Genomic DNA, 56,398 nt, shown 5'->3' with positions numbered 1-56,398 from the left:
GGGTCGATGCCGGAAAGGGCGACAACTGGGAACGCTGGTGGCGCACCGACAAGGGCGCCGACGACGTGCGCTATACCCAGTTCATGGGCAAGGACAACGTCCCCTTCCACACCCTCTCCTTCCCGGTCACCATCCTCGGGTCGGGCGAGCCGTGGAAGCTGGTCGATTACATCAAGTCGTTCAACTACCTCAACTACGACGGCGGCCAGTTCAGCACCTCGCGCGGGCGCGGCGTCTTCATGGACCAGGCGCTGGACATCCTGCCCGCCGACTACTGGCGCTGGTGGCTCCTGTCCCACGTCCCCGAAACCTCGGACAGCGAATTCACCTGGGAAAGCTTCCAGTCCGGCGTCAACAAGGACCTCGCCGACGTGCTGGGCAACTTCGCGTCGCGCGTCACGAAATTCTGCCGTTCGAAGTTCTCCGAGGCGGTCCCCGAGGGCGGCACCCCCGGCGAGGCCGAGGCCAAGCTGATCGCCGACCTGACCGCCAAGGTCCGGGAATACGAAACCCACATGGAGGCCATCGAGATCCGCAAGGCCGCCGCCGCCCTGCGCGCGGCCTGGGTGCTTGGCAACGAGTACCTGCAAGAGGTCGCCCCCTGGACCACCTTCAAAACCGATCCGGAGCAAGCCGCCGCGCAGATCCGCCTGGCGCTGAACCTGATCCGGCTCTACGCGGTGATCTCCTCTCCCTTCATCCCCGATGCCTGCGCCGACCTGCTGAAAGCCATGCACGCCGAGGATGCCGAATGGCCCGACGATGTCACGGCGGCGCTGACCGCCCTGCCCGTCGGCCATGCCTTCACCGTGCCGGACGTGACCTTCCGCAAGATCACCGACGCCGAGCGCGAGGAATGGCAAGAGCGCTTTGCCGGCAAGCGGGACTGATCCGCGCGCTTCTGCGGAACCGAACCGCCCGCGGCGCGTTCGGTCCGCATGTCGCAGCAAAAAACCCGTGATCTGACCAAGGGGCCCGTTGGACGGGCCCTTTTTCGTGTCTCCGCCCCGATGAGCATCGGAATTCTCGGTGTGCTCTCCGTCGGCCTTGCCGATGCCGCCTTTCTTGCGCGCGCGGGCGACGTGCCGCTGACGGCCATAGGCTTCATCTACCCGGCCATCATCGCGTTGACCTCGCTGTCGATCGGCATGGGCGCCGGCACCTCTGCCGTGGTCAGCCAGGCGCTGGGGCGCGAAAGCGGCTCTGACGCGATCGCCGCGCGCCTCGCCCTGCATTCGCTGATTTTCGCGACCGCGCTGGCCATCGTCGCGGCGTTTGCCTTCTACCTGTCCGCCCCCTGGCTCTTCGAACTGATGGGCGCCCGGGACGCGGTGAAAGAGGCTGTCCTGTCCTATGTACCCTGGTGGTGCGCCAGTTTCGTCCCGATGGTCGCGGGAATGGGGCTGAACGCGGTCTTCCGCGCCGGAGGAGAAAGCGGCATCGCCGCCACGGTGATGACCCTGCAATCGCTCATCAACATCGCCCTCGACCCGATCTTCATCTTCGGGCTTGGCGCCATTCCTGCACTGGGCACCGAGGGCGCCGGCATTGCCACCTGCATCGCGCGCGTTATCGGCTTCGCGGGCCTGCTGACCTTCGCCCTCCGCAGCGGGCGGCTGTCCCTCTCGCGCAACTGCCTGACCGGGATCGGCGACAGCCTTCGGCGCATCGCCCGCATCGGTGGGCCGGCGGCGGCATCGAACGCGATCAACCCCCTGGGCCTGTCGCTCGTGACCTCTGCCGCAGCCACGCTGGGCGATGCCGCCGTGGCCGGCTTTGGCGCCGCCACACGCCTGCAATCGCTGCTGTTTGTGCCGATGCTGGCGCTTTCGTCCGGGATCGGCCCGGTGGTCGGCCAGGCCTGGGGCGCCGAGAAATTCGACCGCGCGCAACGGGCCGTGCACCTGACCTTCCTGGCCTGCCTCGGCTATGGCGCGGTGCTGTCGGGCGCATTGATGTTCGCCGCGCCCTGGCTTGCGACACTCATGACCGATGGTGGCGCGGCCGCGGCGGACGCAACGACCTACCTGCGCTGGGGCAGCCTCGGCTTCTTCGGCTACGGCATCCTCGTCACGGCCAACGCCGCCATGAACGCGCGCGACCGCGCGCTCTGGTCGATGGCGCTTTCGGCCAGCCGGATCGCGCTGGTCTATGTGCCGCTCGCCTGGGCGGGTGCCGCGCTTTTCGGCTTTGCCGGGATCACCGCCGCGTTTGTGCTGGCCAACCTCTGGGCGGTCCTGCTCGCGCTGGTGCTCTGCCGCGCCGCCGGCCTGCTGGACGTGTCGCTGCCCCGGGCCAGCCACGGCGACGGAACCTTCGCCCGCGATTGACAGCCTGTCCGCCGCTTGCTACCCCGCGCGCCTCATCGCACAGGGGCAAGACATGGCACGCAGGCGCAAGGGACGCGACATTTCCGGTTGGCTGATCGTGGACAAGCCCGCGGGCCTGACCTCGACCGCCGTGGTCAACAAGGTCCGCTGGGCGCTGGACGCCAAGAAGGCAGGACACGCCGGCACGCTGGACCCGGAAGCCACCGGCGTTCTGGCCGTGGCCCTGGGCGAGGCGACCAAGACCGTGCCCTATATCACCGACGCGCTGAAGGCGTACCGTTTCACCGTGCGCTTCGGGCAGGCCACCAACACCGACGATGCCGAAGGCGAGGTCATCGCCACATCCGAGGCACGCCCCTCGGACGACGAGATCAAGGAGTCGCTGCACGGGTTCGTCGGAGAGATCATGCAGGTCCCGCCGCAGTTCTCCGCGGTCAAGATCGATGGCGAACGCGCCTACAAGCGCGCCCGCGACGGCGAGGAGATGGAGATCGAGGCCCGCCCGCTCTGGGTCGAGGAACTGGTGCTGACCGAACGCCCCGATCCTGACACCGCCGTTCTGGAAATGACCTGCGGCAAGGGCGGCTATGTCCGCTCCATCGCCCGCGACCTGGGCAAGGCGCTTGGCTGTCACGGCCATGTCGTCACCCTGCGCCGTCTCTGGTCCGGCCCCTTCGAGGCCGAGCAGGGCATCACGCTGGAGCAGATCGATGCGCTGGCCCGCACGCCGGAGCTGGACACCCACTTGCTGCCGCTGGAGGTTGGCCTCGACGAACTGCCCGAGTTGAAATGCACCGCGCAGGGCGCCGCGCGGCTGCGCAACGGCAACCCCGGCATGGTGGTGCCGGGCGACGTGGAATACGGCGACGAGGCCTGGGCCAGTTTCGAGGGCCGACCCGTCGCGGTGGGCCGCTTCAAGGCGGGGGAATTGCACCCCAGCCGGGTCTTTAACCTGCCAGAGTGACACGCGCGCCCGGCGCGCCCATGCCGGACCCGGGTTAACGGGTTCTTGCCGCTTTGTACAAAACGCTGGAATCGACGTACAAAACGTACGTTTTGTACAAGATGCGCCTGCCGTTCTAGCGCAGCGCCGCCAGCCATTTCTGCAGGGCTTCCAGCGCCTCCGGCTCGTCGAGAAAGGGGATATGCCCCCGCCCCTTGACCTCGGTGGCGATCATGTCTGGCCGCCGCTGCTGCATCTGGCCAAAACATTCGGGCGTCAGAAGATCGGAGTTCTCCCCGCGCAACGCGCAAAGCGGCAGGCCCTCCAGCGCGTCGAATAGCGGCCAGAGATCCGGCGCGGGCTGCGCGCCTCCGCCCAGCACGGCCTCGCGCAACCGGGGATCATAGGTCAGTTCAAGCCCCTGATCCGTCTCGACAAATAGCCGCGCCGCCTCTTCCATCCAGCGCGCCTCGGGCACGCCGACAAAGCCTGTCATGACCTCGGCGCGCCGCTGAGCCACGTCGGCCAGGGTCTTTTGCGGCGGCTTGCGCCCTAGGTAGCCCTCGATCACCTTCAGCCCCGGCCCGGCGATCTCGGGCCCGATGTCGTTCAGCGCCACGCCCAGCAACCGGTCCTTGGCCGTCGTCGCCAGCACCATCGCGATCAACCCACCGCGCGAAGTGCCTAGAATCGCTGCCTTTTCCAGCCCCAGATGATCCATAAGCTCCAGCGCGTCACGACCCTCGACCGGGATCTGGTAGGTCTCGTGCGGCGCCCAACCCGACTGTCCGCGCCCGCGGTAATCCAGCCGGATCAGCCGCACGCCTTCCAGGTGCGGGGCGACGAAATCGAAATCGCGCCCGTCGCGCGTCAACCCCGCAAGGCAGAGCAGCGGCAGACCCTCCCCCTCGTCGCGGTAGAACAGGGAAACCCCGTCAGAGGACTGGAAACTGGGCATCACACAAGCTCCGGTATCGTGGTCAGGTCGGTCAGGACGTGCTTTGGCTGCGCCATCAGCCGATCCATCGGCAGCCCCATGCGGTTTACCCAGACGGTCTCGAACCCGTAGGCCGCCGCCCCTGCCGCGTCCCAGCCGTTGGACGACACGAACAACACTTCTTCGGGCGCACAGCCGAATTCATCTCCCACGAGGTCATAGACCACGCGGGCCGGTTTGAAGATGCCCACCTGTTCGACCGACAGTACCGCGTGCAGGAATTGCCCGATGCCCGCGCTGTCGACCGCGCCATCCAGCATGTCTCGGTTGCCGTTCGACAGGATCGCGGCCCCCAGGCCCTTTGCCTGCAACTGCGCCAGCATCTTCGGCACCTCCCGGTAGGCCGGCAATTCCCAGTAAAGCGCCAGCAGGCGTTCGCGCAGTTCCATGTCATCGAGACCCGCGCGGTCCATCGCCCAGTCCAGCCCGTCCTTGGTCACTTGCCAGAAGGGAACGTAGTCGCCGGTCACGGCCCGCAGCCAGCTGTATTCCAGCTGTTTCGCGCGCCAGTCGGCGGCCAGTTGCGGCCAGACCTCTGCCAGCGCGGCGCGCCCCGGTTCCTCTGCCGCGACCCGCGCCGCGGCGGCCACGTCGAACAGCGTGCCATAGGCATCGAACACGCAAACCTTGATGGCCATGATCGTCTCCCTTCCCGTAACCAGCGACACCCTGACACGGCCCGAGACGCTGGAAAACCCCGATCCGGGCGCCATTTCCGCGGTTTTGCGCCGTTCTGACCCGACAAGCCGGTTTGCAAACCCGTTCGGGCGCGCGTAGGCTGGGCCAAATCCGAGCACCCGGGACGGACCCGGCCTCACCCAATCACCCCCTGACAGACAGAGGTTCCCCATGACGCAGGTCAAGACCGGCGACACCGTGCGCATTCATTACACCGGCACTCTCACCGATGGCTCTACCTTCGACTCCAGCCAGGGCCGCGACCCGCTGGAATTCACCGTCGGCTCGGGTCAGATCATCCCCGGTCTCGACAAGGCGATCCCGGGCATGGAAGTTGGCGACAAGAAGACCGTCCAGGTTCCCGCCGAGGACGCCTACGGCGACACCAACCCTGAGGCGCGCCAGGACGTGCCGCGCTCCGAGATCCCCGACGACATCCCGCTTGACCTGGGCACCCAGCTGCAGGTGCAGGCACAGGGCGGACAGGTTCTGCCGGTGACCGTCGTCGCCGTGACCGAAGAGGTCGTGACGCTGGACGCCAACCACCCGCTGGCCGGCAAGGACCTGACCTTCGACATCGAACTGGTCGAGATCGCCTGAGCCTTCAGGAAAACATTGCGCCGGGGGCGTTTCCCCCGGCATTCTGGGCCTGTCGTTTTCAACAGACAGGCCCTTTTCATGTCCGCTTTGCTCCGCTTGGTCGCCACTCTCACCTGTTTGACCCTCGCCGCCCCTGCCTGGGCGGGCGAATGGACACGGTTGGAGCCGGACGGATTCGGCGATTGCACCCTTCGGTTCGACGGGGTCATCGAACCCGGCGACCTGATGCGCGCCACCCAGGAGGAGGTGCTGGGCGGCTTCAACGCCCGCATCTGCCTGAACAGCCCCGGCGGCTCGCTGGGGGAGGTGCTGAAATTCCTAGAGGCCGCCAACGGCGACACGGGCGGGTTCTTTTTCGGAACCCGGGTTCAGACGGGCGACGAATGCCTGTCTTCCTGCGCGATCCTCTTCATGTTCGGTCAGGCCTTCGGCGCCAACAGCCCCTATCCCAGCCGCCAGCTGGAACCGGGCGCGCGGCTGGGCTTCCACTCTCCCTTCATCCGCGACGGCGCCAACCCCGCCGCCTCTGACGCCGAGGTCTTTCGCGTGGCGCTTCAGGTCGCAAAGCTGCTGGCCGACAGTTCCTACAAGGCACTCACTGCCTCGGGCCCGGCGCTGCCGCCCGAACTGCTGGCCATCGTCCTGGGTACGCCCTCGGCCGACATGCGCTATGTCGACACGATTGCCGAGGCCAAGCTGATGGACATCGAATTGACCGAAGATCTGGAATACAGCAGCGTCTTTCCCGACACCCGCGCGAGTTTCGACCAGATCTATCGCCGCATCTGCATCAGCACGCATACGCTGACCTACCGCCAGCATTTCGTGCGCGAAGGCTATGACTTTGCCGATCTGGTCGCCCGCACAGCGGACCCGGCCTACCTGGGCGCCGACTACGTCGTTCATGTCAGGGATCGCGAACCGGCCCAGGACGGCAGCCCCGAACGCCGCCGCGCCCTGCTGACCGGGCCAAGCTACAGCGTCCCCGGCTGGTTCAGCGCCGGCGCGCAGCAGTATTGCCGCATCGACCTGTCGGTCGAACCGGCGCCCGGCGGGCTGCGCGTGATCTCCTATTCCGTGGATTTCGGCGCCGCCATCAGTGCCGACCTCACCCGTATCCCCGAATGGCGGGGCGAAGTGCAGGTCACGCGTGGCGGCCTGCGCCCGCTGGACACCCGGTACTGAGCGCGCCCCCTTCCGGTCCCCTGCCCCACGCGCTAAACCATGCGCCAAAGGGAGGCACGACCCATGCAGATGGCTCAATTCGGCGATCTTCGCCTGCACTACAGCGTCACCGGACCGGACGACGGCACGCCCGTCGTCTTCGCCAACTCGCTTGGCACGGATTTCCGGCTCTGGGACGAGGTGCTGCCGCTCTTGCCCGCCGGCCTGCGCATCCTGCGCTATGACAAGCGCGGGCACGGGCTGTCGGATACGCCTGCCGGCCCCTACAGCATGGGCGCACTCATCACCGACGTGGAACGGCTGATGGATCACACGGGCTTTTCCAACGCGATCTTCGTCGGCCTGTCGATCGGTGGCATGATCGCCCAAGGGCTTGCGGCCAAGCGGCTCGACCTGGTGCGCGCGATGGTGTTGTCGAACACCGCCGCCAAGATCGGCACCCGCGACATGTGGGCAGACCGGATCGAGGCGGTCAAGACCGGCGGGCTGGACAGTATTGTCGGCCCGACGATGGATCGCTGGTTCTCGAAACCCTTTCACGACGCCGCAGAGTTCCCCGGCTGGCGCAACATGTTCCTGCGCACTCCCGCAGAGGGCTGGACCGGCTGTGCCGCCGCCATCGCGGGCACGGACTTTCTGTCATCGACCAGCGGCTTGCGCCTGCCCACGCTGGCCATCGCCGGGTCCGAAGACGGATCGACCCCGCCCGACCTTGTGTTCGAAACCGCCGACCTGATCCCCGGTGCGCAAAAGGAACTGATCCGGGGCGCCGGCCATCTGCCCTGTGTCGAAAAACCGGATGAATACGCCGCCCTCCTGTCCGCCTTCCTCAGGGCGCAGGGCGCGACGGGCTGACGTGGCGCGCTTTCTGCTGATCCACGGCGCCTCGCACGGGGCATGGTGCTGGCGCGACGTGCTGCCCGCGCTGGAGGCACATGGGCATCAGGTCGGGGCCATAGACCTGCCCTCTCACGGCGCGGACAAGACCCCGGTGGGCGAGGTCACGCTGGAACTCTACGCGGAAACGATCATCCGCCACCTGACCGAACCCACGATCCTTGTCGGTCATTCGATGGCCGGTTTCCCGATCACCCGCGCAGCCGAGCTGGCACCAGACAACATCGCGCGCCTCGTCTACCTTTGCGCGCACACGCCCTGGCCCGGCAAGACCATGTCCGAGATGCGCTTTCTCGGTTCTACGCAGCCGCTCGTCGCCGCCATCCGCGTCTCGGACGACGGGCTGTCCCACACGTTCGACCCGGCAATGGCCCCCGATCTTTTCTACCAGGACTGCCCGCCAGAAACGGTGGATTTTGCCCTGCCCCGCTTCACCCCGCAGGCGCAGGCCCCGGGCCAGACCGTGGTCGAGCTGACCGCCAATTCTCAGGACAAGCCGCGCAGCTACATCCTCTGCCGCCAGGACGGTGCGATCCCGCCCGACCTGCAGGACAAGCTCGCCGCCCGTTTCGCGCCCGACGAGGTCTACGAACTGGACAGCGGCCATTCGCCCTTTTTCTCCATGCCCGGACGGCTGGCCGACCTGCTCGACCGGATCGCCGCCAAGACCCCCTGACAGGACACCCCATGCCCGCAACGCCCTTTGACAGCGCCCACCTGCACCGCCTCTTTCCCACCGGCGAGACCGCGCGCCTGTTGTCCGACAGTGCCGAGATCCGCGCCATGATGCTGGTCGAGGCCGCGCTGGCACAGGCGCAGGCGGCACAAGGGGCGATCCCCGAAACCGCCGCCGCCGCGATCCAGCGCGCCAGCCTCGAATGCCAGATCGACCCGGCCCAACTGGCGGAGGCCACGGGCCAGAACGGCGTCACCACGCCTGCCTTCGTCGCGGCCTTTCGGCAGGCGATGAATGCCCCGGAACACGCGCAATACCTGCACTGGGGCGCCACCTCGCAGGACATCCAGGACACCGGGCTGATGCTGCGCCTGCGCCAGGCCCTGACCCAGCAGGAAGAGCGCCTGCGCGCCACGCTGACCGCGCTGGCCCGGCTGGCCGATGCTCATGCCGAGACACCGATGGCCGCCCGCACTTATGGCCAGCACGCCACGCCCACCAGTTTTGGCGCACAGGCCGCCGCCTGGGGCTGGCCCCTGATCGCGGCGCTGGAGGCCCTGCCCGCCCTGCGCGCCAGCGCCCTGCGCGTCTCGCTGTCCGGTGCCGCCGGCACCGCCTCGGCCCTTGGACCCGATCCGGCCGCCCTGCGCGCAGAGATGGCGGACAAGCTGGGCCTGGCCGACCCCGGCCACGGTTGGCACAGCGACCGCACCCCGATCCTGACCATCGCCGACTGGTTCACCCGTACCGCGCTTGCCTTCGGCAAACTGGGAGAGGACCTGGTACTCGCCACGCAAAGCGGCATTGCCGAGGTCCGTCTTGGCGGCTCCGGCGCCTCCTCGACCATGCCGCAGAAACAGAACCCGGTGGCGCCCTCTGCCCTGGTCGCGCTGGCGCGCCACGCTCAGGGTCTGAACGCCACGCTTCAGGGGGCGGCCCTGCATCGCCAGCAACGCGACGGCGCGGCATGGTTCACAGAATGGCTCTGCCTGCCGCAACTTGTGCTCTCCGCCGCAGCCGCGGCGACGCAGGCGCAATCCCTGGCAGAGCGCCTCAGCCCAGATGCGGCGGCGATGAGGGCGACACTGGATGCCACCGGCGGTCTGCTCATGGCCGAAGCGCTGTCCTTTGCGCTGGCCCGAACCATGCCCCGGCCCGAGGCACAGGCCGCCTCCAAGGCACTGTGCACGCAGGCACGCGATAGCGACCAGCCACTGGAAGAGATCGCCCGCGCCGCGCACCCCGACCTGCCCGCGGAACTGTTCGATCCGGTGCACCAGATGGGCACCGCACCCGCCGACGCCCGCGCCTTTGCCGCCAGGGTCGGCAGCCTGAAGACCTGACGCAACCTGTCGTCGCGTCATGCAACACAACCGACCCCGGTAATGTCGTTTTCGGAACAGCGGCCCGCTTGTCTACCCGCGCACCTTGCCCGCAACTTACCGGGGAGAAACCCATGACACGCATCCGCGCGGCGGTCTGCACCGCCTTCGACGCCCCCCTGCAGATCGAGGAACTCGACCTCCGCGCCCCCGGCGCCGGAGAGATCGAGGTCACGCTGGAGGCCGTTGCTATCTGCCATTCCGATATTTCCTATGCCACCGGCGCCTGGGGCGGCGCACTTCCGGCGGTCTACGGCCATGAGGCCGCAGGCCGCATCACCGCCCTGGGCGACGGCATCAGCGGCCTGCAGACCGGCGACCGTGTCGTCGTCACGCTGATCCGCGCCTGCGGCACCTGCCCCACCTGCGCCTCGGGTCGTCCGACCATCTGTATCGGTGATCGCGACACCGCACCCGCCCTCACCCGGCCCGATGGCACAGAGGTGATGTCGGCCATGTTCTGTGGTGCCTTTGCCGAAAAGGTCGTCGTCGATCAAAGCCAGGTCGTCGTCCTGCCCGACGACATGCCACCAGAGGCCGTCTGCCTGCTCGCCTGCGGCGTGATCACCGGTATCGGCGCGGTCATCAATGCCGGCAAGATGCGCCCGGGCGACGACGTGGTTGTCATCGGCGCAGGCGGCGTCGGCCTGAACGCGATACAGGGCGCGCATATCGGCGGCGCCCGCCGCATCGTCGCCGTCGACATGAGCGAAGAGAAACTGGAGATCGCCCGAGCCTTCGGCGCCACGGACGGGATCCTTGCCACGCAGGACGCGCCCTGGGAGGCGGCCCATACCGCGTTGGGCCGGGGCGCCGACGTGGTTGCCGTGACCGTGGGCGCGATCCCCGCCTACGAACAGGCCATGCGCTACCTCGGCTGGGGCGGTCGCATGGTGATGATCGGGATGCCGCATTCCGGCGCGATGGCCACCTACGAACCTGTCGTGCCCGCCTTCATGGGCCAGCAGATGGTCGGCTCGAAAATGGGCGACGTGGTGATCCAGCGCGACATCCCCTGGATGGCCGACCTCTACCGGCAGGGACGCCTGAAGCTCGATGAACTGGTGTCTGGACGCTGGCGGCTCGACCAGATCAACGAGGCCATCGCGGACACGATGACCGGCGGCGCCCGCCGCAACGTCATCCTGTTCGACAGCCATTGACCCCGGCCCCGCACGCGCTGTTTCTTTGGGCCGAAAATACTCTCGGGGGAGTCGACCGAAGGAAGACGGGGGCAGAGCCCCCATCCCCCGCAAGCCACAGGGACAGGCCATGAAACTCCAGGACCTTGACGTGATCATCACCGCGCCCCCCGCACCGGGGTGGGGTGGGCGCTATTGGATCCTCGTCAAGCTGACCACCGACAACGGCATCACCGGCTGGGGCGAATGCTATGCCGCCTCGGTCGGGCCGGAGGCGATGCGCGCGGTGATCGCCGATGTCTTTGCCCGCTATTTCGAGGGCGAAAACCCCGAGAACATCGAGCGCATGTTCCGCCGCACCTATTCCTCGGGCTTTACCCAGCGCCCCGACCTGACCGTCATGGGCGCCTTTTCCGGTCTGGAAATCGCCTGCTGGGACATCCTGGGCAAGGCGCGGGACAGGCCGGTCTGGGCGCTGATCGGCGGCATGATGAACGAACGGGTGCGCGCCTATACATATCTCTACCCGCTGCCGCGGCACCGGATGGACGACTTCTGGACCTCGCCCGAGCTGGCGGCTGAATCGGCCCTCGACTGTGTCGAGCGCGGTTATACGGCGGTGAAGTTCGATCCCGCAGGCCCTTACACGATGCGCGGTGGGCACCAGCCGGGCATGCGCGACATCGCCATGTCCGTCGCCTTCTGCAAGGCCATCCGCGAGGCGGTGGGCGACCGGGCGGACCTGCTGTTCGGCACCCACGGCCAGTTCACCACCGCGGGTGCCATCCGCCTGGGACAGGCGATCGAGCCCTACCTGCCGCTCTGGTTCGAAGAGCCGGTGCCACCGGACAACCTGCTGGAGTTCGCCGAGGTGGCCCGCGCGGTGCGCGTGCCCGTCGCCACCGGCGAACGCCTGACCACACGCGCCGAATTCGCCACATTGCTGCGCAGCGGCGGGGCGAAAATCCTGCAACCGGCGCTTGGCCGCGCCGGCGGCATCTGGGAGATGCGCAAGCTGGCCGCGATGGCCGAGACTTTCAACGCGGAAATGGCGCCGCATCTCTATGCCGGTCCGATCGAATGGGCGGCCAACATCCAGCTTGCGGTTTCCATCCCCAACCTGCTGCTCGCCGAAACCATCGAGACCCCCTTCCACGCCGCGCTCATCAAGAACACGATAACGCTCGACAACGGTTTCGTCCCCGCGCCCACCGCGCCTGGCCTGGGCATCGAGGTGGACGAGGACCTGGCCCGCGCGCATCCCTATACCGGCGGCGATCTGCACCTGCAGATGCAGGACGCGCCCTGCGATTACGCCCTTGGCAATGCCTTCCAGGGCGGCGCGCCGCCCCTGACAGACTGATGATCTGGTCTTTCCCGAGCGGCGAGCTATATTGGAGCAACCGATCAAGACGCGAGTCACATGGAAGACCAGACGAAACTGCCGCCTCCGCCGGAGGAAATGCAAACCAATGCCCAGCACGCCGCGGCCTTTCTAAAGACGCTGGCACATGAAGGGCGGCTGATGATCCTCTGCCATCTCGGGTCGAGCGAGAAATCGGTTGGTGAACTGGAAGTCCTGCTGGGAATCCGACAGGCGGCGGTCAGCCAGATGCTGGCCCGCCTGCGCGAAGAAGGCCTTGTGAAGACCCGGCGCGACGGCAAGACGATCTACTACAGCCTTGCCGACGAAAACACGAGCCGGGTGATCGGCCTTCTCTACGACATTTTCTGTGAACAGCCCGATGGTGACTGCTGATCCCGGCTTTTCCGGCCCCGAGCTTTGCCGCCTGACCGCCTGCGAGGCGGTCGATCTGTTGAAACGTGGCGAGGTCAGCCCGAGCGAGTTGCTGGACGCCAGCCTGACCCGGATCGAACAGACGTCGCCGGCGATCAATGCCCTCGTGACCCCCTGCCCAGAGCGCGCCCGCGAGGCCGCCATAGAGGCGACGGCCACCAGCCTGCTGGGAGGTCTGCCCATCGGGATCAAGGACCTGACCCCGGTCGCCGGGGTACGCACGACTTTCGGCACGCCCGGCCTTGCGGATTTCGTTCCCAAAGCGTCGGACCCGCTGGTCACGCGCCTTGAATCCCGCGGCGCCGTGGTGGTGGGCAAGACGAACACGCCCGAAATGGGCGCCGGCGCCAATACCTTCAACCCGGTCTTCGGCGCCACCCGCAACCCCTGGGACACCACCATGAATGCGGGCGGTTCCTCCGGCGGGGCTGCGGCCGGTCTGGCTGCGGGCGAAGTCTGGCTCAGCCAGGGCTCGGACCTGGGCGGCAGCCTGCGCACGCCCGCCAGCTTTTGCGGGATCGTCGGCCTGCGGCCCTCGCCCGGTATCGTCGCCAGCCCGGGCGGTGACGGGTTCAACCCCTTCGGCGTCGAGGGTCCGATGGCGCGCACGGTCGAGGACTGCGCGCTCTTGCTTGATGCGCTGAGCGGGTTCGACCCGGTTTCGCCGATCTCTTTCCCGCCCGCCGCCGGGGGCTACCTGGACAACTGCCGCCGCGATCCCGGTCCGGTCCGCATCGGCTTTGCGCCGGATCTTGGCGGGCTGGCCCCGGTCGAACCGGAGATGGCCCAGATCCTTGCCGCCGCACTCACCCGATTGCAGGCACCCGACGTGGAAATCGTCGAGGAGACACCCGACCTGCCCGGGATCGAGAGTACCTTCCGCACCTTCCGCGCGCTTGGCATGTGGACCGGCTATCGCGCCACGCCCGAGGCGATCACCTCGCGCTACAAACCCACCCTGAAGGCAAACATCGCCCAGGGCGGCAAGCTGACGGTAGATAAAATCGCCGATGCCAACCTGGCCCGCGCCCGCCTGTACGAGACGATGCGCCAGTATCTCGAACGGGTCGATGTGCTGGCCTGCCCGGTGACCGGCATCGGGCCGCTTCCGGTCGAGAGCGAGTACCCGCCGGAAATCGCCGGCGTTGCCAGTACGGATTACCTCGATTGGCTGCGCTTTGCCTTCCTCGCCACGCTCTGTGGACTGCCTGCGATGTCGCTGCCCGTGGGCCGCGATGCGCGCGGGTTGCCGGTGGGCCTGCAACTGATCGGCCCACCACGGGGCGAGGCGCGGCTTTTGCAGATCGCCCGACGGCTGGAGCAGGCCATCGAGGTCGGCGGTACACCGATCGACCCCGTGGTGACCCACACCGCCTGACGGTCAGACCGCAGTCGCCGTACCCTGCCCGGCCTTCTCCCAGGGCCGGGTAAAGCCGCCCAGGACCTCGCCGATCTGCGCCTCGTCGGCACCGTTGGGCGCGACCTGCGCGACCAATCCCCGGCTCTTGTCGTCGATCACCGAGACGACACGCGCGGCACAGCCCGCCTTTTCCAGCGCGCCGTTGTAGACCCGGGTGATCGCGTGTTTGCGCAGGTCGGGCTTGAACACCTTGCCCACGGCGGTCTTGGGCAGTTCCGGCAGGATTGTCATGTGCTTGGGGTGGGCGGCGCGCTCATGCACGTGCACGCGCGCATGCTCCAGCAGTTCCGCCTCTGTCACCTCGGCCCCGTCCACCAGTTCGACAAAGGCACAGGGCAATTCGCCGGAATGCGAGTCAGGCTGACCGATGGCACCGGCAAACGCAACCGCCGGATGCGCCAGCAGCGCCTCCTCGATCTCGGCCGGGTCGATGTTGTGGCCGCCGCGAATGATCAGGTCCTTGGCCCGCCCGGTGATCCACAGGTAGCCATCCGCGTCCTTGCGGCCCAGGTCGCCGGTGCGCAAATGGGTGCCATAGTGGAACAGGTCGACGTTCTTGGCCGCCTCGGTATAGGTCTTGCCGGCATAAACCCCGGGGTTCGACACGCAGATCTCTCCGATCTCGTCCACCTCGCATTCCACCGGTTCGCCATGCGCCACCTTGATGATCCGCACATCCGTGTAGGGGAAGGGGATCCCGACCGATCCCACCTTCTTGGCCCCGTCGGGCGGGTTCACCGCCACCAGGCAGGTTGCCTCGGTCAGGCCATACCCCTCGCAGACCGTGACGCCGCAGGCGCTTTCGAACCGCTTGAACAGTTCCAACGGCATCGGTGCGGACCCGGAAAAAGCGGTCTTGATGCTGGTGATGTCGGCATCCACCTTGCGCTGCATAAGCGCCGAAACGGCGGTGGGCACGGTGATGACAAAGGTCGTCTTCCAGCGCGCGCAGAGCTTCCAGAAGTTGTCCATGACTCCGTCGCCGCGATAGCCCGCAGGCGTGGGGAACACCACATGCGCGCCGGAAAAGACCATCGCCATCAGGATGACGTGACAGGCAAAGACATGGAACAGCGGCAGCGGGCACATCACGCTGTCTTCCTCGGTGAACAGCAGCCTGTCACCCAGCCAGCCGTTGTACAACATCCCCTCGTAGGTGTGCTGCGCCACCTTGGGCATACCCGTGGTGCCGCCGGTATGGAAATAGGCCGCAACCCGGTTGCCGGCGCTGTCGGCAAAGCCCAGCGTCTTGGCGTGCTTGGCCAATTCCTTGCGGAAATCCTTGACGTCAGCGTGATGGTTGCCGGGGTTCCTGGGCCGCACCAGCGGCACGATCCAGCTTTTGGGCGGGGTCAGGTAGCGGTTCAGGTCGACCTCCAGCACCGTGTGCACATGCGGCGCATTGCGCACCGCCTCGGCCATCTTCTGGGCGATGTCGGTCTTGGGAAAGGCCTTGAGCGTGACCACCACCTTGGCATCGGTTTCCCGCAGGATGGCGGCGATCTGTTCGGCTTCCAGCAACGGGTTGATCGGGTTCACGATCCCCGCGACGGCACCGCCCAGCAGGGTCGAGATGGTCTCGTTGCAGTTCGGCAGTACATAGGCGACCACGTCGTTCTCGCCGATGCCCAGGCTGCGGAACAGGTTGGCGGCCTGGGCCGTCTGGTCACGCAGCTGCGACCAGCTCAGCGTTTCCGCCTTGTCCTGCGGGCCGGACAGCAACTGGTAGCTGACCGCCGGCCGCGACGGAAACCGGTCGGCGGTGCGCGACAGCTGTCCCCAGAGCGTCGGCGGGATGTCCCGCTCCGCCCAGGGCATCTCTGCCTCGATTGCGTTGCGATCCTCTACGCCCGCGTAGGTCATCTCGGCCACTCCTCCCCAAAGTGTTTTCGTTGCCGCGCAGTGTGTGAGGCTTTGACGCCCCGCGCAAGAGTGGCCGACGCAGCGGCAGTTCAACGGTGACGCCGCGTTCCGCGAAAAAGGTTAACGGATGGTTAGAATTGCCGCGATAGTCCGGCGCCCTGCCGGCCTGGACCACTTTGCCGGACCTCAGTTTGGGGGTAACATCGCCGCATGGACCACCCGCTGATCGACCTCATCAATTCCCGCATTGCCGCTGCGGAACGCGACGGCGCATTCGACAACCTCGCAGGTGCGGGGCGCCCGCTGCCGCGCTGCGATGATCCGGATGGCGCGGTCATGACCCGCATCCTCAAGGAAAATGGCGCCGTGCCGGAGGCCGTCTCGCTGACCCGCGACCTGGCCCACCTGCGCGAAACCCTGCGCGACACCGCCGACCGTGACGCACGGGCCCTTTTGATCCGCGAAATCGCGCTCTTGGAAACCCGGCTGGAAATCGCCCGGCGCCGCGGCTGAGGCGTCTTTCGCCGCTGCGCGCCCGGTCATATCCGGGCTTGTTCCCGGCGCGCCTTTTGGGCAAACCCTTGTCCCTAGGTCACGGAGGCGCGCATGGTATCGGTCAAGGAACAGTACGAAAGCTATCCCTACCCGGAAAGGCGCCCGGAGGATGAGAAAAAGCGGCTGATCACCGGCTCTCCCTCGCACCCGCTTGAAATCGACCACTACCTGTTCGGCGGCCAGCGCGACTGGTCGCAACCGCTCCGCGTACTGGTGGCCGGGGGCGGCACCGGCGACGCGCTGATCCAGATCGCCCAGATGATGACCAGCGCGCGCGCGCCCTACGAAATCACCTATGTCGATCTCTCCACCGCCTCGCGCGAGATTGCCGAGGCACGGGCCAAGGCGCGCGGCCTGACCGGCATCACCTTCGTCACCGGCAGCCTGCTGGACGCCGCAGAGCTTGGGCAGTTCGACTACATCGACTGCTGCGGCGTGCTGCACCACCTGCCCGACCCGGACGCGGGCTTTGCCGCGCTGCGCGCCGCCGTGGCGCCGGGGGGCGGGATGGGTTTCATGGTCTATGCCCCCTATGGCCGCTCCGGGATCTACCAGCTGCAAGAGGCCTTTGGCGCGCTCTTCGACGGCATGGCCCCGCAGGCACGTCTGGCCAAGGCAAAGAAGATCGTCGGCGGGCTGCACAAGGGGCACCCCTTTGCCGCCAACATCAACGTCACCGACCACGAACAAAGCGACGCGGGTTTCTACGATCTGCTGCTGCACGGGCAGGATACGCCTTTCGACATTCCCCGGCTGATGCAGACCCTCGACAACACCGGCTGGAAGCTGCAGGCGCTGCTGCAACCCGGGCTGTATGATCTCGCCCGCATCACCGAGCGCCCCAAGGGCATGGACGACGCGACCGCGATGGCCCAGGCCGAGAAACTGCGCGGCACGTTGAAGAAACACCTGGGCTACCTTGTTCCCGCGGACGAGGACCGCCCCATCGCCCGCGGCGCGCGCCAGAGCCTGATCCCGCGCTCGCCCACCAGCGACATGCGCCGTCCCGCCCAGGCGATTGCACAGGGCCGCCCGCTGCCCATCACGCTGAAGGAGGCGGACGTGCAGATCCGCCTGCCGCGCGAATGCGCGCCGCTCATGGCCGCCATCGACAATCGCCGCAGCATCGCCCAGATCCAGCAGGTCTCCAAGCTTGACCCGCTACGCTTTGCCGACCTCTGGGGTCGGCTGGAACGCGAGCTGACCGCCTGGGGGCTGCTGCATTACTCGCGCTTCGGGCTCTAGGCGATGTGCGGGCGGTTCGCGGTCACCCTGCCCCCGGACGCGATGGCGCAGCTGTTCGACGCAGTGCCCGCCAACGACCTGCCAGAGGTGCCCAACTACAACATCTGCCCGACCAACGACATCCACGTCGTCATGGAAGAGGCCGGTCGGCGGCTGGTTTCGATGCGCTGGGGGTTCCTGCCGCATTGGTACAAGGCCCCCAACGGTGGCCCGCTGCTGATCAATGCGCGGGCAGAGACGATCGCCGAGAAACCCGCCTTCAAGGCAGCCTGCCGCGAGCGTCGCTGCCTGATTCCCTGCACTGGGTTCTATGAATGGACAAAGGACGCCGAGGGAAACCGGCTGCCCTGGTACATCCATCCCTCGGGCGAAGGTCCGCTGGTCTTTGCCGGTGTCTGGCAGGACTGGGAACGCGACGGGCTGGCCTATCGAACCTGCGCCATCGTCACCTGCGGCGCCAGTACGGCCATGTCAAAGATCCATCACCGGATGCCCGTGGTGCTGGACCCGCAGGACTGGGCCAAATGGCTGGGCGAAGAGGGGCATGGCGCCGCGACCTTGATGCGGCCCGCGCCAAAGGACGCGCTGGAGTTCTACCGGGTCGACCCCGCGGTGAATTCGAACCGTGCCAGCGGCCCCGATTTGATCGAGCCGATCTGAGTACCAAGCTCCGGCCACCGGCGCCCCGGGTGTGTCTTGCAGTGTCGTATTCCGGTCACGAAACCGCGGCCGACAGCAGCGCGGCAGCCAGCATGTCCGCCGCCGAGGTGCTGAGCGCCAGCGGCACGTCATGCAGCATGGCAAGCCGGGTCAGCGCCTGCAGATCGGCGTCGCCGCCATGCGGGACCGTCGGGTCGGCGAAAAAGATCGCCGCATCCAGCTCTCCGGTCGCCACAAGGGCGCCCAGTTGCTGATCGCCACCCCGGTCGCCGCGTTGCAGGCGCCGGATGTCCAGTTCCGGCGCCAGGTCATGCAGCATCCGGCCCGTCCCGCCGGTACAGATCAGACGATGCCCCGAAAGCGCCGCCCGGTGCCGCAGCACCCAGGCGCGCAGTTGCGCCTTGCGCGTGTCGTGCGCCACCAGCGCCAGGCGGCGCGGTGCCGTGGACACGGCCCGCGCCCGCGCCGTGATCGCAAGGATCGACCGAACCTGCGCCGCGAACCCCTGGCTTTCCGCCGGGAACACGCCCGACAGCGCCGCCGTACCCACGGTGAACCCCGCCGCGCCCGCCTGCGCGCAGGCGGCCACGCGCGCCTCGCTGTCGATACTGCCCGCCATGATGACCGGCTTGCCCACCGCCCCGCAAACAGAGGTCATCAGCCCCTGCACTTCGCCATCGAAGCGGTAGGCCAGCAGATCCAGCCCATGCACATGCTCATGATCCGCCAGCCGCCGCGCGGAGGTGACGATATCCTCGGCCGGGCCTTCCAGTACGCTCGGATGGCCGGTGATCCGACCGGGAAAGGGATAGTAGCGCAGCGGATGGTTGCGCGTGACCTCGGTCACCTCCTGCGCACGGGTTCCGCCCAACAGGCAGTCCACGTCGATTTCCACCGCGGCCCGGGCCGAGGCCAGCTCGCTTTCCGCATCCAGGCTGACAACCTCCAGGTAGGACCGCCCGCCTGCGCTGCGGATCGCCGCCGCCAGCCCCTTGAGTTCCGACAACGGCAGGCCGACGTCCTTGAAACCGATGTGGCGCACGCCCCCTTCCAGCGCCTCTTCCAGCCGCGCGCGGGCATCGGGGATGGTGCGGTCATTTGCGGTCAGCATCAGGATGAAATCGAAGGCCATCGGTCAGATCTCCGTCGGGGTCAGTGGGGCGGCCCGGGTCCAGTTCGGGGCCGCCGGGACGATACGCAGGTGCTGCGCGTGCAGGCTTGCGTCGATCAGGGCCGACAGATGCCCCAGGGCATGACCGGGTGAAAGGCCGCCCGCCACCAAGGCCGAGAACACGTCCCCCACACCATGCGGCACAGCCTTGCGCAGCGCCACCGGAAAGACCTGCGCGCCGTCCGGCGTGACCCGCAACAATCCGGTGGTTCCGGGCCCCACGGGTGCGGAAGTCAACAGAACCTCGCCCACAGGGTCCAACAGCATCGACGCGGCGGCCCTCGCCTCTTTCAGTCCTTCGACCGGGGCGTCCGTCAGCCAGCCCAGTTCGAACAGGTTGGGCGTCAGCCCATCGGCCAGTGGCACAAGCTCGTCGCGCAGGGCACAGGCGACCTCCTGCGACACATAGAGCCCCCCGGGCAAGTCGCCCAGAACCGGATCAACCACGACGCGCATGCCCGCCGCCCGCATCCGGCGGGCAAGATCAACCGCAAGGGCCACATGCTCGGACGACGGCATGTAGCCCAGCAACAGGGCGTCCTGCGCCATCAACCAGCCGTTTGCATCCAGCGCCTCGATCATGCCCCGGATCTGGGCACCGGGCACGGGCGCCCCGGCCACATGCGGCCAGCCGGGGTGGTTCGACAGGACCGTCGTCGGCAGTTGCGTCACCTCGTGACCCAGCGCCTGCAACGCGGGCGCCGCCGCCGAGAGGCCGACATGGCCATGCGCGACCCAGCTGGACAGGATCAGGACCCGCGTCATGACCCTTTCAGAACCGTTCGACCCAAGGACGCAGGCTCAGTTCATGCGACCAGGCGCTGCGGTCCTGTTCGATCAGGTGGCGATAGCTGCGGGCGATCGCCTCGGGGCGCAGCATGGAAGAAGGCGCCTCGTCGGGTTCGCTGCGGCCCGGGTTCAGGATCGCCCCGTCGATGTTGATCCAGGCGACGTGAATGCCTTTCGGGTGCAACTCGCGCGCCATGCTTTCGGCCAGACCCCGCTGGGCGAACTTGCCCATCGCAAAGGGCGCCGATTTGGGAAACCCCTTTACCCCCGCCGAGGCGCCGGTGAAGAGGATCGTGCCGCGCGCGCCCGCCACCGGGTCCGCCTCCAGCATCCGGCGCGCCGCGTGTTTGCCTGTCAGGAAGGCGCCGATTGCGGTCACCTCGACCGCCGCGCGCACCTCGTCCGCGTCGAGTTCCGCCACCGGGCCGCGCACCCGGGCCGACGGGTTGTAGATCACGACCCGGGGCACCGCCGGCAGGTCGTCGAACAACCGTGCCACGTCGTGTTCGTCCGTGGCATCCAGCAGGACGCGGCGGGCGCGGGTCTCTTCGGCCACGGCGCGCATTTTTTCGCCGCCGCGCGCGGCGAGCGTCAGCGCGTGGTCCCGCGACAGTTCCCGCGCCAGGGCTGCCGACAGCCCCTCGCCCGCGCCGATGATCACCGCATGTGCCTTCGTCATTCCGTTCCCCTCACGCCGTCCCGGCGGATCCAGCCTAGTGCCAATCGCCCGACGCTCCAAGCCGCGCCCGTGCCTTCAGAAGCCAACCTTGTCGGCGCCTTTCAAGGCCAGCATCTCGCGCGCCTCGTCCGGGCTGGCCAGTTCCAGGCCCAACCCCTCGACGATCTGGCGTGCCCTGCCGACCTGCTCGGCGTTGGTTTTCGCCAGCACCCCGGGGCCAAGCCAGAGCGAATCCTCCAGCCCCACCCGGATATTTCCGCCCATCGCCGCGGCCATCGCGGCAATCGGCAGCTGGTTCTTCCCCGCGCCCAGCACGGACCAGCGGTACTGGTCACCGAACAGCCGATCGGCGGTGCGTTTCATGTGCTGCACGTCGTCAGGGTGCGCCCCAATCCCACCCATCAGGCCAAAGACGGTCTGGATGAACAGCGGCGGTTTCACCAGCCCCTCGTCCAGGAAATACCGCAGGTTGTAGAGGTGCGAGGTATCGTAACACTCGAACTCGAACCGCGTGCCGGAGGCACCAAGGGTGGTCAGGATGTACTCGATCTGGCCGAAACTGTTGTTGAAGATGATGTCCTTGTTGCCGACGTAATCGCGCTCCCACTGGTGGGTCAGATCCGGAAAGCGTTTCAGCATCGGGAAAAGGCCGAAATTCATGCTGCCCATGTTCAACGAGGCGACCTCGGGGCGGTGGGTTTCCGCCGGGCCCACCCGTTCCTGCACGCTCATGGTCGGCGCGCCGCCGGTGGTGATGTTCACCACGCAGTCCGATGCCTGCTTGATGACGCCCAGGAAGGGCGCGAAGGCCTCCGGGGTCTGGTCAGGGCGCCCGTCCTGCGGATCACGGGCATGCAGGTGAACGATGGCGGCCCCGGCCCTGGCCGCGCCGATGGCCGCCTCGGCGATCTCTGACGGCGTGACCGGCAGGTGTTCGGACATCGACGGCGTGTGAATGGCGCCGGTGACGGCACAGGTGACGATCACCTTGCGAGGCTTGGCCATGGGGATCTCCTTGGATCAGTCGGTGTCAGTCATCAGGTGGCGGCGCAGGGCGGCCAGGCGACGGTCTCGGTGGTCCTGCCGCGCGCGGATGCTGTCGGGGCTGCGGTCCTGCGGCCAGGTGGCGGCGATCTTTTTGGCGGTCTCGACCGAAAAAACCTCTGGCCCCGGCGGTGTCTCGGCCAAGCCCGCGTAAAAGGGGCCATAGCGCGTCGCGTAATCGATCAGCCCACCCGGCGCGTTCAGGTCGATGGTCTCGATCGGCCCCATCAGCGTCCAGCGCAGACCCAGCCCCTGCTTGATCGTGGCATCCAGCCCCTCGACACTGACCACACCCTCGCCCAGCAGGCGAAGCGCCTCAGCCAGAAGCGCCCCCTGCAGGCGGTTCAGCACGAAACCGTCGCGCTCGGCGCTCATCCGGACGGGCACCTGGCCGATCTTTTCATAGATCGCTTCGGCCCGGTCCAGTGTCTCTGCCGTGGTCCAGGGAGCCGGGCACAGTTCGACCACGGGCACCAGGTGCGGCGGGTTCACCGGGTGGCCGACGAGACAGCGCCCGCGCTGCGCCAGCCGCTCGGTAAAGCGCGATGGCACGATGGCAGAGGTCGACGAGGCCAGCACCGCCTCCGGCGGCGCGGCGGCGTCCAGCCGGGCAAAGAGCTCTTGCTTGACCTCGATCCGCTCGGGCCCGTTTTCCTGCACGAAACAGGCACCCAAGACCGCCTCTTCCAGCGTCGGACAGGTGCGGACTCGGGACTGCGTGCCCTCGCTGTCCTCTAGCAAAGCCTCTGCCTGCAGAGTATCGCAGAGTGTCGCCAGGTCCTGCGGAAACCGCTCCAGCACGGCGGGATCGACATCCCAGACCTGCACGTCAAAGCCGGCCCGCGCGAACAGCACGCTCCAGGACCGGCCAATCAGGCCCGCGCCGATGATGGCGATTGTCTCTGTCATCTCATCCCTCCCGGCCAGCGGCCCGTGTCACCCGCGATGCCTTGCCAGCCAGCGCAGGCTGTCATCCGTCGCCCCCTTCGGCCTGTATTCGGCCCCGATGGGCCGGGTCCATCCCAATTGCCCGATCCGATCCAGCACATGCCCGTAATCCAGTTCGCCATGATCCGGCGCGCCCCGGTCGGGAACGGCAGCGATCTGGATATGACCGACCAACGGCAGCAGTGCCTCCAGCCGCCGACAGACATCCCCCTCCATGATCTGGACGTGGTAGCAATCGAACATCATCTTCAGGTTGGGCCTCCCGACCTCGCGGATGATGGCAGCGGCCTGCGCCGAGGTCGACAGGAAATAGCCCGGCGCATCGTAGTGGTTGATCGGCTCGATCAGGATGGTGATCCCCTCGGCCGCCGCCGCATCGCAGGCATAGGCCAGGTTTTCGCAATAGCTCGCTTGCGCCCTTGGGCCACCGGAAAAGCCCGACATGACATGCACCGACAGCGTTCCGATCGCGCGCGCATAGGCCAGCGCCTCGTTGATGGCGGCGCGCGCCTCGTCCTCGCGGCCCGGGATCGCGGTCAGCCCGTTGTCCCCCGCCGCCACGTTGCCGCGCCGGGCGTTCAGGCCCAGCATCTCCAGCCCGGTTTCGTCCAGCGCGGCGCGAACATCCGCCGGCGGCACATCATAGGGCCAATGGCATTCGACCGCGTCGAACCCCGCCGCCCCTGCCGCCCGGATCGCGTCCGGCAAGGTCAGGTCCGTCCAGAGAAACCCCAGGTTTGCAGAGAACTTCATGTGTCCCACTCGATGTTGAAATGCGTGACGACGTCTTGCACCTGCGCCTCTGACAGCGCGCGCGGCGACAGGCCCCGCGTCAGCATCGCCAGCCGCGCGGTGGCCTCCAGTTCCTCGATGGCGTTGCAGGCGGCCTCGACATCCTTGCCCGCCACCACCGGCCCGTGGTTCGCCAGCATCACCGCCGAGCGTTTGCCCACCAGCCCGCGCACCGCCTCGCCCATCGCCGGATCGCCCGGACGGAAAAACGGCAACAGCCGGACCCGGCCAAGCTGCATGATCCCGTAGGGCGTGAGCGGCGGCAGGAAATCATCCTCGTCCACATCCGGCATCATGGACAAGGCAACCGCGTGACAGGAATGCAGGTGCACCACCGCCCCGGCCCGGCTGCGCGTGTCGTAAAAGGCCGAATGCAGGGGCATTTCCTTTGTCGGACGGTCGCCATTCACATGACGCCCCTCGGCGTCGAACCGGCTGAGCCGCGCCGGGTCCAGCCGCCCGAAACTGGTTCCGGTGGGCGAGACCAGCAGCCCCCCGTCCGGCGTGCGCGACGATATGTTGCCCGTCGATCCGCCGGTCAGTCCCCGGTCGAACATCGACTTTGCCAGCGTGCAGATCTGCTCTCGAAGGCGGGTTTCCTCGGTCATCGGTCCAGCATGTCCAGCGCGTCGGTGAAAAAGCTCTCGGCGCCGAAATTGCCCGATTTCAACGTCAGCGCGATGCGCTTGCCGCCGCTTTCGGCAAAACACCAGGGCACGCCCGGCGCGATCTCCCGGCCCACGTCCAGCCGGGTGACGCCCAGCGCCTGCGTCACCGCGCCGGAGCTCTCTCCGCCCGCGACGACAAACCGGCGCCGCCCCATGTCGCGCGCGGCGATGGCGCAAGCCGCCAGCGCCTCTTCGACGATTTCGCCCGCACGGGCGGTGCCCAGCCGTTCCTGGGTGGCCCTGACAGAGGCCGGATCGGCAGTGGCATAGATCAGCGGCGCGGCCCCGGCGGACACCCCACGCAGCCAGTCAATCGCAGGCGCCGCGCCACGGTCCGCCAGTTCCAGCGGATCCAGCTGCAAAGCGGGGGCGCCCGTTGCGCGATAGGCGGCCACCTGCGCGTTGGTCATCGCCGAACAACTGCCCGACAGGACCACCGCCCCCGACGCCACCTCTGGCGGCGACACCGCCGCTGCCTGTGACAGCAGCCCGTCAGCCTGCCAGAGACCGGGCAAGGGCATGGCCACGGCACTGCCGCCAGTCATCAGCGGCATGTCGCGGCAGGCCTCGGCGATGATCCGCAGATCCTCGTTCGCCACCGCGTCCACGACCACATGCGCCACGCCCTCGGCCCGCAACTCTGCCAGCCGCGCGGTCAGCGCCCTGGCACCGCGCGCCACGGTCAGCCGGTTGGCCAGCCCCACTGGCTGCGTGACCTGCGGCGCCAGCAGGCGCATCAGGTTCGAATCCCGCATCGGCGTCAGCGGATGATCCTTCATCGGGCTTTCGCCCAGCGGCTGTTCCCCGACAAAGAGATTGCCCATGAAGATCGACCGGCCGTTTTCCGGAAAGGCCGGGCAATAGATGGTCTGCTCCGCGCCCAGGTCCCGCATCAGCGCCTCGGCCACCGGGCCGATATTGCCCTTTGACGTCGAATCGAAGGTCGAGCAGTATTTCCAGAAGAACCGCTCTGCCCCGGCCCGCCGCAGCCAGTCCAGCGCGGCGCGCGCCTCGGCCACGGCGTCATCAACCGGCGCGGTCCGGATCTTGAGCGCGATCACCTCGAAGGGCGCCGGATCGGCGGGTGGCCCCTCCGGCACGCCCATGCGCAGCGACACCCGGACACCGGATCGCGCCAGTAAACCGGCCAGGTCCGTCGCACCGGTGAAATCATCGGCAATCGCGCCGAGCACTGTGGTCACCTGTCGTTCCTCCCCTCGCGCGCGCCCTTGGGGACAGCGTCGCTCCTCCGACACCATCTTTCACGAGGTCCCCTGTCCATTCAAGGCGAATGACCGACGTCCCGGCTGTGCGGGGGGACTCAGCTGTCGATCCGGGGCTTTTCCTTGCGCGTCGCGGGTTCGGCCGGATCGGCCCAGGTCACCCGCAGGCTGACCTCGCACTGGCCATCCTGGCGTTCGCCCTTGATGCGGACATTCATCAACCCGGCGGTCTTCAGGACCAGTTCGTCGTCCTCGTCGCCCAGCGTCATCTCACCCTTGGAAAACCCCTTGGCCAGCGCGGTCAGAAGGGTCTTGATCGTCTTCGCATCCTGCAGGGATTCATGCGAGAAACGGCCATTTTCGTCGCTCATGCCGACCCTTTCGCTGTCTCAGCTCATGCGTTCCGGGGCAAAGTGCTTTGCCGACGGATAGTCACGGCTCAGCCCGATCACATCTCCGGAGGGAAAGATCAAGGTCGCGCCCGCGCCGATGCCCTCAAGCCCCTCCAGCGCGCGAGAGGCCCGGTCCAGCGTGATGTCCCCTTCGAGGTGCAACAGCCCGCGCTTGGCCAGCAGGCGCTGGCCGGCGTGGTTGTTGACATGTCCCTGGACAACCATGTGAATGCCCGCGCGGTGCAGCGCCCCAACTCCGCGATCCGTCAGCGCACAGTCCGAGGCGCGGTATTTCGTCCGCACAAGGTTCGCCAACGGGCCGAAATAGAACCCCAGGGAGGCATCCTCTGCCGCCGCCCGATAGCGCGCGTTGACCGCCTCCGGTCCCTCGTTCGACAGCACATCGCACATGCTGTCGCAAAGGCCCGCATGCACGAACAGCAAGGACCCGCTGCGCGCCACAACGTCCATGCCGTCATAGAACCAGGCATAGGCGCCGCCCGGTTCGAAAAAGACCTGGTGACATTTCAGCGCCGCGGCCAGGATCTCGCGGCAGGTCATCCCCGACCGCGCGCGTTCCGCATCGAATTTCTCCAGCTTGGCGCCCAGCTTGGCGGTCTCCTTGGCGATGACCTTGGGGCGCAGCACGGCCCGGGCCGCGCGTTCGAACCGTTCCGCCCAGTCCGCACGCGGCAAGAGCCGGGCCTTGCAGGTGGCCTCGTCCGGCAGGGCGTCCAGGTCGGCCTTGGTGACGAACCGTTCCAGCACCTCGCGCAGGGCGGGCAGGATCTTGCGGCCCATGCGGACGAAAAGGTGTTCGCGCAGGGCGGACCTAGGCCCCCGCAGGGCGGCCACGGCCATGCGCATGCGCAGGTCGTGGTTGCCCGCAAGGATATGAACATCCGCCCCTGTGCCGTGCAGCGCGGCAATCGCATCCAGCAGGGCCAGGTTGCTGGGCCCCTTGTCCAGGCTGTCCCCGCCCAGCACGATCCGCGCCCGCTGGCCGAACCCCGTCAGCCCGATGCGCCCGCCCGCACGATGGATCACCCCGGCGGCGGTCAGCGAGCGCAGAAAGCCCTCGGCATCCGCATGCGGGTCCGAGACGAAGACGACAGGCCGATCCGGCCAGCGCCAGCCGCCATGCGCCCGCGCGCGGTCGAGGCAGCGGGCGATTTGCGGCTGCGTCCCGGCCTCTGGCCAGGGAATGACGGTACGCGGCAGGTCCGGCAGGCAGGCATCGCCGTCAAAGACCTGCGGCAACAGGATGGACTCGCCACCGACATTGTCCTGGATTTGCGCCAATTTCCGATCCCCCTTGCCACGGCCGGGCACTCAGGAGGGTCAATCCTTGGGGTCGCCCCCGGGTTCCCTGATCTTCCACGCTCCGGCCAAGTGGGACCACCTACCATCGCCATCATGACAGATCAGTGACGGCCGGGCATGAAACATCGACAACCGGGCGATTTCCGCCCGGTCCAGGATGCCAAGGTGATGACAGGCATGGCGAAAGGATGCCCCGTGCCCGACATGAACGGTCAGCCAACCGGGCCGCGCCGTGGCCGCGAGGTGATCGGCCACCCGCCGCCCGGCCATCATCAGGCTTTCGGCCCCTTCCAGCGGCAGGCAATAATCGCTGTCCGACTTCCAGCCCGGCGGGGGTGGATCATGGCGCGGATCGTCGCGCAACGCCGCCTCGATTTCCGCCACCGTCAGGTTGGCGGCACTGCCAAGCCCGCGCTCGGCGAGCGCCGGGGTTTCCACGACGCTCTCGGTCGCATGTCCCAGTTCCGCCAAGCGAGTCACCAGTTCGCGCGCCGTCTGCCAGGCCCGCAACTGGCGCGAGGCATGGACGACGGGGGACAGGCGCAGCCCGTGCTCGGCAATCATCGCCGCCAGCAGATCCGCCCCCGCGCGAGCCTGCGCCCTGCCCTCATCGGTCAGCGCCCAGGGCTGCCGCGCCGAAGGCACACCCTTGCGCTGGTGATAGGCACCGTGGCGCAGGACGGCGACATAGGCGCGCTCAGTCATCGAAGAGCCGCCGCCCCTCTGCCGCCAGCGCATCGAAATCCACCCGTCCCGAAACCTCGCAGACCCGCACCCCGCGCAACGCCTCAAGGTAGGGGGACGGATCGGGCGCGGCACCGTTCGGTTCGAAACGCCCGTCGGGATGCTGGTAGAAAGGTCCGGGGCTCTTCATGATCGCGCCCAGCAGGTCGGGCCGATCGGCGAGGGCGACCTCTGCCACCTGCGTCGGTGCATCCGTGGCGTGATCCCAGTTCAGCACCCAGAAATCGGTCAGCGCGCCTTCGAACCGCAGGCGATCGTCGCCATAGACCTCGGCGATGATCAGGTCGTGCTTGTCCTCCAGTGCCCAGAGATCCGCCTGTGGCATCGCCTCCAGTTCGGCCCGCCGGGCCGGGGTCAGCATGTCCCGCAGGCGCGGGTTGCCAAGGATCGTGCCCGGGTTGATGCGCGGCTGCTTGGGGATGCCCAGCGCGCGTGGCGGGCGACCCGCGCGCACCAGAACGCGGTCATTGCTGAGGAAGCACATCCCCTCGAGGTCCATCATTCGCAGGATCGAGGTCGACTTGCCCCCGCCCGACAGGCCCGAGATCGCCAGCGTGCGCGCGCCCCGCGTCACCGCCGCCGCATGGCACAGCTGCCAGCCATCGCGCAGGCAGGCATTCAGGATCTGTGTGTTGATGAAATTGATGACGGTGCTTTCATTCTCGGCCAGCGGGCCAAGCGCCACGGCCACGCCCGGCGCCTGCAAGAAGGTCACGCCGCTGCGAACCTTGCGGATCAGGCGCGCACCGGCCAGGTCGTGAATCGCATCCTTGCGCCCTGCCTTGCCCGGTTCGCGCTGCCAGTCGGTCCACTCCGGCGCGGGCGACAGGCCCTGCCCCGGCAGCAGGTGCACCGTGATCTCGCCGGGCGTTTCCGTCAATGCGTCCGAGAAATAGGCCATCAGGGGCGTGCGCAAGGGCTCGGGCGCCAGCACTGTGACTCCGACATGCCCCACCCCCAGGTGAAAGGGCGCTGTCCCGGCGGCCTCCAGGTCGATCTGCGCCAGCACATCCTCGGCGGTTCTCATGCGGACACCTCTTGCAACACATGATCGGCCACCAGCGCGGCAGCGTCGATGCCGCAGCCTTTCAACGCCCCGCTGTAGCCACCAAAGGCCGAGACCTCAAAGACGATGGGGCCATCGGGTGTCAGCGCAATGTCGACAGTGGTGAAGGTCAGGCCAAAGGGCGCCTGCGCGCGCCGGCCCAGTTCGATCAGTTCCGGCGAAGGGTCGTAGGAGGCATATTTCCCGCCCGAATGAATCGTGGTGTTCCAGCTGTCGGTCTGGCTGACGCGGGCATAGGTGCAGACATAGGCGCCGTCCAAAAACACCATGCCCAGGTCATGTCCCGACAGATCGGCCTTTTGCTGGATGTACATGACAGGATTCGCGGCCTTGAAGGCGGCGATCTGCGCATCCGCATCCGGCGCAACTGCGTCCAGCAGGACCATGCCGCGCGCCTTGGTGGAAAACAGCGGCTTGAACACCGCCGCGCCATAGCGGTCCAGCGCGGCGCGGGCCGCTGTCACGTCCTCGGTGATGGTGGTGGGCGGCATGGGGATGTCCGCCCCGCGCAGCGTCACGGTGCAGGCCAGCCGGTCCATCAGGCGGATCACCCGTTCGGCGGGGCTGAAGATTCGCACGCCCCGGGCCTCGGCCACGCGCAGCATTTCCAGCCGGTCCAGCGCGTCGGGGCTGTAGTCCTCGGCGACCTTCTTCAGCACCAGCCCGTCCAGCGAACACAGGTCCAGCCCGTCGCAGGTCAGCGTCCCCGCGTCCAGATCCAGCGAGGCGCATGCCATGTCGATCACATGGCGCGTGCCGGTCCGCGCCTCGAAGGCGTCGGCCAGGGCCTCTGTCGACCATTTTCCGGGGGTTCCGATGACCCCGATCCGTCTAGTCACTGAACAATTCCTTCATCGGCAGCCTGAACCGCCCTTCCTTGCCCTCGGGCACGGCCAGCGCGGATTCAAGGATGTAGCGGGCGCGCAGCAGCATCCGCCGCGCGTGTTTCTCGTCGACGACAAAGCGGGTCGAACTGGCAAAGGACCGCGCCAGCCCCAACGCCAGGCGGTATTCGAAGGTCGGGTCCTTCTGGCGGCGGGCAAATTTCGCCGCCATCGCGTGCATGTCGGTGGCCACTCGTGCGATCCGCGCCCGCGTGCCCGCGTCCAGCACCTGCAGGCGATAGTTGGATACCATGAAGACCGACACGTCCTGCACATAATCCATGTAGCGCGAGCGGTGCAGGTCGATGAAACGGATCTTGCGGCCCACCGCGTCGTAGATCACGTTGTCGAGGTTGAAATCCCCGTGGATGTAGACGGAAAACGGCGCCGCGATCTTCGCCTCGCGCTCTGCCGCCGCCGTGACAAGGTCATCGAACCCCGCCACGGTCACGCCGTTCACCCCCTGTGGCCCCGGCACGAAGCGCCTGTGCAGGCGGTGCACGTCGGGCAACCGCTTGGCCAGCTGCTCCATCGCCTTCATCTCGGCGGGCTCACCGGTCAGCGTCTGGCGCCAGATGTCGCGCACGGTCTTGTGCAGCGCCTTCTGGGCCTCGGCCAAAGCCTCGTCCGTGGCGCCCAGGACGATATCCTCGAAGGTCTCGCCCTCGAGATGCTCGATCAGCAGGGCGGCGGACTTACCGCTTTTCTCGTAGGACAGGATCTCGGGCGCCAGCCCCGGATAGACCGAGTTCCAGCTTTTCACCCCGACGCGCTCTTCCTTGACCTTGCGGCGGTCTCCGTCCTTGAACACGGCGGCGACGGTCTCGCCCTTGGCGCCGCGCAGGTTGACGCTGGATATGGCCGAACCGGACCGGGTCTCGGCCAGCGGTTGCAGGGTGATCTCCTCGTCCCGCGCCACGCCCGCCAGCACGCTGCGCAGGGTGAAATAGCGTTCGAACTGCACCGACTGGCCGATGTTGATCGACAGGATCGCCTCGGAGATGGTCTGCAACGCCTCTCCCATTCGGGTGACCTCGTTCAGGCACAGCAGCCCATAGGCCAAGTCCTCGGTATGCTTGGCCCCCTGCATGTCGCGGGTGTAGGTCCGGAACAGCTGATCGTGAAAGGTGCCCATCTCGGTCCGGGCCTGCCCGATCTCGACCGCCAGCTTGCTGTCCCGCGCCTCCAGCGCCTCGTTGATGCGGGCCACGGTCCTGCGCACGCGTTTCAGCGGCGGACCATAGGTATCGGCCCGCAACAGTTTCTGCCGGTCGATCCGTTCCGCCTGTTCCACCGCCCGCCGGCCCAGGCGCGAGATCAGGTCGAGGTTGCGCGCGATCGTGTCGATCCCCTGCAGGCGCAGTTGGGTCGCCTCGGCCTTCTTGCTGCGCATCATGCCCGCAAGGCAGGCCCTGCGCACGCGCATCGACAGGTTGTGCGAATAGCCCGCCCGCTGCACCAGTTGCAGCGCGGTTTCGGTCCGGGGATTGTCGAAATAGGCGATCAGCCTTGTCAGCTGGCCGTCCAGCTCGGCCAGCAGGAACGACATGTTCTCGCCGATCGGATCAGGGCGTGGCACAGTCCAGCCTCCCAAGGTGAACCGGCGCATCGCCGCGCATCAGCGGCAGGTCGTAGCGCGGCAGGAAAGGCGCCTCTGGTCGCGCCGGATCGGCCCAGATCGTGGCCACCTGCCGCTTGTCCGGCCGTACGCCCAGGACAGGCGCGTAAGTATCCGGCACGGTGCAGTCGAAGAGCACCTCCAGCAACTGGCGCCGCCGCCCCGCCCGCTTGCGAAAGACATCCGCGACGTGCCGCACGTCGCCGACCTGCGGCGCCACCCCGATCTCTTCGAGACATTCACGCATCAGGCCGTGCTGCATTGTCTCTCCCACCTCCTGCCGACCGCCCGGCAGGGTCAGGTAGCGTTGCCCCGAGGCCGCCTGCTTGACCTGTACCAGCACAAGGCTTCCCTTGCGGATGACAGCGCGCACCGTCGGACGTATGAAGTCTTCATTGTCCATGCGGACATATGGGCCGCCGGCGGCATGGATGCAAAGCCGGAATCGGGCAGAATTCGGAGAGACGGACAAGAAATGACCGCGATCAACGTCGAAAGAGAGGCGCGCCTGCCCGATGACCTGCGCGTCGCCCGCGCCGAAAGCGCGCCGCACCTCGGCCCGCGCATCCTGTTCTTCAGCGGCGGCAGCGCGTTGAACGGCATTTCGAGGCGCCTGAAACGCTATAGTTTCAACTCGATGCACCTGATCACGCCCTTCGACAGCGGCGGCAGTTCGCAGGTGCTGCGCCGGGCTTTCGACATGCCCGCTGTGGGCGACCTGCGCTCGCGCCTGATGGCGCTGGCCGACGAATCGGTGCTGGGTCAGCCGGATGTCTACGCGCTGTTCAGCCATCGCCTGCCCAGGGACGCCGCGCAAGATGACCTGCGCGCCGAGGTCGGGCGGATGGTCCAGGGCAAGCACCCGCTGATCACCGCCATCGCCAAGCCGATGCGCCAGTTGATCCGCATCCAACTGCGCCGCTTCGCCGACGAGGTGCCCGCGGACTTCGACTATCGCAATGCCAGCATCGGCAACCTGATCCTGGCGGGCGGCTACCTCGGCAACGGCCGCGCGCTGGAACCCGTGCTGTTCCTGATGTCCAAGATGGTGGACGTGCGCGGCACCGTGCGCGCCATCGTCGACGAGAACCTGCACCTGGGCGTCGACCTTGCGGACGGGCGCCGGATCATCGGCCAGCGCCGGATCAGCGGCAAGGAGGTCGCCCCGGTCGACGCGCGCATCACCCATTGCTTTCTCAGCGACGGCAAGGCCGAACTTGACCCCGCGCAGGTGCCCCTGCCCAAGCGGAACCGCAAGCTGATCGAGCAGGCGGACGTGATCTGCTATCCGCCCGGCAGCCTCTATTCCAGCGTCGTGGCCAACCTGCTGCCCGCGGGCGTGGGCCGCGCCGTGGCCGCGCGCCGCGTGCCCAAGGTCTACCTGCCCAGCCTCGGCACCGATCCCGAGGCCCTGGACCACGACCTTGCCGACCAGGTGGCGGCGATCCTCGCGCCGCTCCGGCGCGATGCGGGGGCGGACACGCCGCCGACCGCGCTGATGACCCATGTGATCTGCGACGACAGCTGGCCCGAGGCGCAGTGCCGGGCCGTGACAAAGCGCCTTGGAATCCCCTGCCACCGCCTGCCCGCGGGCGCCTCGGCCGCCGCCCGCTACGACGAGGACGGGGTGGCGCGCCTGCTGGTCTCGCTCGACTGAGCCCCTAGTCCGGCAACAGCTCCAGCCCACGCCGCCCCAGCGCCTGCGCCAGCGGGGCCAGTTGATCGGCGTTGCTGCCCGCCGCGGTGCCGGCGCGGGCACGGTCTGCGATGCCGACAAAGATCACGCCGAAACGGAACAGCGAAAAGATGACGTGGAAATCCGTCAGGTGGCCAGATCGCGACTGTCCTTCGTACCGGGCTACGAATTCTTCCTTGGCGGGGATGTTCAGCGCCGCTAGGTCCAGCCCCCGGATCCCGCCGTATTCCTGCGGCGCGGTGTGCCAGGTCATGCAGCAATAGCCAAGATCGGCCAGCGGATGCCCCAGCGTCGACAACTCCCAGTCGAGAATCGCGATCACGCGCGGCTCGGACGGGTGGAACATCAGGTTTCCCAGCCGGAAATCGCCATGCGCGATGCGGCTCTGCCCGTCGTCCTCCGGCAGGTTGGCGTTCAGCCAGTCCGACAGGCAGTTCAATTCCGGGATCGGCGCGCCGGTGGAACTATGCAGCTGTTTCGTCCAGCGTCCGACCTGCCGGGCAAAGTAGTTCCCCGGTTTGCCGTAGTCGCCCAGCCCGATGTCCTCGGGGTCGACCGAATGCAGGGTCGCCAGCGCATCCGCCATGCCCAGGTAGATCTGCCGCCGCTCGTCCGGGTCGACCTCCGGCAGGCTGCAATCCTCGAACACCCGGCCCTCCAGCCGCTCCATCAGGTAAAACGGCGTGCCCAGCGCCGCCGGATCGTCGTGGAACAGCACGGCCCTGGGCACCGGCACCTCGGCCGGACCCAGCGCCTGCATGACCCGGTATTCCCGGTCGATGGCATGGGCGCCTTTCAGGATCTCGCCGTTGGGCTGCTTGCGCAGCACCATGCGGCGCCCGCCGTGGGTGACGAAATAGGTCGGGTTCGACTGCCCGCCCGAAATCCGGGTCAGTTCCGTGACGGGCGCCGTCCCCAGGTGCGCGTCCAGCGCCGCCTGCAGGCGGGCCGGGTCGAAATCCGTCTCGCTCATTCCGCCTCCGCGGCGACGTCCCAGCGCCAGAAATCACGCCCCTCGCTGCGCAACTCGCGGCTCAGGACCATGCGGTGCACCTCGTCCGCGCCGTCGACCAGCCGCGCCTGCCGGGCATAGCGATAGATCCATTCCAGCAGCGTGTCCTTGGAATAGCCCCGCGCGCCGTTGATCTGGATCGCCACGTCGGCGGCATCGTGCAGCACGTTCGCCACCTGGATCTTGGCCATCGAGATTTCCTTGCGCGCGAACCCGCCCCGGTCGATCTCCTGCGCGGCCTTCATCACCAGCAGGCGACCCACCTCGATCCGCATGGCGATGTCGCCCAGCATCTGCGCCACGCTCTCGCGTTCGATCAGCCGCTGGCCGAACCCCTCGCGCACCTCGGCATACTCCGTCGCGATTTCCATGCAGCGCTTGGCCAGGCCCAGCCAGCGCATGCAGTGGGTCAGCCGCGCGGGGCCCAGCCGCGTCTGCGTGACCTTCATGCCGCGCCCTTCCTCCAACAGCACGTTCTCGGCCGGGATCTCCAGCCCGTCAAAGACCAGCTCGCAGTGGCCTCCATGTTCCTCCGGCCCCATGATCGGAATGCGGCGCTCGATCCGCCAGCCGGGATCGTCGCGGTGGAACAGGAAAGCCGTGTGCCCGCGCCGCGCATCGTCGGATGTCCGCGCCACCAGGATGAAATGCGCCGCCTCCGCCGCGCCGGTGATGAACCACTTGCGCCCGGTCACGACATACCGGTCGCCGCGCCTTTCTGCCCGCGTCTGCATCATCCCCGGATCGGACCCACCGCCGGGGTGCGGCTCGGTCATGGCAAAGGCCGAGCGCACCGCCCCCGACATGATCGGCATCAGCCAGCGCTCGCGCTGCGCCTCGGTCCCCAGCGCGCCCAGCACCATCATGTTGCCATCGTCCGGCGCGGCGGAATTGAACACCACCGGCCCAAAGATCGAGCGGTTCATCTCTTCGTAGACAACGGCCATCCCGGCCTTGCCCAGCCCGCCACCACCCAGCGCGCGCGGCATCTGCAGGCACCACAACCCTGCCTCGCGCGCGGCGGCCCGTTCGCGGTCCAGCACCTCCAGGGCGATGTTTTCATGCGCATCGTAGTTGGCGCGGTCCGCCTCCAGCGGCAGCAGCCTGTCCTCGACAAACCGCGCCACACGGCGTCTCAGGTCCTCCAGCTCCGGCGAGATGCTGAAATTCATGGCAAGGCTCCTCCACAAGCATATCCGGTCGACCACCCACAAGGGGCGCTCGCCGTCACAGTCATGCAGGACCGGGGGCCAGAGGCAAGCGGCTGTCGCCCAACGCGGCGTTCAGGCGCCTTCCCAGACACTCACGCCCGCTGTCTCGACCACGGGCGGCGCGGCGAACTGCCCGGCGCGGCGATCCCATTCTGCCCGGATGCGCGGCGCGGCGGCCATCGCCTCGACCTTGGTTTCCCACACCGCGACGACGGTCCAGCTGCCATCGTCGTTGGGCACATGCGCGGTGCTGATCAGGCCCTCGATCTCATGCGGGCGGATGCTGTCGCGCATCTCGCGCTCGAAGACGGGCTGATCGGTTTCGGGCGTCAGGCGATAGGTGGTGCGGCGGATGAACATGGCCGGTCTCCAGAGTGCTTGCGAACGAAAGGCCGGGGCATCGCTGCCCCGGCCCCGATCCTCATTTCAGCGCGCCGACCTCGCGGTAGTAGCGCTCTGCGCCCGGGTGCAGCGGCATGCCGGCCAGCGATTGCACCGCGAACTCGATGCTCAGCGCCTTGGCCCAGGGCGCGTCAGAGGTGATGCTGTCCACGTTGTCCCAAAAGGCCTTGGTCACCTGGTAGACGGTTTCCTCATCGAGGTCCGCGCGCAGCCCGATGCCCACGGCGGTGTCGTTCGACATCACCGGCCCGTCGTTGACCTGGTTGCCGTAGATGCCCGCCGGGATCTCGGCCAGGTAGCGGAAATTGCCCAGGAACTTGTCAACCGCCTCGCCGGTGTGATCCTCCGGCCCGATAAAGCGAAGGCTCTCGGTCTCGGTAAACTGGATGAATTGCTGGCAGGGGTCGATGCAGCCGTTGACGTACATGTCGATCTTGCCGTCCAGGAAAGACTGGAATCCGGTCGCCCAGTTGGCGGTGATCGCCTCGTAGTCCTCGCCCGCGATCAATCCCGTCGTGGCCTCGATCCAGCCCTTGGCCGCGTTGAAGGCGCCGCCCCCCGCGGGGCCCAGAAAGACGGTCGCGCCCTCGATGTCGTCGAGATACTCGATGTCGCTGTCGCCACGCACGGCATAGTGATACTGGCCGTAGGGGAACCACATCAGCAGCGCCAGGTTTTCCGACACTTCGGCGGCGTCGGGCTGGTTGGCGTACATCGCCTTGCCGGTCGAAATGAAGTTGTAGATCGTCGGCGACACCATGTACATGTCCAGGTTGCCGCGCGCGGTCTCGATCTGGTGCAGGGTGGCGGCCCCGCCCCCGGCGACCTCGATCTGGATGTCGGAAAGCGTCCCGTTCACCACGTTGGCAAAGGTCGCCATGGTGATCGCCTGGCCCAGGCTGGGTTCGATCGTGGCCATTTTCAACGTCTCCTGCGCAAGGCCAGCGGTGGCAGAGACGGTCAGGGCCGCAGTGGCCGCAAGTGTCAGGTGTCGCATCGGATTTCCTCCCTGTTCGGTGCGAATGTCATGTGGTGGCCGCGCCGGGCCGACCGGCCAGGCGCGGGCTGATGAAGAGAAGCGCAAGCCCCAGCGCCGCCGCCGGACCGGCTATGGCCATCTGCGGCAGCAGGGCCGCGCCGCCCAGGGCAAGCCGCAGGACGCGTTCCGCGGGTGTGATCCGGGTCCGGTCGTAGCCCGCCAGCGCCGAGGCGATCAGCCACATCGCAAGGACGAAGGCGGCAATGATCCAGAAGAACTCGAACCATGTGACCGTGGCGATGTCGATCATCGCGCGGGAATTGACCGGATCCTCGCCGAACCACTCGAATACCACCTGCAGCTTGTAGAGCACCGCCGGGTGATAGACAAAGACGAAGGGGATCAGGAAGCCCGCCAGGGCGATCTTCGCCGCCTCGAACCCGGTCTTGATCGGGTCCGCCCCGGCGATGGGGGCGGCGGCAAAGGCGGCCAGGGCCACCGGTGGCGTCACCGTCGACATCATGGCAAAGAAGACGACGAACAGGTGCAGCGTCAACGGCGCGATGCCCACCGTGTCGATGCCCGAGCTGAGCGCGATCACGATGATGAAATAGGTCGCCCCCGGCGGCAGCCCCATCCCCAGGATGATCGCGCCAAAGGCCACCACGACCAGCACCAGCGGCAGCGGCCCGCTTGCGGCCTCGGCCAGCAGTTGCGACAGCCGCCCGGAAAAGCCCGAGGTCTGGATCAGCCCGACGATCAGGCCGATGGCGGTCACGATCACCACGATCGACGCGGCCATGCGGCCCGCATCGACAAAGGCGTGCCAGATACGGCTGGCCGAGCGGAACTCTCGGAACAGCACGGCGGCAGAAACCACCGCGACCACCAGCCCGTAGAACCCGGCCTTGGGCACCGAGGGCTGCGCGAAGAGGAAGTAGGACAGCGTCCCCAGCGGCAGCACGAAGACCAGGCATTGCACCCATTCCCCGCGCGTCAGCTTCGGCCGCGCCTCGGGCGGCAGGGCACCGACGCCCCGCTTGCGGGCCTCGAAGTAGACCGCCAGGAAAGTGCCCAGGTAATAGAACGCGGCGGGCAGGATCGCGGCGACCACGATATAGCGGTACTCCAGCCCGATCTGGCCGGCGACGAAAAAGGCCACGACCCCCATGACCGGCGGCATGATCTGCCCGCCGGTCGAGGCGGCGGCCTCGACGGCACCGGCAAAGGCCGGTTTGAACCCCGCCTTGCGGATCACCGGGATGGTCATGACCCCCGTGGACACCACGTTGGAAATCGCCGCACCGCTCAGCGTGCCGAACAATGCCGAAGAGGCGACAGAGGCATGCGCCGCGCCGCCGATCAGCCCGCCGGTCAGCCGGTTGGCGATCTTCATCAGCAGATCCCCCGCCCCCGAGGCCATGAGCACGGCACCAAAGACGATGAAGATCAGCACGTTGCCCGTCACCACCTGGATCGGCTGGCCGAACATGCCCCCGGTCTGGGCCCAGAACTGCAGCACCATCTGGCGCAGGTTCTGTCCCATCGACGACTCGGACCCGGCCAGGATGCCGGTCCATTCCGGAAGCCAGCCCTTGGCAAAGAAATAGATCACCCAGAACAGGCAGAAGGCGACGATAAAGCCGCCGAAGAGCCGCCACGTCAGGTAAAGCGTGATCGCCGTGGCCAGTGGGAACATCACGAAGTCGATGGGCCGCGCCACCGGCAAGGCGCCCGCGTCAGAGGCGAAGATGGCGATGATCCAGCTGGTGAAGGCCATGACCGCCAGCAGCGTCAGCCCCCAGTTGAACGCCCGCTGGCCCGGCTTGCGGTGCAGCGTCAACAGCGTGATGGCAAAGCTCATCACGATGGGCAGGCCGATGATCAGGCCGGTCGGCAGCAGGAACGATTGTTCGAAACCGCGATAGGCCGCCCCAAGCCAGTGTTCGCGCAGGAACACCCGCTGGTCGCGGCGGCTCATCTCGTCGAAGGCCGGGGTCGTCGCCTCGATGAACCAGCGCACGAATTCGCTGATCGGGCCGGACGCGGCGTAGATCACGATGACCAGGGAAAACGCCATGGCGACCACGTCGGCCAGGTGCTTGTCGAATAGGGCGCCGCCGCGATCGGGCGCGGGCGCTTCCGTATCTTCAGACGTCATGGCTCTCCTCCTTCGCCATAGGTGTCTTTGCATGGACCTGGCGGGCTGGGCCGCGATATTTCTCGGTCAGGTCCGCCGGGACCTCGCTGCCATCGGCCAGGAAGGGCAGGATGCCCCGCCGCATGGACCGGCCGCGCGCCGCGCGCACGTCGTCATCCGACATGGTCACGCGCTGCGCCATGCGGCGCCCCCATTGCCCCAGACAATCGTACATGCGGTCGACCTGGGCCTGGTACGCGGGATCGTCGCCCAGGTCGGTGAATTCCTGCGGGTCGGTCTCCAGGTCGAACAGCATCGGCCTGAAACCGCCCTCGAAGTGGATCAGCTTCCAGCGTCCGTCAAAGACCATCATCATGCGCGCGTCGCGGGGCTGGACGCCCAGCGCGTCGGCGCGCGGCGTGACGGAATAATCATACTCGCTGATGACGAAGTCGCGCCAGTCCCGCGGTGTCTCTCCCCGCAGCCAGGGCATCAGCGAACGGCCCTCGATGATGTGATCCGGCACCGTGCCGCCCGCCGCCTCGACAAAGGTGGCGGCCAGGTCGATGCCCTCGACCAGCGCATCGCAGGTCGTCCCCCGCGTCGCGTCGGCATCGGCGCGCGGATCGCAGATGATCATCGGGATCTTGACCGAGGCCTCGTGGAAGAAATCCTTTTCCCCCAGCCAGTGATCGCCCAGGTAATCGCCGTGGTCCGAGGTCAGGACGATCATCGTGTCGTCCATCTGTCCCGTTGCCTCAAGATGGTCCAGCAGGCGGCCCAGCTGGTCGTCGCATTGCTTGATCAGGCCCATGTAGGCCGGGATCACCTTTTCGCGCACCTCGTCGCGCTGGAACGCCTGCGCCACGCGGGCGTCGTGATAGGCGCCCAGAACCGGGTGCGGATCATCCAGTTCGGCCGGGTGCCGCAGGGGCGGCTGGATCTGGTTGTGACCGTACATGTCGTGATAGGGCGCCGGCACGATGTAGGGCCAGTGCGGCTTGATAAAGCTCACATGCGCGCACCACGGCCCCCTTGCCTGGTCGACAAAGCGGATCGTCTCCGAGGTCAGCCAGGGCGTCTCGCTGTCCTCTTCGCGGATATTGGCCGGCTTGTCGGCGTTCATCAGCATCCAGCCGCTGGCGATCTGGCCATCGTCGACACCCGCGTTGGCGTAGTCGGCCCAGGGGTTGTCGCCGTCATAGCCCTTGCTCTTGAGATACTCGTTGTAGGGAGAGCGTTTCTGGTCATAGTCCCCGTCCGGACCCGATCCCCACAGGCCGTCATCCCGCGCCCAGGCATCGAACCCGCAATCCGCCTGCCGCGCGCCGATCAGGCTGTCAGGCGCAAGGCCCAGCCGTTCCATGCCCTTGGCATCCGCCTTCATGTGGGTCTTGCCCAACAGCCAGCAGTCCATGCCCAGCGCCCGCAGGTGATCGCCCAGCGTGACCTCTCCCACCCGCAGCGGAAAACCGTTCCACTGCGCGCCGTGGGACGAGACGTAGCGCCCGGTGTAGAAACTCATCCGGGAGGCGCCGCAGATCGGCGATTGCACATAGGCATTCGTGAACCGCACGCCGCGCGCGGCGACCCGGTCAAAGTTCGGCGTATGCAGATGCGGATGCCCGGCGCAGCTCAGGTAATCGAACCGCAACTGGTCATACATGATGAACAGGATATTCATCGTGCCTCCTCCTCCCTTGCCGGGGACAATGGCACACCCCGGACAAGTGCGGAGTAATGCCAGCAAGGCACATCAGGGAGACCCTGAATGTTGATGGCTATAACTTTTCGGCATCCCCCGAACCGAACAGGTTGCTGGACACCTGCTGCACGCAGTCCACGAAATATTGCAGCGCGGGCGTCGGCGGACGCTCGGACGAGGTGATGATCGCGATCCGGGCCGAGATCAGCGGCGGATCCACCTCCAGCGCCGCGATTCGCCAGCGCGCGGCGGTCTGTTCCAGGATGCGGCCGGGATAGGTGCAGAGGTAGTCGCTTTCCTCGATCAGCGACAGCACGCTGAAGATCGAATCCGATGTCACCTTGGGGTCCGGCGGCTCCAGTCCCAGCTTGGTGAAATGGCGCCGCAGAAAGGGCAGCCGGGCACGTGTCCCGATCATCAGCCAGTCACCCTTGGCCAGTTCCGACAGTCGGGTTTCCCCGACCCAGCGCGAATTGCGCCCGGTGATCACCGAGATCGGCGTCTCGACAAGGAATGTCGTGCTCAGGCCCGCCACGTCCGCCGCCTGCGGTTCCGGCCCGATCACGATATCCACCTGCCCGTCACGCACCGGCCCGAAGGCGATCGGTTCGTGCCCGCCGCTGATCTGCACATGCACGTTGGGAAACCGGCGCTGAAACCGTTTCAGCGTTCCGCCGATCAGCCGCGTCGCCGCTAGCGGCGAGACGGTCACGTTCAGCCGCCCAGTGCCCAGCCCGCGCCGCTGGTCCACCTCTTCCTGCATCTTGCGCAGTTCCGACTGGATCACTTGCGCCCGGCGCAGGATCGGCTTGCCGTCCTCGGTCACGATCACCCCGCTGGGCGCCCGCTTGAAGATCGCGGCCCCCAGTTCTGCCTCGGCCTGGCGCAGCGCCTTCGTCACCGCGGGCTGGGTCTTGCCCAGCATCTTGGACGCGGCGCGAATGCTGCCCGCGCGTTCCACGGCCAGCAGCATCTCGATATGCTGGATCTTGATCATGCGGCCCCTCCCCCGGGCAGCCTTCCCTATTCCCGAAACTTATACCCTGAAATTTTCGATCACTAGCCCGAAGCCGCGTTTCCCGTTAGCCGCCATGCACCACGAACGGGAGGAAACGGCATGAAGGCGGCGACGGAACGGGCCATCTCGGCGGCATTCTCCGCGCTGCGCCCGGATTGGACGGCGCGGATCACCCCCACCAGCCTGCGCGCCGATGCCTTTGCCGGGCTGACCGGTGCGACGCTGGTGCTGCCGCAGGGGGTGGCCTTTGCCGCCATCGCGGGACTGCCGCCGGAATACGGCTTTTATACAGCGATGATCACCCCCGTCGTCGCCGCCCTGACCGGGTCCAGCTGGCACGCGGTCTCCGGCCCGACCACAGCCATCTCGGCACTGGTCTTCGGGGCGCTGGCGGGCAGCCTGGCGCCGGGATCGCCGCAGTTCATCTCGGCCGCCATCGCGCTGGCGCTGATGGTCGGCGTGATCCAGCTGGCCCTGGGGCTGGCCCGCATGGGCGTGCTGGTCGATTTCGTCTCGCATTCGGTGATGACCGGCTTTGTCACCGGGGCCGCGATCCTGATTGCCCTCAGCCAGGTCGACAAGGCCCTGGGCATCGACCTGCCCCGCCCCGAGGCGCTGGGGGAATTCGCCCTGGCCCTGGCCGAACGCCTGCCCGGGACCGACTGGCGCGCGCTTCTGGTCGCGGGCACGGCGCTTGGCATCGGGATGGGCGTGCGCAAGCTGAACCCGGCGCTGCCCAACTACCTGATCGCGCTCCTTGCCGCGACGATCCTCGGTCTCCTGCTGGGCGGAGAGGCCGCGGGCCTCGCAACCATCGGCACCATCGAGGGCGTCGCGCCCGGGTTTGCCCTGCCCGACATCACCTTGCAGACCATCCGCGACCACGGCTCTGCCGCCTTCGCCATCGCGCTGGTCGGCCTGCTGGAGGCGATGTCGGTGTCCCGCGCGATCGCGCTGAAATCCGGCCAGACCATCGACGGCAACCGCGAGTTCGTGGCGCAGGGCCTCTCCAACATCGCCGGCAGCCTGTTTCGCTGCTACCCCGGCTCGGCCTCCTTCACCCGGTCGGGCGTGAATTACGACAGCGGCGCGCAGACCCCACTCTCGGCGATCTTTGCCGCGCTCTTCCTGTTCCTGATCCTGCTGCTTGTCGCGCCCTGGTTCGCCTATGTGCCGATCCCCGCGATGGCGGGCGTGATCCTGCTGGTCGCCATCCGCCTGGTGAACCTGCCCGAGATCCGCCACATCCTGACCACCTCGCCCGAGGAAACCGCCATCGCCAGCGTCACCTTTGGCGCGGCACTGCTCATCGACCTCGAATTCGCGATCTACGCCGGCGTGCTTCTGTCGCTGGCGCTGTTCCTGAAAAAGACCTCGAAACCCTTTGTCGGCGTCGGCGCCCCCGATCCCGACACCCCCACCCGCATGTTCAAGAACGCCGCCGAAAACAACCTGGCGGAATGCCCGCAACTGCTGATCTCGCGGCTCGACGGGCCGCTCTACTTCGGCTCGGTCGAACATGTGCGCCGCGCCTTTCGCCGGTTCGAAATCGACCGCCCGGGCCAGAAACACATGATCTTCATCGTCAAGGGCATCGGAGAGATCGACATGCCCGGCGCCGACCTGCTGATCGAGGAAGCCGCGCGCCGCCACCGCAACGGGGGCTCGTTCCACCTGCAGACCAAGACCCCGCGCACGATCTCGAAACTGGCGCGGTTCAAGGTGATGAAGGCGCTGACCCGCGAACACATCCACCTGTCCAAACGCGACGCCATCGCCGAGGTCTTTCCCCTGCTCGACCCGCAGGTCTGCGCCACCTGCCCGGCCCGGATCTTTGCCGAATGCCCGCGCCCGCGGGACGCCGCGGATTAGCCCCGCTAGGGACGATTTCCATGCCGGCACGATCTTGACCCCCCGCGCGTGATCGCATACCAAGGCCCCCGCCGAGCGGGCGTTGTGTAATGGTAAGACCCTTGCCTTCCAAGCAAGAGATACGGGTTCGATTCCCGTCGCCCGCTCCAATCCTTCCCCTTTCGCAGTCCGCCCCGCGTCAAGACGGCGCTTGACGCGCGCGCCTCGCATGGCAAAACGCCCCCTGCGCGATACGGAAGGAGACCTCATGGCCGCCAAGACCAAGCCGGGCACCGGCGAGCAGGAGCGTGAGAAGTCGCGCAAGCTGGGGTCTCTCCGCGCGCTCTGGCCCTTCATGCGACCTTACCGGGTGCTGATGATGGCGGCGCTGGCCGCGCTGGTCGCCACCGCGACGATCTCCCTGATCCTGCCGCTGGCCGTGCGCCGGGTGGTGGACAATTTCAATACCGAGGACGGCGCCCTGCTGGACAAGTACTTCGGCGCGGCGCTGGGGATCGCGGCGCTGCTGGCCGTCGGAACGGCGCTGCGCTACGCGCTGGTCACGCGACTGGGCGAACGGGTGGTGGCCGACATCCGCAAGGCGGTCTTCGACAAGGTGATCGGCCTTTCGCCCGCCTTCTACGAAAAGATCATGACCGGCGAGGTCCTGTCGCGGATCACCACCGACACCACGCTGATCCTCTCCGTGATCGGCTCGTCCATCTCCATCGCCCTGCGCAACACGCTGCTGTTCCTGGGCGGGCTGGTGCTGATGCTCTTCACCTCGGCCAAGCTGACCGGCCTTGTCCTGCTGATCGTGCCGGTGATCGTGGTGCCGATCCTCGTGCTGGGCCGCCGCGTGCGCAAGCTCAGCCGCGAAAACCAGGACTGGATCGCCGCCTCTTCCGGCAATGCCTCGGAATCGCTGGGCGCGGTGCAGACGGTGCAGGCCTACACCCACGAGGTCCAGTCGCGCGGCACCTTCGCCGACGTGACCGAGAAAAGCTTTGACGCCGCCCGCAAGCGCATCACCACCCGCGCCGCGATGACGATGATCGTGATCTTTCTGGTCTTCACCGGCATCGTCGGCGTGCTCTGGATCGGTGCCTGGGACGTGCGCGCCGGCGGCATGAGCGCGGGCACGCTGATCCAGTTCGTGATCTACTCGGTCATGGTGGCGGGCGCCGTCGGCGCATTGTCCGAGGTCTTCGGAGAGCTTCAGCGCGCCGCCGGGGCCACCGAGCGACTGGTCGAACTGCTGCAGGCAGAGGACACCGTCAGCGATCCCGTCACGCCCCTGCCCGCCCCCGATCCCGCGCGCGGAGAGATCACCTTCGATCATGTCAGTTTCGCCTATCCCTCGCGCCCCGGCGTCTCGGCGCTGGATGCGGTCGATCTGACCATCGCACCGGGCGAAACCGTGGCGCTGGTCGGCCCCTCGGGCGCGGGCAAGACCACGATCATCCAGCTCTTGCAGCGGTTCTATGACCCGGCAGAGGGGCGCATCCTGCTGGACGGCGTGGCCCTGACCGACATGGCCCGGCACGATTTCCGCCGCCAGATGGCATTGGTGCCGCAGGACCCTGTGATCTTTGCCGCCTCGGCCCGCGACAACATCCGCTTTGGCCGCCCAGATGCCAGCGATGCCGAGGTCGAGGCCGCGGCCAGGGCGGCGGCGGCGCATGACTTCCTTGCCGCCCTGCCGGACGGCTACGACACCTGGCTGGGCGAGCGCGGCGTGATGCTCTCGGGCGGCCAGAAACAGCGCGTCGCCATCGCCCGCGCCATCCTGCGCGACGCGCCGGTGCTGCTGCTGGACGAGGCGACCAGCGCGCTGGACGCCGAAAGCGAACGCGCGGTGCAACAGGCGGTCGACCTGCTGGCCGAAGGACGCACGACGATCATCGTCGCCCACCGCCTGGCCACGGTGAAAAAGGCCGATCGCATCGTGGTCATGGACAAGGGCCGCGTGGTTGCCACGGGTACCCACGACGCGCTGGTGGCCGAGGGCGGGCTGTACGCGCGCCTCGCCCGGTTGCAGTTCACCGAAGGGCTGGCCGCCGAGTAACGGCGGCGGGGCCAGATCAAGGCGCCAAATCCGGGATCATCGTAAAATCCTCTCGCAATCCAAAGGAGGAGAGGATGATGACGCCCCATTGGCCGGCCCGCCTGGGCAGAGTGATCTGTGTGTTCCTGTTCACTTTGAACGCCACTGCCGCAACGGCTGAAACCCCCATCGGGTCCGTGGTCGAAAGCCGCGTCCTGGTGGGATTGACGGTCGCCCCGGACAAGATGAACGCTGCGATGCCGGAAGGCTGGGCCTCCGTCCCCTTTCCTGCCGGTCCGTTCAAGGGGGCCAATGCGATGGTGTCATTTCTGGATGGGCACCTCGTTCTGGACGCCGGGGGCAATCCCGCCACGCCCACCCAGCGAACGACCGCCGCGCTTCTTGGGCTGGGCAAGCCGCCCCAAAGCAAGGATGTGCGCCTGTTCATCCTGAAGGTCTATACCGACGATCCCGAAGCGAACCGCTATGGCAGCACCCATACCGCCAGCGTCACCCGCAGCCGCACCCTGTCGGGCAGCAGCGATGGCGCGCGCCGGTTGACCGAGCGCTGGACCGTGGCCCCCGAGGATGGCGGAGAGATCAGCCTGGACCTGAGCTACACTCTGGGCACGCCCCGCTGGGGCACCGGCAGTTCCAAGGGCTTCTCTGCGGAAGACACCGATTTCCATGTGACGCAGACCTACGAACAGATGGCCGATGTCGCGATGAGCGTCGCAATGGGCAAACCGCTCGACGGAGAGATCACGCTGGACGCAACCGCCGCCGGCCTGGCCGCGCTCTTCGACGGACAACAAGAGATCGTCGCCGTGGTCAACATCCCCTATTACCGCCGCGCGTTGTCCATTCCCTGACCAACCCGCAAATGCAAAAGGCATGCGAGGGTGACCCCGCATGCCTTCCCTGTCGCCGGACCGGGCGCGTCACTTCATGGTGATGCGTCCGTCGGTATAGGGTTGATAGGGTGCGTGATCGGCCAGGTATTCGGCGGTCACATCGGCAAGGTCGGGACCATAGTCATAGGCGTTCTCCGCGTCCTTGAACATCACATAGCCGTCACCGCCGTTGCGGACGTAGTTGTTCGACACCGCGCCATAGACCTTGTCCATCTCGACCGGCGCACCGCCGACCATGACGTCGGAAATCCGGCTGCCCGGCTCGGCCGAGGGATCGACGGTGAAGGTCATGCCCGCCACCTGCGGGAACCGGCCCGCGCCGTCCTCGATCTGGCTGACACCGTTTTCCAGCGCCTCGACCAGGGTCGCCCCGGTGATCTGGAAGGTCGACAGCGTGTTCTGGAACGGCAGCACGGTCAGCACCTCGCCCATCGTCACCTCGCCCGCGTCGATCGAGGCCCGCAGACCGCCGCTGTTGGCGATGGCCACGTCGATGCCCTGGTCCTTGACCCGGTCCAGCATGGCATCCGCCACCAGGTTGCCCATCGAACATTCCATCGCCCGACAGACGTCGCGGTTGCCCTCGATGGGCTCGGCGGCCTCGGCCACGACGCGTGTCTTCATCTCCTCGATCGGACCGGCAAGCTCGGCCACACGGTCGACGATCTCCGGATCCTCTGCCACCGAGGCGTCCAGCAGGATGGTGTCACCCTCGGCCGATACGACTTTGCCGGCATCGTCGAAGGTCAACGTCAGATGGCCGACATACTTGGAATAGGCATAGGCCTGAACAACCGGAACATTCCCGACCATCGTCGGATATGCCATTGCCCCGTCGTCAGAGTTCGAGAACAGAGTATGCGAATGCCCGCCCACCACGGCATCAAGCCCGGTCACGCTCTCGGCGATTTCCATGTCTTTCCTGACACCGACATGCGTGAGGGCGATGATCTTGTCGATACCTTCGGCCTCCAGGGCATCGATATCGGCCTGCAAGCTGTCGATCTCGTCCTGGAAAATGACCGCATCCCCCGGAGACGATGTCTCTGCCGTATCCGTCGCCAGGGCCGAGATGATGGCGATCCTTTCGCCACCGACCTCAAGAACGACATGGTTCGCAACCTTGCCTGCCAGCACATTTGACTGGCTCACGTCGAGATTGCCGGAAATCACCGGGAAAGTGACGCCGTCAATGAGCTTCAACAGGCCCTCGGGTCCGTCGTCGAACTCGTGGTTCCCGACGGCCATGGCGTCAAAGCCGATCTTGTTCATCATCTCGATTTCGACGTCGCCCTTGTACGTCGTGTACATGAGCGACCCCTGGTACTGGTCACCGGCGTCCAGAACCAAAAGGTTCTCTCCATCCAGCTGCTCGCGCAACTCGGCGATCTTGGTGGCGACACGCGCGTAGCCACCAAAGCATTTGCCTTCGGCGTTGTCCTCTGCACCGCAGGTCGAGTCATACTTGTTGATCGGCTCGATGCGGCTGTGCAGATCGTTGATATGAACGATGTGCAGCGTGTAATCGGCGGCGGCGCTGCCCGCCATCAGGGCAAGCGCGGCGGCACCGCTCATCAGTGTACGCGTCATGGGGAAACCTCTCTGTCAGGTCTTTTTGTTGAATGCGCAAAGCCTGCCCCGGCGCGTGGCCGGAGTCAAAGCCTGACGTATGGGTAGCCCGCGGCCGGTGACAGGCGCATGACGGCCTGCATTGAATTGCCGCGCGGCCCGGGCCGACTGCCCGCTTGACCCTTGCCGGGGCGCGCGGCATCACTGCGCCCATGCTGATATACAAGATCCTCCGGGCCGACGAATGGGCGGCGCTGCGGGCACAGGGCGAAACCGCCGGTGCGCCCATCGACGTGGCCGACGGCTATGTGCATTTCTCCACCGCCGAACAGGCGCGCGGCACCGCGGCCAAGCATTTCGCCGGCGAAGAGGGGCTGGTCCTGCTTGCGCTCGAGGCCGAAGCCCTGGGCGAGGCCCTGAAATGGGAGGTCTCGCGCGGCGACGCCCTCTTCCCCCATCTCTACGCGCCCTTGCGACTTGCGGACGTGCGCTGGCACAAACCGTTGCCTCTGGGCGCCGACGGCCACGTCTTTCCGGCGGAGATGGTCTGATGACCCCGCTGGAACGGCTCGGCCTGGCCGCCCTGCACCGGATCGACCCGGAAACCGCGCACGGGCTTGCGCTCAAGGCGTTGCAGGCCGGGGCGGCTCATGCACCGGGCATCGTCACCTCCGACCGGCTGCGCTGTTCGCTGGCCGGGCTCGACCTGCCCAACCCGGTCGGCCTGGCCGCCGGGTTCGACAAGAACGCCACCGCGCTGCGGGGCCTGGCGCGCGCAGGCTTCGGCTTTGCCGAGGTCGGCGCCGCCACGCCCCGGCCCCAGCCCGGCAACCCGCGCCCGCGTCTCTTTCGCCTGACCGAGGACCGCGCCGCGATCAACCGCTTCGGCTTCAACAACGACGGGATGGAGGCGATCGGCGCGCGACTGAAAAGCCGCCCGCGCGACCTGGTTCTGGGCCTCAACCTGGGCGCCAACAAGGACAGCGAGGACCGCGCCGGCGATTTCGCCCGCGTCCTGCGCCACTGCGGCGCCGACGTCGATTTCGCCACCGTCAACGTCAGCTCTCCGAACACGGAAAAACTGCGCGACCTGCAAGGCAAGGCGGCGCTCTCTGCCCTGCTGGCGGGCGTGATGCAGGCCCGGGACGCGCTGCCCCGACCGGTGCCGGTCTTCCTCAAGATCGCGCCGGATCTGGATGATGCCGAACTGGCCGACGTGGCCGAGGTCGCGCTCTCCTCCGGCGTCGCGGGGATCATCGCCACCAACACCACCCTGTCGCGCGCCGGGCTGCGGTCCCGCCATGCGTCAGAGGCCGGCGGTCTCTCCGGCCAACCGCTCTTCGATCGCTCGACCCGCGTACTGGCCCGCCTCTCGGACCTGACCGGGGCCAAGTTGCCACTGGTCGGTGTCGGCGGCATCGGCTCCGCCGAACAGGCCTATGAAAAGATCCGCGCCGGCGCCAGCGTCGTGCAGCTCTACACCGCGCTCGTCTTCGGCGGCCTCAGCCTGGTGCAGGAGATCGCCGAGGGGCTGGACGGATTGCTGCAACGCGACGGCCTCGGCTCCGTGGCCGAGGCGGTCGGATCGGGGCGCACGGCCTGGCTGTGACGGTGGCGGTTAACGCGACCTTACCCCTTTGTACAAAATGCTGGAAACGCCGTACAAAACGTACGTTTTGTACAAACCAGCGGGCTAGAGCCGGGGCGCCGCCTCGGCCACTTTCGCCGCCTCGACAAAGGCGCGGACCTTGCCCAAATCCTTGATCCCCGGCGCGCTTTCGACCCCCGAGGAAACATCCACCTGCGCCGTGCCGGTCATCGCCACGGCCAGCCCCACGTTCTCGGGCGTCAGCCCGCCCGCCAACATCCAGGGCCGCGACCAGCGCCGCCCGGCGATCAGCTTCCAGTCAAAGGCCAGCCCGTTTCCGCCCGGCAGGTCCGCCCCCTTCGGCGGCTTGGCATCCACCAGGATCTGATCGGCAACCTGCTGATAAACAGCCAGTTTTTCCAGGTCTTCGGCCGCCCCCACGCCAACCGCCTTCATCACCGGCAGCCCCCAGCGCGCGCGCACCTCCGCCACCCGTTCCGGCGTCTCGGCACCATGCAGCTGCACCATGTCGAGGGGCACCAGCCGCATGACCTCGTCCAGAAACTCATCCGTCGGGTTGACCATGAGGCCCACCTTGGCAATCCCCACCGGCGCCTCCAGCGCCAGATCGCGCGCCACCTCCGGCGTCACGTTGCGCGGGCTCTTGGCAAAGAACACCAGCCCGGCATAGCTCGCGCCCGCCCCGGCAACCATCTCCATGTCCCCGGGCCGCGTCAGACCACAGATCTTTACCCGGACGTCCGCCATCCAAGCCCCTGTTTCTTCTCTGTAAAAATACTCCCGGGGTGAATTGGCCATCGGGCCAAGAGTGGGCAGCGCCCCCTCCCCCGCGCGACACTAGCGTTCAGCTGGCCTGGTCGAGAATCGCCAGGACCTCGTCCTTGTCCTTGTCGCGCTCGGCCTGGGTTTTTTTCAGCTGGCGCTCGAGCTTGCGCACCTCGGTCTTCTTGGCCGAGGCCTCGGCCCGGTACTTGTACTCGCGCAGCCATTCGAAGACCTCACCCAGCACCCAGCCCAGCACCAGGAACCCCAGCGCCACCGCGAACAGCGGCACCTCGACAGAAAACGCCAGCCACCCCAGTTGCGGAATGCGCGCCAACCCCTCGGGCAGGGTGTTCAGCGTCACCCACTGCAGGTTCGCCACGCAGATGATCGTCAGGAAGATGAGCAGGGCAGCGTAGATGGCATAGCGGATGTAGCGCATGGATTACTTTCCGTTCAGGCGGTCGCGCAGGAGCTTGCCGGTTTTGAAGAAGGGAACGTGCTTTTCCTCGACCTGGACCGACTCTCCCGTCCGGGGGTTCCGCCCGACGCGCGCGTCCCGCTTCTTGACCGAGAAGGCCCCGAAGCCCCGCAGCTCGACCCGGTCGCCCCGGGACATGGCATTGGTGATCTCGTCGAAGATCGTGTTCACGATCCTCTCCACATCACGCTGATACAGATGCGGGTTCTCGTCTGCAATCTTCTGGATCAATTCGGATCGGATCATACCCCACGTCCCCCGGTGGAATCGGCCTTGGCCTTGTTATTTCAGCCAAACTATACGCGGGGCAGGATCAAACGGGAACCGTGCATTTTCGGGGAAAACCCATGTTTTTCCGCGCTTTGCGCTGGATTCCGCCCGTTTCGGCGGCGAATGGCGCAGTCTGCGGCGTTTTCCGTCTCCGTCTTGACCTCGTCCAATCTGCGCGATTCGGAGCGCCCCAAGCCTATTGGCAGACCGCGGCGAATTCCCTGCGCCCCTTGGAATCCCTGTTGCCGGGCTGGAAATAAATCAGCCGCATCCCGCTGTCGGCACAGACCTGCGCTGCCCGGGCACGGACCTCTTCGGGCTGCCACTTGTCGCCAAAGGCGCCGCGCAGCTGGTTCTGGTCCTTGACCGTGACCGCGCGCATTGTCAGCTCGGTTCCGCCGCCCGTGGGCGCCTCCTGGATGAAGCGCGTGTCCTCGTCCGGGATCACGATCTGATCCTGCGCCAGCACCGGCCCGCACAGGACCGCCAGCACACAGAAGGCCGCAGCCCGCCCCATCATCCTTCGCATCTCGTCACCTCCAGCACCGACTCGCCGCCCGAGAAAAGCAAACCCGCGTCCGGAAGGCGAGCCTTTCCTGCTTCCCCGTGATCAGACCTCGACAGTTTCGCCCGTGCGGGCCCCAAGACGGGCCCGGGCAGCGGTGCCCGTGATGCGGTTCATCACGAAAGGACCGGACAGGAACAGCCCCGGCGCGCGGATTGTCCAGTTGCCCTCGATCCGGTTGCCGTCCGGCGAGACATGGCCGGTGTAGTGAATCGGGTCTTCACCATACCGGGGACGGCCGATGTAGGCCTTGCGAAAGTGGACCTCGCGCCCGCTGCGGCTGCCGCTCACCTCGGCCTCGATTTCCGCGCCGGCGTCCGGGGCAAATGTATTGGGTTCCAGCGTCGTGCCCCAGATCACCCCGCCCACGTCAAAGAGCGTCGCGGCAAAGGGCACCGATCCATCCCCGTCCTGGCCGTAGTCATAGACGCCGGTCCAGTCGCCGCTCAGATCCAGTCCGCCTGCCTGCATGGATACCCCCTGTTGCCCGGCCCGAGCCTAACCTCCGCTCCGGAGCGTGCAAGCCGCAACGAAAAAGGCCCCCGCAATTGCGGAGGCCTCGATCCTTTTCAGCCCAAGGGCCGTGCGACGATCACTCGTCGCCGGACTTGAGCGCGGCGCCCAGGATGTCGCCCAGCGATGCACCGGAGTCGGAGGAACCGTACTGTTCGACGGCCTCTTTCTCTTCGGCGATCTCGCGTGCCTTGATCGACAGACCCAGACGACGGGTCTTGTTGTCGATGTTGGTGACGCGGACGTCGACCTTGTCACCGACCGAGAAACGCTCGGGGCGCTGTTCGGCACGGTCACGCGACAGGTCGGAGCGGCGGATGAAGGACTTCATGCCTTCGTATTCCACCTCGATGCCGCCGTCCTCGATCGCGGTGACCTCGACGGTCACGATCGAGCCGCGCTTCACGCCGCCAACCGCATCGGCGAACTTGTCGCCACCCAGCGCCTTGATCGAGAGCGAGATACGCTCTTTCTCGACGTCCACTTCGGAGACGACGGCCTGAACCACGTCACCCTTGCGGTATTCCTGGATGGCTTCCTCGCCGCGCTGATCCCAGGACAGGTCGGACAGGTGGACCATGCCGTCGATCTCGCCTTCGAGGCCGATGAACAGACCGAATTCGGTGATGTTCTTGACCTCGCCTTCGACCTGCGTGCCCTCGGGGTGCGTCTCGGCAAAGACTTCCCACGGGTTGCGCATGGTCTGCTTGAGACCCAAGCTAACGCGGCGCTTGGCGCTGTCGATTTCCAGAACCATGACGTCGACCTCTTGCGAGGTGGAGACGATCTTGCCCGGGTGGACGTTCTTCTTGGTCCAGGACATTTCGCTGACGTGCACCAGACCTTCGACACCCGGCTCCAGCTCGACGAAGGCGCCGTAGTCGGTGATGTTGGTGACGCGGCCCTTGTGGACCGAGGCCAGCGGGTACTTGACGCCCACCAGATCCCACGGATCTTCCTGCAGCTGCTTCATGCCCAGGCTGATACGGTGGGTTTCCTTGTTGATCTTGATGACCTGGACCTTGACGGTCTCGCCGATCGACAGGATCTCGGAGGGGTGGTTCACACGGCGCCATGCCATGTCGGTGACGTGCAGCAGGCCGTCCACACCGCCCAGGTCGACGAAGGCGCCGTACTCGGTGATGTTCTTGACCACGCCGTCAACCGCGTCGCCTTCTTGCAGCTTGCCGATGACCTCGGCGCGCTGTTCGGCGCGGCTCTCTTCGAGGATCGCGCGGCGCGAGACAACGATGTTGCCACGGCGACGGTCCATCTTGAGGATCTGGAACGGCTGCTTGAGACCCATCAGCGGGCCGGCATCGCGCACGGGGCGCACGTCGACCTGCGAACCGGGCAGGAAGGCCACGGCGCCGCCGAGATCGACGGTAAAGCCACCCTTGACGCGGCCGAAGATCGCGCCTTCGACGCGGGCGTCGTCGGCATAGGCTTTCTCCAGGCGGTCCCAGGCTTCTTCGCGGCGGGCCATCTCGCGCGAGATGACGGCTTCGCCACGGGCGTTTTCTGCGGCACGCAGGTAAACCTCGACCTCGTCGCCGACGTTCACGTCGGGCTGTTCACCGGGCTCCGCGAATTCCTTGAGCTCGACACGGCCTTCCATCTTGTAGCCGACGTCGATGATGGCTTGTCCCGCTTCGATCGCGATGACCTTGCCTTTGACAACAGTACCCTCATCGGGCGTGTCCATTTCGAGGCTTTCATTAAGGAGGGCCTCGAATTCCTCCATCGATGCGCTGGGCATATGTGTGTTTGGTCCTTTACAACGGTTTTTTCTGGCCGAGCGGTTGTCTCCGCCGGTCTTGGATTGGTCTCATTAGCTGCCGCAAAACAAAGAGGGCCGGAGATGTCCGACCCTGCTCGATCTCTCTGCCGCGGCGTTTGTTGCCTTGTCGACGCTCGCGCGTATAGAGCAAGGACGCCGCGGGATCAAGCCCTGGCACCGGGGAACGCGCGGGATGCCGGCGGCTGGCGATACCGGAGGCCGCGCCATGGCACGCGTCGACTTGGACCCCGTTTTGGCGTATCGTGGATTCATGATATTTTTTTGCGATTTGCATTTTCGCACCGACGTTTTCCCGGAGGCGTGCATGAAACTCCTGACTGCATTGACGACCGCCAAGGCGTTGCCGCTTGCCTTGACCGCGGCCCCCTTTGGGAGGCCGCCGCAAAGGTCGGCATGACCGCTTGCAACCTCCGCATGGTCACGGCAGGGCGACCCGCCCGGCCAAGCAGTCGCCAGCGTTCCGGGTCGCCGGAACGCAAGAGTGGCGCCGGACGTCGTACAGGTCGCGCGGGCGACATTCCCAACCTCCAGCACGGCCCTTCCTCTTTCGACCGCGCCGAACGACAGGAGTTTCCGGCCCCCCAGACCCCATGGGTGGTGCCACGACTGCCAAGGGCCCCGCCGCGATGACCGTGCAAGCCCCCATCGAGACAGGTCCAAAGGCAGGATCACAGGGCAGAACCTCGGACGCCAGCCCCGGCCTCCGGGGCCAATTGCCAGACGTTCTTTCGCAGCGAGGGTCCTGACCCGACGCCCGCTGCACAGGGTTCAACAAAGGAGACACCCATGACCATTCTCTCTTCAGGCAGCGGCACGGTTGTCGTGCCCGGTGGCGACATCACCTTCCTTCTGACGAACAGCGTACGCAGCACCACCGGCACGGCCACAAACACGATCGAGGCGGACGGCACCGGCACCTTCGACTTCTTCAACGACGGCATCATCGTCTCCGCTGACGACGACGCCTTCAGCCTCCAGCTTGATTTCGACAGCGCGATCTACAACGGCGCAACCGGCATCATCCGGGCCTTCGACACCGGCGTCCTGGTGTTCGCCAGCACGGAGGGAGCAGGCACCGACTTCTACATGGAAAACCACGGCGAGATCAGCGGTGGCGACGAGGGCCTTTTCCTCTCGGGCGTATTGGCGGGCGACAAGGCCACAATCGTCAACTCGGGCCATATCAGCGGCGTGACCCACGCGATCGAAACCGACCGCGCCACGACGGTGATCAATTCCGGCACGATCTCGAGCCAGAGCGAGGCGATCGATTTCCGCCACAACGAAGAATACCATCTGGTCAATTCCGGTATCGTCACCGGACAGTTCCGGGCCGTCGGCGCCGGCGGCCCCTCGAGTGTCGTCGTCATCGACAATACAGGCACGATCCAGGGCGGCTTCCAGGCGATCCTGACCAACGACGGCGACGACATCCTGCGTAATTCCGGCCTGATCGAAGGCAATGTCGACATGCTCGACGGAAACGACACCGTCCGCAACGACGGGGTCATCTCCGGCAACCTCGAGCTTGGCGTCGACAACGATACCTATGTCGGGTTCGGCGGCACCGTCACCGGCGAGATCAACGGCGAGTCCGGCAACGACACCATCATGGTCGACCAGAACGACGCCGACATCGACGGCGGCGCGGGCATCGATCTGGTCCTGGCGCGGGGGGATGTCCTGGATGTCACCAACGTCGAGGAAATCCGCCTGCTGGGCGGCGCAGACCTCGAGGTGCGGGGATCCAACCTGTCCGAAACGATCAACGGCAACCGCGGCGACAACCTTTTGCTGGGGGAAGGCGCGTCCGACACCATCAACGGCGGCGCGGGCAATGACGAGATCCAGGGCGGCGACGGCAACGACGAATTGGCCGGCAGCATCGGGGACGACCTGATAAACGGCGGCGCGGACGACGACACGATCACCGGCGGCCCGGGCCATGACACGTTGCTGGGCGGCTCCGGCACGGATGACCTGAACGGCGGAGCGGGGGACGACTCGCTGGACGGGGGATCCTTCGACGACACGCTTGGCGGATTTTCCGGCAATGACACTCTGAAAGGCGGGTCCGGCAATGACGTGCTGGCAGGGCACGAAGGGAGTGACCTGCTGGACGGCGGCGAAAACGACGACAC

The 56,398-nt window shown here is 66.9% G+C and carries 54 protein-coding genes and 1 tRNA gene (2 of these 55 only partly in view); 23 read left to right on the top strand and 32 right to left on the bottom strand.

Going from position 1 to position 56,398, the window contains the following annotated elements:
* The 3 genes from metG to truB form a co-directional block, all read left to right on the top strand.
* A protein-coding gene (gene metG / locus RBB42_RS08350) for a methionine--tRNA ligase (RefSeq protein ID WP_305969468.1) crosses the window boundary here: on the top strand, positions 1–890 show its 3' portion. The gene continues 823 nt to the left of window position 1, outside the view; the window shows 890 of its 1,713 coding nt (coding positions 824–1,713); the start codon falls outside the window, past its left edge; it ends in the stop codon at positions 888–890.
* 120 nt (positions 891–1,010) lie between these two features.
* Positions 1,011–2,330, top strand: coding sequence for an MATE family efflux transporter (locus RBB42_RS08345; protein WP_305969467.1), 1,320 nt, complete (start codon positions 1,011–1,013; stop codon positions 2,328–2,330).
* A 52-nt stretch (positions 2,331–2,382) separates the two neighbouring features.
* On the top strand, positions 2,383–3,294 hold the full coding sequence (gene truB, locus RBB42_RS08340; protein ID WP_305969466.1) for a tRNA pseudouridine(55) synthase TruB: 912 nt from the start codon (positions 2,383–2,385) through the stop codon (positions 3,292–3,294).
* Between the two features lie 115 nt (positions 3,295–3,409).
* Here truB and RBB42_RS08335 read toward each other — a convergent pair whose 3' ends face one another.
* Both RBB42_RS08335 and RBB42_RS08330 read right to left on the bottom strand, forming a co-directional pair.
* On the bottom strand, positions 3,410–4,231 hold the full coding sequence (locus RBB42_RS08335; protein WP_305969465.1) for an alpha/beta fold hydrolase: 822 nt from the start codon (positions 4,229–4,231) through the stop codon (positions 3,410–3,412).
* The gene (locus RBB42_RS08330) at positions 4,231–4,908 is read right to left on the bottom strand and encodes a haloacid dehalogenase type II (protein WP_305969464.1); all 678 of its coding nucleotides are present in this window, start codon (positions 4,906–4,908) and stop codon (positions 4,231–4,233) included. Before RBB42_RS08330 ends, RBB42_RS08335 begins: the two co-directional genes overlap by 1 nt.
* Positions 4,909–5,119: 211 nt before the next feature.
* On the opposite strand from RBB42_RS08330, the gene RBB42_RS08325 reads away from it, so the two are divergent.
* From RBB42_RS08325 to RBB42_RS08285, 9 genes are all read left to right on the top strand, one after another.
* The gene (locus tag RBB42_RS08325) at positions 5,120–5,548 is read left to right on the top strand and encodes an FKBP-type peptidyl-prolyl cis-trans isomerase (protein WP_305969463.1); all 429 of its coding nucleotides are present in this window, start codon (positions 5,120–5,122) and stop codon (positions 5,546–5,548) included.
* A 78-nt stretch (positions 5,549–5,626) separates the two neighbouring features.
* Positions 5,627–6,733 carry a hypothetical protein gene (locus RBB42_RS08320; protein ID WP_305969462.1) on the top strand — a complete coding sequence of 369 codons (1,107 nt, stop codon included), beginning with the start codon at positions 5,627–5,629 and terminating at the stop codon, positions 6,731–6,733.
* A 63-nt stretch (positions 6,734–6,796) separates the two neighbouring features.
* Entirely contained in the window at positions 6,797–7,588 is a 792-nt protein-coding gene (pcaD, locus tag RBB42_RS08315) for a 3-oxoadipate enol-lactonase (RefSeq protein WP_305969461.1), read from the top strand.
* Position 7,589: 1 nt separating this feature from the next.
* A complete protein-coding gene (locus RBB42_RS08310) occupies positions 7,590–8,306 on the top strand; it encodes an alpha/beta fold hydrolase (protein ID WP_305969460.1) in 717 nt (238 codons plus the stop codon).
* 11 nt (positions 8,307–8,317) lie between these two features.
* On the top strand, positions 8,318–9,649 hold the full coding sequence (locus tag RBB42_RS08305) for a lyase family protein (RefSeq protein WP_305969459.1): 1,332 nt from the start codon (positions 8,318–8,320) through the stop codon (positions 9,647–9,649).
* Positions 9,650–9,762: 113 nt separating this feature from the next.
* Positions 9,763–10,851, top strand: coding sequence for an alcohol dehydrogenase catalytic domain-containing protein (locus RBB42_RS08300; protein ID WP_305969458.1), 1,089 nt, complete (start codon positions 9,763–9,765; stop codon positions 10,849–10,851).
* A gap of 109 nt (positions 10,852–10,960) precedes the next feature.
* The gene (locus RBB42_RS08295; RefSeq protein ID WP_305969457.1) at positions 10,961–12,193 is read left to right on the top strand and encodes a mandelate racemase/muconate lactonizing enzyme family protein; all 1,233 of its coding nucleotides are present in this window, start codon (positions 10,961–10,963) and stop codon (positions 12,191–12,193) included.
* A 60-nt stretch (positions 12,194–12,253) separates the two neighbouring features.
* Positions 12,254–12,589, top strand: a complete 336-nt coding sequence (locus tag RBB42_RS08290; protein ID WP_305969456.1) for an ArsR/SmtB family transcription factor — start codon at positions 12,254–12,256, stop codon at positions 12,587–12,589.
* Entirely contained in the window at positions 12,576–14,006 is a 1,431-nt protein-coding gene (locus tag RBB42_RS08285; RefSeq protein ID WP_306043629.1) for an amidase, read from the top strand. Before RBB42_RS08290 ends, RBB42_RS08285 begins: the two co-directional genes overlap by 14 nt.
* Positions 14,007–14,009: 3 nt before the next feature.
* On the opposite strand, the gene RBB42_RS08280 is transcribed toward RBB42_RS08285, so the two are convergent.
* Positions 14,010–15,911: an acyl-CoA synthetase gene (locus tag RBB42_RS08280; RefSeq protein WP_305969454.1), complete on the bottom strand. Its 1,902-nt coding sequence runs from the start codon at positions 15,909–15,911 to the stop codon at positions 14,010–14,012.
* 210 nt (positions 15,912–16,121) lie between these two features.
* Between RBB42_RS08280 and RBB42_RS08275 the strand changes: the two genes are divergently transcribed.
* From RBB42_RS08275 to RBB42_RS08265, 3 genes are all read left to right on the top strand, one after another.
* Positions 16,122–16,424, top strand: a complete 303-nt coding sequence (locus RBB42_RS08275) for a DnaJ family domain-containing protein (protein ID WP_305969453.1) — start codon at positions 16,122–16,124, stop codon at positions 16,422–16,424.
* Positions 16,425–16,517: 93 nt separating this feature from the next.
* Entirely contained in the window at positions 16,518–17,711 is a 1,194-nt protein-coding gene (locus RBB42_RS08270) for a class I SAM-dependent methyltransferase (protein WP_305969452.1), read from the top strand.
* A gap of 3 nt (positions 17,712–17,714) precedes the next feature.
* A complete protein-coding gene (locus tag RBB42_RS08265) occupies positions 17,715–18,371 on the top strand; it encodes an SOS response-associated peptidase (RefSeq protein ID WP_305969451.1) in 657 nt (218 codons plus the stop codon).
* A 55-nt stretch (positions 18,372–18,426) separates the two neighbouring features.
* Here RBB42_RS08265 and RBB42_RS08260 read toward each other — a convergent pair whose 3' ends face one another.
* The 15 genes from RBB42_RS08260 to RBB42_RS08190 form a co-directional block, all read right to left on the bottom strand.
* Positions 18,427–19,503, bottom strand: a complete 1,077-nt coding sequence (locus RBB42_RS08260) for a methylglyoxal synthase (protein ID WP_305969450.1) — start codon at positions 19,501–19,503, stop codon at positions 18,427–18,429.
* Between the two features lie 3 nt (positions 19,504–19,506).
* A complete protein-coding gene (locus RBB42_RS08255; protein ID WP_305969449.1) occupies positions 19,507–20,307 on the bottom strand; it encodes a bifunctional hydroxymethylpyrimidine kinase/phosphomethylpyrimidine kinase in 801 nt (266 codons plus the stop codon).
* A 7-nt stretch (positions 20,308–20,314) separates the two neighbouring features.
* Positions 20,315–21,010 carry an SDR family NAD(P)-dependent oxidoreductase gene (locus RBB42_RS08250; RefSeq protein WP_305969448.1) on the bottom strand — a complete coding sequence of 232 codons (696 nt, stop codon included), beginning with the start codon at positions 21,008–21,010 and terminating at the stop codon, positions 20,315–20,317.
* A gap of 75 nt (positions 21,011–21,085) precedes the next feature.
* The gene (kce, locus tag RBB42_RS08245; RefSeq protein ID WP_305969447.1) at positions 21,086–22,015 is read right to left on the bottom strand and encodes a 3,5-dioxohexanoate:acetyl-CoA acetone transferase; all 930 of its coding nucleotides are present in this window, start codon (positions 22,013–22,015) and stop codon (positions 21,086–21,088) included.
* 15 nt (positions 22,016–22,030) lie between these two features.
* Complete coding sequence (locus tag RBB42_RS08240) at positions 22,031–22,963, bottom strand: 3-hydroxyacyl-CoA dehydrogenase (RefSeq protein ID WP_305969446.1); 933 nt, start codon at positions 22,961–22,963, stop codon at positions 22,031–22,033.
* Positions 22,964–22,990: 27 nt separating this feature from the next.
* Entirely contained in the window at positions 22,991–23,755 is a 765-nt protein-coding gene (locus RBB42_RS08235; RefSeq protein ID WP_305969445.1) for a hydroxypyruvate isomerase family protein, read from the bottom strand.
* Positions 23,752–24,402, bottom strand: a complete 651-nt coding sequence (gene otnC / locus RBB42_RS08230; RefSeq protein WP_305969444.1) for a 3-oxo-tetronate 4-phosphate decarboxylase — start codon at positions 24,400–24,402, stop codon at positions 23,752–23,754. Before otnC ends, RBB42_RS08235 begins: the two co-directional genes overlap by 4 nt.
* Entirely contained in the window at positions 24,399–25,664 is a 1,266-nt protein-coding gene (gene otnK, locus RBB42_RS08225) for a 3-oxo-tetronate kinase (protein WP_305969443.1), read from the bottom strand. Before otnK ends, otnC begins: the two co-directional genes overlap by 4 nt.
* A 119-nt stretch (positions 25,665–25,783) precedes the next feature.
* Positions 25,784–26,056 (bottom strand): amphi-Trp domain-containing protein, encoded by a 273-nt coding sequence (locus tag RBB42_RS08220; protein ID WP_305969442.1) that lies wholly within the window; start codon positions 26,054–26,056, stop codon positions 25,784–25,786.
* Between the two features lie 18 nt (positions 26,057–26,074).
* The gene (locus tag RBB42_RS08215) at positions 26,075–27,379 is read right to left on the bottom strand and encodes a metallophosphoesterase (protein WP_305969441.1); all 1,305 of its coding nucleotides are present in this window, start codon (positions 27,377–27,379) and stop codon (positions 26,075–26,077) included.
* A 39-nt stretch (positions 27,380–27,418) separates the two neighbouring features.
* Entirely contained in the window at positions 27,419–28,105 is a 687-nt protein-coding gene (locus RBB42_RS08210) for a histidine phosphatase family protein (RefSeq protein WP_305969440.1), read from the bottom strand.
* Complete coding sequence (locus RBB42_RS08205) at positions 28,098–29,171, bottom strand: HprK-related kinase B (RefSeq protein WP_305969439.1); 1,074 nt, start codon at positions 29,169–29,171, stop codon at positions 28,098–28,100. Before RBB42_RS08205 ends, RBB42_RS08210 begins: the two co-directional genes overlap by 8 nt.
* A complete protein-coding gene (locus RBB42_RS08200; protein ID WP_305969438.1) occupies positions 29,168–30,049 on the bottom strand; it encodes a GAK system ATP-grasp enzyme in 882 nt (293 codons plus the stop codon). The genes RBB42_RS08205 and RBB42_RS08200 overlap by 4 nt, the downstream gene beginning before the upstream one ends.
* Positions 30,042–31,673: an aminoglycoside phosphotransferase family protein gene (locus RBB42_RS08195; RefSeq protein WP_305969437.1), complete on the bottom strand. Its 1,632-nt coding sequence runs from the start codon at positions 31,671–31,673 to the stop codon at positions 30,042–30,044. Before RBB42_RS08195 ends, RBB42_RS08200 begins: the two co-directional genes overlap by 8 nt.
* The gene (locus tag RBB42_RS08190; RefSeq protein ID WP_305969436.1) at positions 31,660–32,115 is read right to left on the bottom strand and encodes an NUDIX domain-containing protein; all 456 of its coding nucleotides are present in this window, start codon (positions 32,113–32,115) and stop codon (positions 31,660–31,662) included. The genes RBB42_RS08195 and RBB42_RS08190 overlap by 14 nt, the downstream gene beginning before the upstream one ends.
* Positions 32,116–32,187: 72 nt before the next feature.
* On the opposite strand from RBB42_RS08190, the gene RBB42_RS08185 reads away from it, so the two are divergent.
* The gene (locus tag RBB42_RS08185) at positions 32,188–33,369 is read left to right on the top strand and encodes a GAK system CofD-like protein (protein WP_305969435.1); all 1,182 of its coding nucleotides are present in this window, start codon (positions 32,188–32,190) and stop codon (positions 33,367–33,369) included.
* Positions 33,370–33,373: 4 nt separating this feature from the next.
* On the opposite strand, the gene RBB42_RS08180 is transcribed toward RBB42_RS08185, so the two are convergent.
* From RBB42_RS08180 to RBB42_RS08150, 7 genes are all read right to left on the bottom strand, one after another.
* Positions 33,374–34,381 carry a phosphotransferase family protein gene (locus tag RBB42_RS08180; protein ID WP_305969434.1) on the bottom strand — a complete coding sequence of 336 codons (1,008 nt, stop codon included), beginning with the start codon at positions 34,379–34,381 and terminating at the stop codon, positions 33,374–33,376.
* The gene (locus tag RBB42_RS08175) at positions 34,378–35,592 is read right to left on the bottom strand and encodes an acyl-CoA dehydrogenase family protein (protein WP_305969433.1); all 1,215 of its coding nucleotides are present in this window, start codon (positions 35,590–35,592) and stop codon (positions 34,378–34,380) included. Before RBB42_RS08175 ends, RBB42_RS08180 begins: the two co-directional genes overlap by 4 nt.
* Before the next feature lie 111 nt (positions 35,593–35,703).
* The gene (locus RBB42_RS08170; protein WP_305969432.1) at positions 35,704–35,991 is read right to left on the bottom strand and encodes a hypothetical protein; all 288 of its coding nucleotides are present in this window, start codon (positions 35,989–35,991) and stop codon (positions 35,704–35,706) included.
* Between the two features lie 61 nt (positions 35,992–36,052).
* The gene (locus tag RBB42_RS08165) at positions 36,053–37,030 is read right to left on the bottom strand and encodes a TAXI family TRAP transporter solute-binding subunit (protein WP_305969431.1); all 978 of its coding nucleotides are present in this window, start codon (positions 37,028–37,030) and stop codon (positions 36,053–36,055) included.
* Between the two features lie 28 nt (positions 37,031–37,058).
* Positions 37,059–39,173, bottom strand: a complete 2,115-nt coding sequence (locus tag RBB42_RS08160; RefSeq protein ID WP_305969430.1) for a TRAP transporter permease — start codon at positions 39,171–39,173, stop codon at positions 37,059–37,061.
* Positions 39,163–40,836, bottom strand: coding sequence for a sulfatase-like hydrolase/transferase (locus tag RBB42_RS08155; RefSeq protein ID WP_305969429.1), 1,674 nt, complete (start codon positions 40,834–40,836; stop codon positions 39,163–39,165). Before RBB42_RS08155 ends, RBB42_RS08160 begins: the two co-directional genes overlap by 11 nt.
* 97 nt (positions 40,837–40,933) lie before the next feature.
* Entirely contained in the window at positions 40,934–41,854 is a 921-nt protein-coding gene (locus RBB42_RS08150) for a LysR family transcriptional regulator (RefSeq protein WP_305969428.1), read from the bottom strand.
* Positions 41,855–41,974: 120 nt separating this feature from the next.
* On the opposite strand from RBB42_RS08150, the gene RBB42_RS08145 reads away from it, so the two are divergent.
* The 4 genes from RBB42_RS08145 (at position 41,975) to RBB42_RS08130 (ending at position 46,645) form a co-directional block, all read left to right on the top strand.
* A complete protein-coding gene (locus RBB42_RS08145; protein ID WP_305969427.1) occupies positions 41,975–43,747 on the top strand; it encodes a SulP family inorganic anion transporter in 1,773 nt (590 codons plus the stop codon).
* Positions 43,748–43,822: 75 nt separating this feature from the next.
* A tRNA-Gly gene (locus RBB42_RS08140) sits at positions 43,823–43,896 on the top strand.
* Between the two features lie 98 nt (positions 43,897–43,994).
* Positions 43,995–45,794, top strand: coding sequence for an ABC transporter transmembrane domain-containing protein (locus RBB42_RS08135; protein WP_305969498.1), 1,800 nt, complete (start codon positions 43,995–43,997; stop codon positions 45,792–45,794).
* A gap of 74 nt (positions 45,795–45,868) precedes the next feature.
* Entirely contained in the window at positions 45,869–46,645 is a 777-nt protein-coding gene (locus RBB42_RS08130; protein ID WP_305969426.1) for a hypothetical protein, read from the top strand.
* Positions 46,646–46,714: 69 nt separating this feature from the next.
* On the opposite strand, the gene RBB42_RS08125 is transcribed toward RBB42_RS08130, so the two are convergent.
* On the bottom strand, positions 46,715–48,277 hold the full coding sequence (locus RBB42_RS08125; protein ID WP_305969425.1) for a bifunctional metallophosphatase/5'-nucleotidase: 1,563 nt from the start codon (positions 48,275–48,277) through the stop codon (positions 46,715–46,717).
* A 191-nt stretch (positions 48,278–48,468) separates the two neighbouring features.
* Between RBB42_RS08125 and RBB42_RS08120 the strand changes: the two genes are divergently transcribed.
* Both RBB42_RS08120 and RBB42_RS08115 read left to right on the top strand, forming a co-directional pair.
* A complete protein-coding gene (locus RBB42_RS08120; protein WP_305969424.1) occupies positions 48,469–48,807 on the top strand; it encodes a DUF952 domain-containing protein in 339 nt (112 codons plus the stop codon).
* Positions 48,807–49,865: a quinone-dependent dihydroorotate dehydrogenase gene (locus RBB42_RS08115; RefSeq protein WP_305969423.1), complete on the top strand. Its 1,059-nt coding sequence runs from the start codon at positions 48,807–48,809 to the stop codon at positions 49,863–49,865. Before RBB42_RS08120 ends, RBB42_RS08115 begins: the two co-directional genes overlap by 1 nt.
* A gap of 84 nt (positions 49,866–49,949) precedes the next feature.
* Here the strand turns inward: RBB42_RS08115 and RBB42_RS08110 are convergent, their stop codons facing one another.
* From RBB42_RS08110 to rpsA, 6 genes are all read right to left on the bottom strand, one after another.
* The gene (locus RBB42_RS08110; RefSeq protein ID WP_305969422.1) at positions 49,950–50,612 is read right to left on the bottom strand and encodes a phosphoribosylanthranilate isomerase; all 663 of its coding nucleotides are present in this window, start codon (positions 50,610–50,612) and stop codon (positions 49,950–49,952) included.
* 97 nt (positions 50,613–50,709) lie between these two features.
* Positions 50,710–51,069 carry a lipopolysaccharide assembly protein LapA domain-containing protein gene (locus RBB42_RS08105; protein ID WP_305969421.1) on the bottom strand — a complete coding sequence of 120 codons (360 nt, stop codon included), beginning with the start codon at positions 51,067–51,069 and terminating at the stop codon, positions 50,710–50,712.
* 3 nt (positions 51,070–51,072) lie between these two features.
* Positions 51,073–51,354 carry an integration host factor subunit beta gene (ihfB, locus tag RBB42_RS08100; protein ID WP_043141735.1) on the bottom strand — a complete coding sequence of 94 codons (282 nt, stop codon included), beginning with the start codon at positions 51,352–51,354 and terminating at the stop codon, positions 51,073–51,075.
* Between the two features lie 220 nt (positions 51,355–51,574).
* Complete coding sequence (locus RBB42_RS08095; protein ID WP_305969419.1) at positions 51,575–51,907, bottom strand: hypothetical protein; 333 nt, start codon at positions 51,905–51,907, stop codon at positions 51,575–51,577.
* Between the two features lie 81 nt (positions 51,908–51,988).
* Entirely contained in the window at positions 51,989–52,414 is a 426-nt protein-coding gene (locus RBB42_RS08090) for a hypothetical protein (RefSeq protein ID WP_305969418.1), read from the bottom strand.
* A gap of 121 nt (positions 52,415–52,535) precedes the next feature.
* On the bottom strand, positions 52,536–54,200 hold the full coding sequence (gene rpsA, locus RBB42_RS08085; RefSeq protein WP_305969497.1) for a 30S ribosomal protein S1: 1,665 nt from the start codon (positions 54,198–54,200) through the stop codon (positions 52,536–52,538).
* 843 nt (positions 54,201–55,043) lie between these two features.
* Here rpsA and RBB42_RS08080 point away from each other — a divergent pair.
* On the top strand, positions 55,044–56,398 hold the 5' portion of the coding sequence (locus tag RBB42_RS08080) for a calcium-binding protein (RefSeq protein WP_305969417.1). Its footprint extends 421 nt past the window's final position; the window shows 1,355 of its 1,776 coding nt (coding positions 1–1,355); the start codon lies at positions 55,044–55,046; its stop codon lies off the right edge, out of view.

It is taken from the genome of Mameliella sp. MMSF_3455 (assembly GCF_030733205.1).
Taxonomy (GTDB): domain Bacteria; phylum Pseudomonadota; class Alphaproteobacteria; order Rhodobacterales; family Rhodobacteraceae; genus Antarctobacter.
The sequence above is the reverse complement of the archived record's forward strand: the minus strand, read 5'-3'. Positions and strand labels throughout refer to the sequence as shown.

Excerpts from the sequence above, each read along its gene's own strand:
- RBB42_RS08345 (WP_305969467.1), top strand. The coding sequence starts at position 1,011 with ATGAGCATCGGAATTCTCGGTGTGCTCTCCGTCGGCCTTGCCGATGCC.
- truB (WP_305969466.1), top strand. The coding sequence starts at position 2,383 with ATGGCACGCAGGCGCAAGGGACGCGACATTTCCGGTTGGCTGATCGTG.
- RBB42_RS08335 (WP_305969465.1), bottom strand. The coding sequence starts at position 4,231 with ATGCCCAGTTTCCAGTCCTCTGACGGGGTTTCCCTGTTCTACCGCGAC.
- RBB42_RS08330 (WP_305969464.1), bottom strand. The coding sequence starts at position 4,908 with ATGGCCATCAAGGTTTGCGTGTTCGATGCCTATGGCACGCTGTTCGAC.
- RBB42_RS08325 (WP_305969463.1), top strand. The coding sequence starts at position 5,120 with ATGACGCAGGTCAAGACCGGCGACACCGTGCGCATTCATTACACCGGC.
- RBB42_RS08320 (WP_305969462.1), top strand. The coding sequence starts at position 5,627 with ATGTCCGCTTTGCTCCGCTTGGTCGCCACTCTCACCTGTTTGACCCTC.
- pcaD (WP_305969461.1), top strand. The coding sequence starts at position 6,797 with ATGCAGATGGCTCAATTCGGCGATCTTCGCCTGCACTACAGCGTCACC.
- RBB42_RS08305 (WP_305969459.1), top strand. The coding sequence starts at position 8,318 with ATGCCCGCAACGCCCTTTGACAGCGCCCACCTGCACCGCCTCTTTCCC.
- RBB42_RS08300 (WP_305969458.1), top strand. The coding sequence starts at position 9,763 with ATGACACGCATCCGCGCGGCGGTCTGCACCGCCTTCGACGCCCCCCTG.
- RBB42_RS08295 (WP_305969457.1), top strand. The coding sequence starts at position 10,961 with ATGAAACTCCAGGACCTTGACGTGATCATCACCGCGCCCCCCGCACCG.
- RBB42_RS08290 (WP_305969456.1), top strand. The coding sequence starts at position 12,254 with ATGGAAGACCAGACGAAACTGCCGCCTCCGCCGGAGGAAATGCAAACC.
- RBB42_RS08285 (WP_306043629.1), top strand. The coding sequence starts at position 12,576 with ATGGTGACTGCTGATCCCGGCTTTTCCGGCCCCGAGCTTTGCCGCCTG.
- RBB42_RS08280 (WP_305969454.1), bottom strand. The coding sequence starts at position 15,911 with ATGACCTACGCGGGCGTAGAGGATCGCAACGCAATCGAGGCAGAGATG.
- RBB42_RS08275 (WP_305969453.1), top strand. The coding sequence starts at position 16,122 with ATGGACCACCCGCTGATCGACCTCATCAATTCCCGCATTGCCGCTGCG.
- RBB42_RS08270 (WP_305969452.1), top strand. The coding sequence starts at position 16,518 with ATGGTATCGGTCAAGGAACAGTACGAAAGCTATCCCTACCCGGAAAGG.
- RBB42_RS08265 (WP_305969451.1), top strand. The coding sequence starts at position 17,715 with ATGTGCGGGCGGTTCGCGGTCACCCTGCCCCCGGACGCGATGGCGCAG.
- RBB42_RS08260 (WP_305969450.1), bottom strand. The coding sequence starts at position 19,503 with ATGGCCTTCGATTTCATCCTGATGCTGACCGCAAATGACCGCACCATC.
- RBB42_RS08255 (WP_305969449.1), bottom strand. The coding sequence starts at position 20,307 with ATGACGCGGGTCCTGATCCTGTCCAGCTGGGTCGCGCATGGCCATGTC.
- RBB42_RS08250 (WP_305969448.1), bottom strand. The coding sequence starts at position 21,010 with ATGACGAAGGCACATGCGGTGATCATCGGCGCGGGCGAGGGGCTGTCG.
- kce (WP_305969447.1), bottom strand. The coding sequence starts at position 22,015 with ATGGCCAAGCCTCGCAAGGTGATCGTCACCTGTGCCGTCACCGGCGCC.
- RBB42_RS08240 (WP_305969446.1), bottom strand. The coding sequence starts at position 22,963 with ATGACAGAGACAATCGCCATCATCGGCGCGGGCCTGATTGGCCGGTCC.
- RBB42_RS08235 (WP_305969445.1), bottom strand. The coding sequence starts at position 23,755 with ATGAAGTTCTCTGCAAACCTGGGGTTTCTCTGGACGGACCTGACCTTG.
- otnC (WP_305969444.1), bottom strand. The coding sequence starts at position 24,402 with ATGACCGAGGAAACCCGCCTTCGAGAGCAGATCTGCACGCTGGCAAAG.
- RBB42_RS08220 (WP_305969442.1), bottom strand. The coding sequence starts at position 26,056 with ATGAGCGACGAAAATGGCCGTTTCTCGCATGAATCCCTGCAGGATGCG.
- RBB42_RS08210 (WP_305969440.1), bottom strand. The coding sequence starts at position 28,105 with ATGACTGAGCGCGCCTATGTCGCCGTCCTGCGCCACGGTGCCTATCAC.
- RBB42_RS08205 (WP_305969439.1), bottom strand. The coding sequence starts at position 29,171 with ATGAGAACCGCCGAGGATGTGCTGGCGCAGATCGACCTGGAGGCCGCC.
- RBB42_RS08190 (WP_305969436.1), bottom strand. The coding sequence starts at position 32,115 with ATGGACAATGAAGACTTCATACGTCCGACGGTGCGCGCTGTCATCCGC.
- RBB42_RS08185 (WP_305969435.1), top strand. The coding sequence starts at position 32,188 with ATGACCGCGATCAACGTCGAAAGAGAGGCGCGCCTGCCCGATGACCTG.
- RBB42_RS08180 (WP_305969434.1), bottom strand. The coding sequence starts at position 34,381 with ATGAGCGAGACGGATTTCGACCCGGCCCGCCTGCAGGCGGCGCTGGAC.
- RBB42_RS08175 (WP_305969433.1), bottom strand. The coding sequence starts at position 35,592 with ATGAATTTCAGCATCTCGCCGGAGCTGGAGGACCTGAGACGCCGTGTG.
- RBB42_RS08170 (WP_305969432.1), bottom strand. The coding sequence starts at position 35,991 with ATGTTCATCCGCCGCACCACCTATCGCCTGACGCCCGAAACCGATCAG.
- RBB42_RS08165 (WP_305969431.1), bottom strand. The coding sequence starts at position 37,030 with ATGCGACACCTGACACTTGCGGCCACTGCGGCCCTGACCGTCTCTGCC.
- RBB42_RS08160 (WP_305969430.1), bottom strand. The coding sequence starts at position 39,173 with ATGACGTCTGAAGATACGGAAGCGCCCGCGCCCGATCGCGGCGGCGCC.
- RBB42_RS08155 (WP_305969429.1), bottom strand. The coding sequence starts at position 40,836 with ATGAATATCCTGTTCATCATGTATGACCAGTTGCGGTTCGATTACCTG.
- RBB42_RS08150 (WP_305969428.1), bottom strand. The coding sequence starts at position 41,854 with ATGATCAAGATCCAGCATATCGAGATGCTGCTGGCCGTGGAACGCGCG.
- RBB42_RS08145 (WP_305969427.1), top strand. The coding sequence starts at position 41,975 with ATGAAGGCGGCGACGGAACGGGCCATCTCGGCGGCATTCTCCGCGCTG.
- RBB42_RS08135 (WP_305969498.1), top strand. The coding sequence starts at position 43,995 with ATGGCCGCCAAGACCAAGCCGGGCACCGGCGAGCAGGAGCGTGAGAAG.
- RBB42_RS08130 (WP_305969426.1), top strand. The coding sequence starts at position 45,869 with ATGATGACGCCCCATTGGCCGGCCCGCCTGGGCAGAGTGATCTGTGTG.
- RBB42_RS08125 (WP_305969425.1), bottom strand. The coding sequence starts at position 48,277 with ATGACGCGTACACTGATGAGCGGTGCCGCCGCGCTTGCCCTGATGGCG.
- RBB42_RS08120 (WP_305969424.1), top strand. The coding sequence starts at position 48,469 with ATGCTGATATACAAGATCCTCCGGGCCGACGAATGGGCGGCGCTGCGG.
- RBB42_RS08115 (WP_305969423.1), top strand. The coding sequence starts at position 48,807 with ATGACCCCGCTGGAACGGCTCGGCCTGGCCGCCCTGCACCGGATCGAC.
- RBB42_RS08110 (WP_305969422.1), bottom strand. The coding sequence starts at position 50,612 with ATGGCGGACGTCCGGGTAAAGATCTGTGGTCTGACGCGGCCCGGGGAC.
- RBB42_RS08105 (WP_305969421.1), bottom strand. The coding sequence starts at position 51,069 with ATGCGCTACATCCGCTATGCCATCTACGCTGCCCTGCTCATCTTCCTG.
- ihfB (WP_043141735.1), bottom strand. The coding sequence starts at position 51,354 with ATGATCCGATCCGAATTGATCCAGAAGATTGCAGACGAGAACCCGCAT.
- RBB42_RS08095 (WP_305969419.1), bottom strand. The coding sequence starts at position 51,907 with ATGCGAAGGATGATGGGGCGGGCTGCGGCCTTCTGTGTGCTGGCGGTC.
- RBB42_RS08090 (WP_305969418.1), bottom strand. The coding sequence starts at position 52,414 with ATGCAGGCAGGCGGACTGGATCTGAGCGGCGACTGGACCGGCGTCTAT.
- rpsA (WP_305969497.1), bottom strand. The coding sequence starts at position 54,200 with ATGGAGGAATTCGAGGCCCTCCTTAATGAAAGCCTCGAAATGGACACG.